General features: G+C 73.8%; 45 protein-coding genes (1 of these 45 running past the window's edge). 13 read left to right on the top strand and 32 right to left on the bottom strand.

Annotated features, from left to right (window positions below):
* The 4 genes from thpD to ectA form a co-directional block, all read right to left on the bottom strand.
* Window positions 1-11: the 5' end (the start) of an ectoine hydroxylase gene (thpD, locus tag LG943_RS14335; protein WP_270072770.1), read on the bottom strand. The gene continues 898 nt to the left of window position 1, outside the view; only the first 11 of its 909 coding nucleotides appear in the window; it begins with the start codon at window positions 9-11; its stop codon lies beyond the left edge, outside the window.
* Window positions 12-253: 242 nt separating this feature from the next.
* Entirely contained in the window at window positions 254-661 is a 408-nt protein-coding gene (locus tag LG943_RS14330) for an ectoine synthase (protein WP_270072769.1), read from the bottom strand.
* 124 nt (window positions 662-785) lie between these two features.
* A complete protein-coding gene (ectB, locus tag LG943_RS14325) occupies window positions 786-2,051 on the bottom strand; it encodes a diaminobutyrate--2-oxoglutarate transaminase (protein ID WP_270072768.1) in 1,266 nt (421 codons plus the stop codon).
* 107 nt (window positions 2,052-2,158) lie between these two features.
* Window positions 2,159-2,764 (bottom strand): diaminobutyrate acetyltransferase, encoded by a 606-nt coding sequence (ectA, locus tag LG943_RS14320; protein WP_408648593.1) that lies wholly within the window; start codon window positions 2,762-2,764, stop codon window positions 2,159-2,161.
* Window positions 2,765-3,442: 678 nt separating this feature from the next.
* Here ectA and LG943_RS14315 point away from each other — a divergent pair.
* Together LG943_RS14315 and LG943_RS14310 are read left to right on the top strand one after the other, a co-directional pair.
* Window positions 3,443-3,709, top strand: coding sequence for a WhiB family transcriptional regulator (locus tag LG943_RS14315; RefSeq protein ID WP_270072767.1), 267 nt, complete (start codon window positions 3,443-3,445; stop codon window positions 3,707-3,709).
* 248 nt (window positions 3,710-3,957) lie between these two features.
* Window positions 3,958-4,620 carry a copper resistance CopC family protein gene (locus LG943_RS14310; protein WP_270072766.1) on the top strand — a complete coding sequence of 221 codons (663 nt, stop codon included), beginning with the start codon at window positions 3,958-3,960 and terminating at the stop codon, window positions 4,618-4,620.
* A gap of 90 nt (window positions 4,621-4,710) precedes the next feature.
* Here LG943_RS14310 and LG943_RS14305 read toward each other — a convergent pair whose 3' ends face one another.
* Together LG943_RS14305 and LG943_RS14300 are read right to left on the bottom strand one after the other, a co-directional pair.
* On the bottom strand, window positions 4,711-5,472 hold the full coding sequence (locus LG943_RS14305; RefSeq protein WP_270072765.1) for a PP2C family protein-serine/threonine phosphatase: 762 nt from the start codon (window positions 5,470-5,472) through the stop codon (window positions 4,711-4,713).
* A gap of 264 nt (window positions 5,473-5,736) precedes the next feature.
* Window positions 5,737-6,576 carry a hypothetical protein gene (locus LG943_RS14300; protein ID WP_270072764.1) on the bottom strand — a complete coding sequence of 280 codons (840 nt, stop codon included), beginning with the start codon at window positions 6,574-6,576 and terminating at the stop codon, window positions 5,737-5,739.
* A gap of 588 nt (window positions 6,577-7,164) precedes the next feature.
* On the opposite strand from LG943_RS14300, the gene LG943_RS14295 reads away from it, so the two are divergent.
* Entirely contained in the window at window positions 7,165-8,409 is a 1,245-nt protein-coding gene (locus LG943_RS14295; protein ID WP_270072763.1) for a glycosyltransferase, read from the top strand.
* A 135-nt stretch (window positions 8,410-8,544) separates the two neighbouring features.
* A complete protein-coding gene (locus LG943_RS14290) occupies window positions 8,545-9,507 on the top strand; it encodes a sensor histidine kinase (protein WP_270072762.1) in 963 nt (320 codons plus the stop codon).
* A 150-nt stretch (window positions 9,508-9,657) separates the two neighbouring features.
* On the opposite strand, the gene LG943_RS14285 is transcribed toward LG943_RS14290, so the two are convergent.
* Window positions 9,658-10,008, bottom strand: coding sequence for an STAS domain-containing protein (locus LG943_RS14285; protein ID WP_270072761.1), 351 nt, complete (start codon window positions 10,006-10,008; stop codon window positions 9,658-9,660).
* A 1,422-nt stretch (window positions 10,009-11,430) separates the two neighbouring features.
* Window positions 11,431-12,177 (bottom strand): GAF and ANTAR domain-containing protein, encoded by a 747-nt coding sequence (locus LG943_RS14280; protein ID WP_270072760.1) that lies wholly within the window; start codon window positions 12,175-12,177, stop codon window positions 11,431-11,433.
* Between the two features lie 193 nt (window positions 12,178-12,370).
* On the opposite strand from LG943_RS14280, the gene LG943_RS14275 reads away from it, so the two are divergent.
* Window positions 12,371-13,537 carry a GAF domain-containing protein gene (locus LG943_RS14275; RefSeq protein ID WP_270072775.1) on the top strand — a complete coding sequence of 389 codons (1,167 nt, stop codon included), beginning with the start codon at window positions 12,371-12,373 and terminating at the stop codon, window positions 13,535-13,537.
* A gap of 357 nt (window positions 13,538-13,894) precedes the next feature.
* Here the strand turns inward: LG943_RS14275 and LG943_RS14270 are convergent, their stop codons facing one another.
* Complete coding sequence (locus LG943_RS14270) at window positions 13,895-15,091, bottom strand: DUF418 domain-containing protein (RefSeq protein WP_270072759.1); 1,197 nt, start codon at window positions 15,089-15,091, stop codon at window positions 13,895-13,897.
* Window positions 15,092-15,236: 145 nt separating this feature from the next.
* Here LG943_RS14270 and LG943_RS14265 point away from each other — a divergent pair, with 145 nt between their 5' ends.
* Both LG943_RS14265 and LG943_RS14260 read left to right on the top strand, forming a co-directional pair.
* The gene (locus LG943_RS14265; RefSeq protein WP_270072758.1) at window positions 15,237-15,860 is read left to right on the top strand and encodes a TetR/AcrR family transcriptional regulator; all 624 of its coding nucleotides are present in this window, start codon (window positions 15,237-15,239) and stop codon (window positions 15,858-15,860) included.
* Between the two features lie 330 nt (window positions 15,861-16,190).
* The gene (locus LG943_RS14260; protein ID WP_270072757.1) at window positions 16,191-17,807 is read left to right on the top strand and encodes a CocE/NonD family hydrolase; all 1,617 of its coding nucleotides are present in this window, start codon (window positions 16,191-16,193) and stop codon (window positions 17,805-17,807) included.
* 172 nt (window positions 17,808-17,979) lie between these two features.
* On the opposite strand, the gene LG943_RS14255 is transcribed toward LG943_RS14260, so the two are convergent.
* The 3 genes from LG943_RS14255 to LG943_RS14245 all read right to left on the bottom strand — a co-directional run bounded on the left by LG943_RS14255 (window position 17,980) and on the right by LG943_RS14245 (window position 24,114).
* Window positions 17,980-18,735, bottom strand: coding sequence for a hypothetical protein (locus LG943_RS14255; protein WP_270072756.1), 756 nt, complete (start codon window positions 18,733-18,735; stop codon window positions 17,980-17,982).
* A 451-nt stretch (window positions 18,736-19,186) separates the two neighbouring features.
* The gene (locus tag LG943_RS14250) at window positions 19,187-19,825 is read right to left on the bottom strand and encodes a response regulator (RefSeq protein WP_270072755.1); all 639 of its coding nucleotides are present in this window, start codon (window positions 19,823-19,825) and stop codon (window positions 19,187-19,189) included.
* Window positions 19,826-19,827: 2 nt separating this feature from the next.
* On the bottom strand, window positions 19,828-24,114 hold the full coding sequence (locus tag LG943_RS14245; protein WP_270072754.1) for a HAMP domain-containing protein: 4,287 nt from the start codon (window positions 24,112-24,114) through the stop codon (window positions 19,828-19,830).
* Between the two features lie 344 nt (window positions 24,115-24,458).
* Between LG943_RS14245 and LG943_RS14240 the strand changes: the two genes are divergently transcribed.
* Window positions 24,459-26,648 (top strand): SpoIIE family protein phosphatase, encoded by a 2,190-nt coding sequence (locus LG943_RS14240; RefSeq protein ID WP_270072753.1) that lies wholly within the window; start codon window positions 24,459-24,461, stop codon window positions 26,646-26,648.
* 41 nt (window positions 26,649-26,689) lie between these two features.
* Here the strand turns inward: LG943_RS14240 and LG943_RS14235 are convergent, their stop codons facing one another.
* The 10 genes from LG943_RS14235 to LG943_RS14190 form a co-directional block, all read right to left on the bottom strand.
* Entirely contained in the window at window positions 26,690-27,295 is a 606-nt protein-coding gene (locus LG943_RS14235; protein ID WP_270072752.1) for a response regulator transcription factor, read from the bottom strand.
* Window positions 27,292-28,659 (bottom strand): sensor histidine kinase, encoded by a 1,368-nt coding sequence (locus LG943_RS14230; protein WP_270072751.1) that lies wholly within the window; start codon window positions 28,657-28,659, stop codon window positions 27,292-27,294. Before LG943_RS14230 ends, LG943_RS14235 begins: the two co-directional genes overlap by 4 nt.
* Window positions 28,660-28,941: 282 nt before the next feature.
* A complete protein-coding gene (locus tag LG943_RS14225) occupies window positions 28,942-29,796 on the bottom strand; it encodes an ABC transporter permease (RefSeq protein WP_270072750.1) in 855 nt (284 codons plus the stop codon).
* Window positions 29,797-29,956: 160 nt separating this feature from the next.
* The gene (locus tag LG943_RS14220; protein WP_270072749.1) at window positions 29,957-30,955 is read right to left on the bottom strand and encodes an ABC transporter ATP-binding protein; all 999 of its coding nucleotides are present in this window, start codon (window positions 30,953-30,955) and stop codon (window positions 29,957-29,959) included.
* A 214-nt stretch (window positions 30,956-31,169) separates the two neighbouring features.
* Entirely contained in the window at window positions 31,170-32,621 is a 1,452-nt protein-coding gene (locus tag LG943_RS14215) for an NAD(P)/FAD-dependent oxidoreductase (RefSeq protein ID WP_270072748.1), read from the bottom strand.
* 118 nt (window positions 32,622-32,739) lie between these two features.
* Window positions 32,740-33,618, bottom strand: coding sequence for an ABC transporter permease (locus tag LG943_RS14210; protein ID WP_270072747.1), 879 nt, complete (start codon window positions 33,616-33,618; stop codon window positions 32,740-32,742).
* Window positions 33,615-34,520 (bottom strand): ABC transporter permease, encoded by a 906-nt coding sequence (locus LG943_RS14205; protein ID WP_270072746.1) that lies wholly within the window; start codon window positions 34,518-34,520, stop codon window positions 33,615-33,617. Before LG943_RS14205 ends, LG943_RS14210 begins: the two co-directional genes overlap by 4 nt.
* Before the next feature lie 2 nt (window positions 34,521-34,522).
* Entirely contained in the window at window positions 34,523-35,758 is a 1,236-nt protein-coding gene (locus tag LG943_RS14200; RefSeq protein ID WP_270072745.1) for a polyamine ABC transporter substrate-binding protein, read from the bottom strand.
* Window positions 35,759-35,891: 133 nt separating this feature from the next.
* The gene (locus LG943_RS14195) at window positions 35,892-37,052 is read right to left on the bottom strand and encodes an ABC transporter ATP-binding protein (RefSeq protein WP_270072744.1); all 1,161 of its coding nucleotides are present in this window, start codon (window positions 37,050-37,052) and stop codon (window positions 35,892-35,894) included.
* Window positions 37,053-37,242: 190 nt separating this feature from the next.
* Window positions 37,243-38,697, bottom strand: a complete 1,455-nt coding sequence (locus tag LG943_RS14190) for a gamma-aminobutyraldehyde dehydrogenase (protein ID WP_270072743.1) — start codon at window positions 38,695-38,697, stop codon at window positions 37,243-37,245.
* Window positions 38,698-39,075: 378 nt separating this feature from the next.
* On the opposite strand from LG943_RS14190, the gene LG943_RS14185 reads away from it, so the two are divergent.
* The gene (locus tag LG943_RS14185) at window positions 39,076-40,458 is read left to right on the top strand and encodes an aspartate aminotransferase family protein (protein ID WP_270072742.1); all 1,383 of its coding nucleotides are present in this window, start codon (window positions 39,076-39,078) and stop codon (window positions 40,456-40,458) included.
* 96 nt (window positions 40,459-40,554) lie between these two features.
* On the opposite strand, the gene LG943_RS14180 is transcribed toward LG943_RS14185, so the two are convergent.
* The 5 genes from LG943_RS14180 to LG943_RS14160 all read right to left on the bottom strand — a co-directional run bounded on the left by LG943_RS14180 (window position 40,555) and on the right by LG943_RS14160 (window position 45,729).
* On the bottom strand, window positions 40,555-41,319 hold the full coding sequence (locus LG943_RS14180) for a crotonase/enoyl-CoA hydratase family protein (RefSeq protein ID WP_270072741.1): 765 nt from the start codon (window positions 41,317-41,319) through the stop codon (window positions 40,555-40,557).
* A 10-nt stretch (window positions 41,320-41,329) separates the two neighbouring features.
* Window positions 41,330-42,103, bottom strand: coding sequence for an SDR family NAD(P)-dependent oxidoreductase (locus LG943_RS14175; RefSeq protein ID WP_270072740.1), 774 nt, complete (start codon window positions 42,101-42,103; stop codon window positions 41,330-41,332).
* Between the two features lie 237 nt (window positions 42,104-42,340).
* A complete protein-coding gene (locus LG943_RS14170; protein WP_270072739.1) occupies window positions 42,341-43,411 on the bottom strand; it encodes an ROK family glucokinase in 1,071 nt (356 codons plus the stop codon).
* Window positions 43,412-44,311: 900 nt separating this feature from the next.
* A complete protein-coding gene (locus LG943_RS14165) occupies window positions 44,312-45,130 on the bottom strand; it encodes a hypothetical protein (protein WP_270072738.1) in 819 nt (272 codons plus the stop codon).
* A gap of 143 nt (window positions 45,131-45,273) precedes the next feature.
* The gene (locus LG943_RS14160) at window positions 45,274-45,729 is read right to left on the bottom strand and encodes a hypothetical protein (protein ID WP_270072737.1); all 456 of its coding nucleotides are present in this window, start codon (window positions 45,727-45,729) and stop codon (window positions 45,274-45,276) included.
* A 597-nt stretch (window positions 45,730-46,326) separates the two neighbouring features.
* Between LG943_RS14160 and LG943_RS14155 the strand changes: the two genes are divergently transcribed.
* Window positions 46,327-48,000, top strand: a complete 1,674-nt coding sequence (locus tag LG943_RS14155; RefSeq protein ID WP_270072736.1) for a DHA2 family efflux MFS transporter permease subunit — start codon at window positions 46,327-46,329, stop codon at window positions 47,998-48,000.
* A gap of 34 nt (window positions 48,001-48,034) precedes the next feature.
* Here the strand turns inward: LG943_RS14155 and LG943_RS14150 are convergent, their stop codons facing one another.
* Entirely contained in the window at window positions 48,035-49,390 is a 1,356-nt protein-coding gene (locus LG943_RS14150; RefSeq protein ID WP_408648594.1) for a KamA family radical SAM protein, read from the bottom strand.
* A gap of 447 nt (window positions 49,391-49,837) precedes the next feature.
* Between LG943_RS14150 and plsX the strand changes: the two genes are divergently transcribed.
* Window positions 49,838-50,935, top strand: coding sequence for a phosphate acyltransferase PlsX (gene plsX, locus LG943_RS14145; RefSeq protein WP_270072734.1), 1,098 nt, complete (start codon window positions 49,838-49,840; stop codon window positions 50,933-50,935).
* A 66-nt stretch (window positions 50,936-51,001) separates the two neighbouring features.
* Here plsX and LG943_RS14140 read toward each other — a convergent pair whose 3' ends face one another.
* A complete protein-coding gene (locus tag LG943_RS14140; RefSeq protein ID WP_270072733.1) occupies window positions 51,002-51,496 on the bottom strand; it encodes a hypothetical protein in 495 nt (164 codons plus the stop codon).
* 182 nt (window positions 51,497-51,678) lie between these two features.
* Here LG943_RS14140 and argS point away from each other — a divergent pair, with 182 nt between their 5' ends.
* Entirely contained in the window at window positions 51,679-53,415 is a 1,737-nt protein-coding gene (gene argS / locus LG943_RS14135; protein WP_270072732.1) for an arginine--tRNA ligase, read from the top strand.
* A gap of 88 nt (window positions 53,416-53,503) precedes the next feature.
* Here the strand turns inward: argS and LG943_RS14130 are convergent, their stop codons facing one another.
* Entirely contained in the window at window positions 53,504-54,127 is a 624-nt protein-coding gene (locus LG943_RS14130) for a hypothetical protein (RefSeq protein WP_270072731.1), read from the bottom strand.
* 381 nt (window positions 54,128-54,508) lie between these two features.
* Between LG943_RS14130 and LG943_RS14125 the strand changes: the two genes are divergently transcribed.
* Complete coding sequence (locus LG943_RS14125) at window positions 54,509-55,126, top strand: YceI family protein (RefSeq protein WP_270072730.1); 618 nt, start codon at window positions 54,509-54,511, stop codon at window positions 55,124-55,126.
* Between the two features lie 116 nt (window positions 55,127-55,242).
* Here the strand turns inward: LG943_RS14125 and rbsK are convergent, their stop codons facing one another.
* Both rbsK and LG943_RS14115 read right to left on the bottom strand, forming a co-directional pair.
* Window positions 55,243-56,169: a ribokinase gene (rbsK, locus tag LG943_RS14120; protein WP_270072729.1), complete on the bottom strand. Its 927-nt coding sequence runs from the start codon at window positions 56,167-56,169 to the stop codon at window positions 55,243-55,245.
* Window positions 56,170-56,238: 69 nt separating this feature from the next.
* Window positions 56,239-57,090: an exodeoxyribonuclease III gene (locus tag LG943_RS14115; RefSeq protein ID WP_270072728.1), complete on the bottom strand. Its 852-nt coding sequence runs from the start codon at window positions 57,088-57,090 to the stop codon at window positions 56,239-56,241.
* Window positions 57,091-57,671 lie beyond the last annotated feature (581 nt).

Below are 57,671 nucleotides of genomic sequence, written 5' to 3'. Positions count from 1 at the left end.
AACACACTCATGGCCTTACCCCTGAGGGATTCGCTCCTTCGGTTGCTGCGGAGTGCGGCCCGCCGTCGCGGCGGGCCATTGGTCCTCTGGTCGCTGGGTGTTCCGCCGGTTTCTCCTCGCCCCCGTGTCCCCCGTCCCGCCGGGGGCTCGCGCCCCCGGGCCGGTGTGCCGCCGGCCGCCGCCCGTCGCCCCCGCGCGGGGGGGCCGGCCGGGCGGCGGGCGGGGCGCCCTGGCCGCCCCCGCCGCGCGTCCGCTAGCCCTTCGCCTCCTCGCCGTCCTCGGTCAGCAGCGGGTAGACCCCGTTCTCGTCGTGCACCTCGCGGCCGGTGACCGGCGGGTTGAACACGCACAGCACCCGGAAGTCGGTCTTGGGCCGCACCGTGTGGTGCTCGTGGCCGTTGAGGAGGTACAGGGTGCCCGGCGTGATGAGGAAGGTCTCGCCGGTGTCGTCGTTGGTGACCTCGGCCTCGCCCTCGATGCAGTGCACCAGCTCGATGTGGTTGGCGTACCACATGCTGGTCTCGGTGCCCGCGTAGAGGACGGTCTCGTGGAACGAGAACCCGACGCCGTCCTTGGCGAGGACGACGCGGCGGCTGCGCCAGGTCTCGGTCCTGACATCGGCGTCGGTTCCGTCGACGTCCTGAAGGCTGCGCACGATCAAGGTGCTTACTCCTCCTGGTTGCTTCATGGTGGGCCGGCCCGGAGGCGGCGCCCGGCACCCGCCGGGCCCCGGCCTCCGCACAGGCCATTGCGATGGTGGACTACCCGCTCAGGAGCGGGCATGATCACGCCGGAAGCGGCTCCTTCATCACGGCGCGCGCCGACTCGGCCATGATCGCCAGGCCCTGCTCCAGCTCCTCCTCGGTGGTGGTGAGCGGCGGCAGCAGCTTGGCGACCTCGTCCTCGGGACCCGAGGTCTCCAGCAGCAGGCCGCGCTCGAACGCCTCGCGGCTGAGCGCCTTGGCGGCGCCCTCGCGGTGCAGGACCAGGCCCCAGGCCATGCCCCGGCCGCGCACGTGCGCCTCCTCGGGACCCAGCTCGTCGGCGACCTCGCCCAGCCGGCGCTCGATCAGCGCGCCCTTGGCGGCGGTGGCGCGGGCCAGCGCGTCGTCGCGCCAGAAGGTCTCCAGCGCGGCGGTGCCGGTGACGAACGCCGGGTTGGGGCCGCGGAAGGTGCCGTTGTGCTCGCCGGGCTCCCACACGTCCAGCTCGCGCTTGAACAGGGTGAGGGCCAGCGGCAGGCCGTAGCCGCTGATGGACTTGGACACCGTGACGATGTCAGGGGTGATCCCGGCGTGCTCGAAGCTGAAGAACGGGCCGGTGCGCCCGCAGCCCATCTGGATGTCGTCGACGATGAGCAGCATGTCGTACTCGCGGCAGAGCGCCTCCAGACCGCGCAGCCACTCGGCGCCGGCGACGTTGATGCCGCCCTCGCCCTGGACGGTCTCCACGATCACGGCGGCGGGGGCGTCCAGGCCGCTGCCGCTGTCCTCCAGCAGGCTGCGCAGCCACAGGAAGTCGGGCGTCTGGCCGTCCATGTAGCCGTCGAAGGGCATCGTGGCGGCGTGGCTGAGCGGCACGCCCGCCCCGCCGCGCTTCATGGAGTTGCCGGTGACGGCGAGGGCGCCCAGGGTCATGCCGTGGAAGCCGTTGGTGAAGCTGATGACGGTCTCGCGGCCGGTGTACTTGCGGGCGAGTTTGAGGGCCGCCTCGACCGCGTTGTTGCCGGCCGGGCCGGGGAACTGCACCTTGTAGTCGAGGCCGCGCGGGGCCAGCACGATGTCGCCGAAGGCGGTCAGGAAGTCGCGCTTGGCCACGGAGTAGGCGTCGAGGCTGTGCACGACCGAGTCGGCCATCAGGTACTCGATGAGTTTGGTTTTGAGCACCGGGTTGTTGTGCCCGTAGTTCAGCGAGCCGGCGCCGGCGAAGAAGTCGAGGTAGGGGCGCCCCGATTCGTCGAAGATGTGGCTGCCCCGCGCCTCGTTGAAGACGACCGGCCAACTGCGGCAGTAGCTGCGGACTTCGGATTCGAGGCGGTCGAAGATCTCCATGGTGCTTCCTTCATTCCTCTCCCCCGGACCCGGGTCGCGGGTTGCCGGGCGAATGACGCACGGGGTTGTCGGGATCGTGGGTCGTTGCCGGAGTGGGTCCGCGGTGGTCAGGAGCCCGCCCGTCCCAGCGGGCCGATGCGGACCAGGTCCTCGTACTCGTCGTCCTCGGCGGCTTCGGCCGGGAAGTGCTCGGGGCGAAACAGCGGCGACCAGGCGGCCTCGCAGCCGCGGGCGCGGGCGAAGGAGGCGAACAGCGCGCGCGACGCGGCGTTGTCCGGCGTGACCGTCGCCTCCAGGTGGGTCAGTCCGCGCTCGGTGATGCGGTCGCCGACGTGGTCGATCATCCGGCGCGCCAGCCGCCGCCCGCGGAACGCCGGGTCCACCCCGACCTGCCACAGGAAGTAGGTGTCGGGCGCGTCGGGGCGGACGTAGCCGATGATGTAGCCGCGGGCCTGCCCGTCGGCGTCGCGCGCGATCACGCTGGTGGCCGAGAAGTCCCGCGTCCACAGCGTGTAGCAGTAGGGCGAGTTCAGGGCCAGGCCGGCGAGCCGGGCCAGGCGCCACAGGTCGGGTCCGTCGCCCAGGACCGGCGCGGCCAGGCGGACGCCGTCGTCGGCGCCGCCGGCTACAGCGGGTTCCGGCGCGGCCGGCGAGGGCGCGCTCGTCTGGTCGTCACGTGTTCCGTGGGGCACATGGCTCTGTTGGTGAGGCACGTTGTCGGAACATAGCGAACGTTCCTGAGCAGCGATTTCCGCAGATTCGCCGCAAATGTTTCAGCCATGTTGCGCCGGGTAGGTCCGTGGATTTGGCCGGGGGCCGTCACCTTGGGTGGTCGGCGCGGGGGCCGGGGGCGGCGCGGCGGGGGTGCGCGACACGCGGGTGCCACCAGGGGGTTCCGCCCCCTCGCGGCGGGGGCGCGGCGCGGCCGTGGGCGGAGCGTCTCACACGGGCGACCTGCGTGGCAACAGCCAAACATAGGGGTAGGCCCAGGGAATCTTAAGGGTGTCTTACATCACACCAATTCGGGTGAATCCTCGCGACATTCCCACCAGGCGACATAAACCCTGGGTGACGCAGGCCCGAAACCCGCGCCCGCACGGGCGGGAGTTCCGGCGGTTTCGGGGTAGCGGCGCCGCGACCATGGCGAACGCGGCACATCCGCCCCGCCCCGCACCCGCCCCGGGCGCGGCCCCTCACCAGGACCGCCGGGTTGATCCGGTGCTCCGAATTTTGGCAGACTCCCTGTAGTACGACCGCTCGTAGTACTACGATAGGTCGCATCAGCGGCGAAGGAGCCGGACCCCGGCCGAGCCGCGACCACATCTCGTCCCTCGCGCGGCCGCGGCCTCCGCCCCGCGCCGAGCGGACCGGCCAGGGAACGGAGGCTCCTGGTGAACCGCCTTTACCACGAGAGCGAGGACTGGGTCGAGCAGGGCGCGTGCCGCCAGTACGACCCCGAGCTTTTCTTCCCCGTCAGCACCACCGGGCCCGGGCGCGCCGACGCCGAACTGGCCAAGGCCGTGTGCCGCACGTGCCGGGTGCGCCAGGAGTGCCTGGACTGGGCGCTGCGCGCGGGCGAACCCCACGGCGTCTGGGGCGGCACCACGCCCGAGGACCGCCGCTACCTGCGCCGCGACCTGCTGCCCGCCGCATCCTGACCGCCGCCCGCCCGGGGTGCGGCGTGCACCGGGGCGCACGGCTCGGTTAGGTTCGGACTGGTGCGGCGCCGCGCGCGCCGGAGCGGCGGCGCGCCGCCGTCCCGACCGTGCTCCGCCCGCTCTGAGCGCCCCCGCGCCGCATCCGAACACCGCCCCGCCCACGGCCGCGCGCCGCACGGGGAGCCACCGGTGTGCGCCCGCCCGCGCCGGACGGGCCGCACACCCCCGCCCGGAAGGTGACCGACCCGATGAACCCCGCCGTCCCGCCCGCCCCCGCCCTCGCGTCCGCGCCCCGGCGCCGCGCCGCGCGCCGCCTGGCCGTGCTCGCCTCGGCCCTGGGCGCCGCCGCCGTACTCGGTGTCGGCGCCGCGCCCGCCGCCCTGGCGCACAACACGCTCATCGACTCCTCTCCCAAGGACGAGGCCGAGCTGGACACCGCCCCAGAGGAGGTGGTGCTCACCTTCAACGCCGACGTCGGCGAGGGCGCCAACGCGATCGTGGTGACCGGCCCGCAGGACGGCCGGACCTACCAGGACGGCGAGGTCACCGTCGACGGCGCCGAGGCGTCGGTGCCGCTGGGCGAACTCGACACCGCCGGCGAGTACACCGTGGCCTACCGGATCGTCTCCGCCGACGGCCACATCCTGGAGGACGACCTCACCTTCACCCTCTCCGAGGAGGCCGTGCCCGAGCCCAGCCCCTCGGCGGAGGACACGGCGGCCGCGCCGGAGGACGACTCCACCGGCTCCTCCGCACCCGCCGAGGAGTCCCCGGCCGCGACGGAGTCCGCCGACCCCCTGTCGACCTTCGGGCCGGTGGGCGCCGTGGTCGGCGGCATCGCGATCGTGGCGCTGATCGTCATCCTGCTCGTGCGCATGCGCCGCCGCCCCGGCCCCCCGGCCCAGGGCTGACCCGCGCACACGGCCCACACAGACGCGCATACGAACGGCGGCCCCCGGAGCGCTGCTCCGAGGGCCGCCGTTCGTATGCGCGGGGGCCGGCTACATGCGGCGGGCCAGCAGGATGCTGATGTTGTCGCGGCCCGAGGCGTCCATGGCCGCCTGCCACAGGGCGTGCACGGCGGCCTCGTCGCTGCCGGCCTCGGCGATGATGCGCTCCATGTCCTCCAGCGCCACCAGGTCGCTCAGGCCGTCGCTGCACATCAGCCACGTGCCGGGGTCGGGCTCGTGGTCGCGGCCGACGTGGGGCACCATCGCGGTGCTGCCGCTGCCGCCCAGCGACTGAGTGATGAAGTTGGTGGTCACCGGCTTGCCGTCGTCGGAGGGCGGCAGCGGCGGGGAGTCGTCCTGGGAGAGCTGGCGCAGCCGGGTGCCCTCCAGCCGGTAGGTGCGGGAGTCGCCCACGTTGAACCAGAAGTTGCCGTCGCCGTTGAGCAGCAGCCCGGCGACCGTGGTGCCCATGCCGGAGAACTCGGTGTGCTGGTTGGCGTGGTCCTTGATCTCCTCGTCGATGTTCTTCAGCAGCACGTCGACGTCGTCGGGGCTGAGCAGGCGCGGGCTCATCTCGGCCATGCGGTGCACGGCGTGCTCGGAGGCGATCTCACCCGCAGCGTGGCCGCCCAGGCCGTCGGCGACGGCGATCACCACCGGTTCGGTGAGCGGCAGGACGCAGCGCACCGGCATCGTCATGTTGGCGCTGGCGATGGTGAGCGCACCCATGACCACGGCGTCCTCGTTGGCCGAGCGAACAGCGCCCCGGTGCGTGAGGGCTGTGACAGTGACTTCCCCGCCGGCGACACCCATGCGCCCTAACCTCCTGTTTCAACGGCAGTACCTGCCGAACAGTCCCAAGCGGCGCCAAGCCGGACCGCGGCCAAGGCGCGTTGATCAAGCAACCGTATCGGGGGACCGCTGATCGTGGTCAAAATCCGCGTACATCATGGCGGAAATCGCCCCCATACGCAGTTCCTGTTCCGGTTCCCGCCTCCAAAGTACGGTTTCCTCGGCTCCGGAGGCGAGTATCCGCCCGCTCCGGCCACTCCCCACCGCCGTTTCCGTTGTTTTCGGTCAGACGGAGGCGCGGAGCACCTGCGCCACTTCCACCACGTCGCCGCTGCGGACCGCGCCGGCGGCCAGCCGCACCACCGCCGCCGCCACCTCCGCGTCGGTGTCGCGGCGCCCGGCCAGCAGCCCGCTGAGCCGCACGCCGCCGCGCCGGGCGTCCTCGGCGGCGGCGCGGCGCGCCGCGCGGGCGCCCCCGTTCACCGTGATCGCGGTGCCGGCGCCCGCCTCGGCGCCGGCCGGCCGGGAGCGCCCCGGCTCGGCCAGGACCGGTTCGGCCAGCACCACCGCCGCCGCGCCCTCGCCCAGCAGCGACCGCACGCCGCGCACCAGCCGCAGGCCGCGCGCCAGCAGGCTCTCGCGCGCCGCCGCGCGCGCGGAGGGCACGGCGCCGGCGGGGCCGGAGGGCTCGGGGGCGCCCTCGCACACCACCACCACGTCCACCGAGCCGAACTCCAGCAGGGTGTGGGCGGCGGCGGCGCGCACGTCGCGCTCGGTGCCGGGGTCGCAGTGGATCGGCAGCGCCCACGCCCCCAGGGACGACAACTGGCGGGCCAGCGCGCGGAGGGGGTCGTCGCCCGGCCCCTCCGCGGGCACGGCGCCCGCGCCCGGTCCGCGCCCGCCGGGCGCGCGGTCGGCCACGGCCACCGCCGCGCAGCCCTCCTTGGCCAGGGCCGTGGCCACGGCCCGCCCCGGTCCGCCGCCCCAGACGCCGCCCACCACCAGGGCGCGGCGCCCGGCCAGCCGCCCGGTGCCGGTGTAGCCGGGCAGGGGGTCGCCGGGCTCGCGGGGGCCGGCCCGCGCGTGGGGTGCCGGGGCTCGTTGCCGGGGTGGCCGCGCGGTCATGTGGGCCTCCGTCTCCGGTCCGGGCCGCACGGCCGCGGACCTGTGCGGTGTCGCGACACGGCGGTTGAGCGCCCGTGTTCGCCGTTCATCCGCCGTTCGCCTTGCGCCCACCCTGCCCCTGCCGATGGGGGCCAAACTCCGCGCGGCGGCGGGCGGCGGCGTCGGCGCACGTGGACCGGGGGTTGTGCCGCCGCCCGGTGTCTGGCACAATCAGTCGCGTTGGGTGTCTAAGACGCAGACACACCGACGTTCGCGCGCTCGCGCCGGGCCACCCTTTGGTGTCCGCGGACTTGCGAGCGCTTTTTCGTTTCCTCCCGCGAACGCTCAAGGTGTGATTCACATGCGTCTGGCCCAGCTTTTTTCTTATCCGGAGCAGCCACTCCCCGCGGAGTACCGACTCCCCTCTTCCACCCCCTCCCGCCGCGTGCCCGGTGTCCGGTGCCGCTCGCTCCGCCGCGCCCCGCGGCGGACGGCGCCGCTCCCCCGCGCCGCGCATGCCGGCTCCGCCGCGCCCGGCGCGGCACCGCACGCCATCGGCCCAGCACCCGCCTTCGTTCCGGGTCGTCGTCTCGCCATGAGGAGCCACACGTGAAGATCGCCATGGTCGTAGAGCACGCCAACCCGCTCCCCGCCCACAAGGGCGAGCCCTCCGGCGCCGACAGCGTCCACATCGCCGCGCTGTCCCGCCACCTGGCCAAGCTCGGCCACCGCGTCACCGTCTACGTCCGCCGCCAGGACCCCGAGCAGCCCGAGCGCGCCCGCATGGGGCGCGGCGTGAACGTCGAGCACCTGGCCGCCGGCCCCGCCCGGCCCCTGTCGGAGGACAACGCCGCCGAGCACACCGGCGCCTTCGCGGCGTTGCTGTCCGAGCGGATCGCCGAGGACACCCCCGACGTCCTCCACGCCGTCGGCTGGACCAGCGGCCTGGCGGCGATCACCGCCGCCAGCGGGGTCGACACCCCCGAGCCGCTGCCGGTCGTGCAGACCTTCCACTCCCTCAACGTCGCCGAGCGCCGCGCGGGGCTGGCCGCCCGCCCCGACCGCGCCCGCATCGAGGCCGCCGTCGCCGGCCGCGCCGACGCGGTGGTGGTCAACTCCGACGACCAGCGCTTCGAGCTCGCCCGCATGGGCGTGCCGCGCAACCGCGTGAGCGTGGTGCCCTTCGGCGTCGACGCCGACCAGTTCAGCCCCGAGGGCGCCACCACGGCCGAGACCTGGAGCCCGCGCAAGAAGGGGCGGACCCGCGTCGTCACCGTCGCCGACCTCTCCCACGGCGGCGCCGAGGTGCTGATCGACGCGCTGCGCCGGCTGCCCGAGGCCGAACTGACCGTCGTCGCAGGCCCGGCGCAGGTCGAGGTCCCCCTCAACGAAGACGCCCGCCGCCTGGAGCTGCACGCCAAGGAGGCCGGGGTCGAGGACCGCGTCGCCCTGACCGGCCCGCTGTCCCGCAAGGAGCTGCCGCGCCTGCTGCGCTCGGCCGACGTCTTCGTCTCCGGGGCCGCCTACGAGCCCTACGGCGGTGCGGTGGTCGAGGCCATGGCCTGCGGCCTGCCGGTGATCGCCCGCGGCACCGGCAGCGCGGCCCACGCCGTGGTGCACGGCACCACCGGCACCCTGCTGCGTGCCTCGCGGCCCGACGCCATCGCCCGCGCCGTGCGGACGATGCTGGGCGAGCCCACGATGTCCACGGCCTACGGGATCGCCGGCGTGGACCGCGCGGCCTCCCGCTACGCCTGGGAGCGCGTGGCCGGCGAGACCGAGCAGGTGTACCGGCGCGTGTGCCCCGAGCGCGAGGCCGAACTGCCCCGCGCGGCCGGCGCCGATGCCGACTAGAGTCCGTTCCGGCGGACGGCGCCGGGCCAGGGCGGGCGCCCCGGTCCACCGCTGGGGCCGAAGCAGTCCGACCAGACGCAGCAGCCGGCGGCGCCACCGCGCGTCCCGGCTGGGAGGGTGGCCCGGGGTGAGGTTATGACGTCGCACGTGGAGTCCGCGCGGCTGGACCGCGACGATCTCAGGGGGTTCGAGCACCACGCCGTGCTGTTCGACTCCGCCGAGCACCTGCGCCGCACCGTGGTGCCCCGCCTGCGCTCCGCGCTGGAGCGGGGCGAGCACACGGTGCTGGCCGCTTCGGACTCCACGCGCGACGTCCTGCTGGCCGAGCTGGGCGCCGCCGACGCGGCCCGCGTGCACGTGGCCGGGCACGCCGGGTTCTACGACGCCCCCGGCCGCACCTTGGCCGTGCTGCACCGGCGGGCGCGCGCCGAGCACCCCCGCCGGGTGTTGGTGGTGGGCGAGCCCCCGCTGCCGGTGAGCGAGCCCATGCCGCTGCGCGAGTGGCACCGGCTGGACTCCGCGCTGGGGGCCGCCCTGGCCGAGACCCGGCTGGGCATGCTGTGCCTGCACGATACCCGGGGCCTGCCCGAGGTGGTGCTGCGCACCGTGCGCCGCACCCACCCGGTGCTGCTCACCCCCGAGCGGGAGGTGGCCAGCCCCGACTACACCGACCCCGCCGTCTTCAACGCCGCCGACGTCCGCCGCCCGCTGCCCGCGCCCAGCGGCGCGGCGCTGCGCATGGCCATCACCGCCGACCTGGGCGCCCTGCGCGGCCGCTTCGCCGAACTCGCCGCCGATGCCGCGGTACCCCGCGAGCGGCGCGACGACCTGGTCCTGGCCGTGAACGAGCTGGCCGCCAACGTGGTCGAGCACGGCGGCGGGTCGGGCACCGTGGCGCTGTGGCGCAGACCGGGGTGGGTGGTGTGCGACGTCCTGGACCACGGCGGCGAGCTGCGCGACCCGCTCAGCGGCTACCACCCCGCCGACCCCTACAGCCCGCGCGGCTACGGCCTGTGGATCACCCGCCAGCTCTGCGACTTCATGGAGATCAGCGCGGCCGCGGGGGGGACGCTGATCCGGCTGCACCTGCGCGGCTGAGCCGGGGGCGGCTGAGCCCCGAGGGGGCGAGCCGAGAGGGGCGGAGCCGGGGCGGGACGTGCTCGGGTGTTTGGGTGCGCGGGCGCTTGGGTGCTCGGGCTCTTGGGTGCTCGGGCGCGCCGGAACCGGCGGCTCCGCGCGCGGGTCACCTCACGCCAGGACCGACTCCACCGCGTGGCCGGTGTCCTCCTCGATAGGGATGACCTGGTCGATCCCGGCGATCATGAACAGCCGCAGCACCGTGCGCTGGGGCGCCGACAGGGCCAGCCCGATGCCCTTGTCGCGGGCCTGCCGGAAGGACGACACCAGCACGCCGATGCAGCGGGAGTCGCAGAAGGTCACCTGGGAGAGGTCGATTACGACGCCCCGGTAGGAGTCGGGGTCGCCGAGAATGTCGTTCAGCACGTCGGCCAGCCCCGGGGACGTCACGGCGTCCAGTTCGCCCGCGGGCGAGACGACGACCACGTCGCCCTCGGCCCGCACCGGGATATCCGATGCCACAGTCATGCTCCTCGATACTCGCCGGGGGGGCGCTGCGCGCCGCAGAAAATCCGCTCACTCGCCGCCCAGCTCCCTGGTTCGGAAGCGCTGCGCGCCGGATCGCCGACCGCGCCCGCTCGGCGGGCCGGGGCCGGGTTCGCCCCCGCCGCACGCGCCGGTGCGTCGCACGGGGGTAATCCGCTGCGGTCAACACTAGCGGCACAACAGTAGGCGATACAGGATTCGGTCTTTGCCTTGACCACACTGATACGCCGCGCGCGCGGGCGATGCGGTACGCGTCACACACCTGCCCGCCAACACGTGACCAAGGTCCTGAGTGCGAGGCGAGGTAAGCGTTTTCCGATCGGTGGGGTGGATGGTGAGGGTGGCGACGGGGCGCCGACGGCGGCGGATGGTCCGGGCAGGCGGCGATCGAGTCGCGGGACGGATGGCGGAGGGGGCGACGGGGGCGGCGACGGCAGCGGGCGGCCAGGGCGGGCGGTCACCGGACAGCGGGGCGGGTGCCAAGGTGACGACGGGGCACCAACGGCAGCGGGTGGCCCGGCAGGCGGTCACCGGTCAGCGGGGCGGACGGCCGGGGTGGTGACGTGGGCGGCGACGGCGGCGGAGGGTTCGGGCGCGCGGTGATCGGACCGCGCACCAGCGGTTGAGGTAGGTGACGAGGCGGCGGGGGCTGGGGGCTCGCGGGCGCCGGATCCGTCGTTCGCCCCGGTTGGCGACTCCCGGCTCGTTCGCAAACCGGGCAAGTCGGTCACCGCCCCCCGAAAATCTCACATGGTGAGACGAAAACAGCCTCTTTCACCACGAGGTGCGGCTTTCCATTGCCCTTCTGAACGGTAGAGCACTTTCATTGGCCCCAGAATCAGGCATAGCAGACATAAGGGCGCCCATCCTGCCCCGAGCATCTCACCATGTGGACGCTCAGGTCCTCCACAAGCCCTTCCGGGGCCGTCGGGACCGACTTTGTCAGCGACAAACCGGGCAAACCATGAGGAATCGCGGCGCCGAGCGCAGACGAGATGCGAGTTCTGTTCACCCGCCCCCTCCACCGGCCACCCGGAGCGGAGACCAGGCCATGGACCCCCGCCGCGCCCGTCGCCCACCCCGGCCACCCGCCCTGCTGACCGATGACCGCCCGTCCGGACCCGCGCCGCCGTCGCCGCCCCGCCGCTACCTCAACCATCCGCCCTGCTGACCGATGACCGCCCGTCCGGACCCGCGCCGCCGTCGCCGCCCCGCCGCTACCTCAACCATCCGCCCTGCTGACCGATGACCGCGCGCCCGAGCCCTCCGCCGCCCTCGCCGCCCACCCCGACCACCCACCCCGCTGGCCGGTGACCGCCTGCCTGAGCCGAGACCCAGGACAGGACCAGCACCAGGACCAGGACCAGGGCCAAACCCAGGTACACGTCTGCCGGCGCTCTAGCGGCTGCCGCCCGTGTCGGCGTGCTGGGCGTGTTCGGCCACCAGGCTGCGGGCGACGTCGGCGACCTTGAGGCGGTTGCGTTGGGCGACCCGGCGCAGCTCCTCGAACGCCTCGGCGGCGTCGCATCCCCGGGCGTGCATGATGATGCCCTTGGCCTGGTCGATCACCGCGCGCACGGTGATGGCGCGGCGCATGTGGGCGGCCTCGCGGGCGACGTCGGTGTAGCGGTCGGCGCTGTGCAGGGCCGACGCCGCGTGCTCGGCCAGCAGCGCCACCACCGGGGTGACGACCGCCTCGTCGAACGAGTCGGGGCGCACGGCGTGCACCCCGAAGGTCACGACCTCGCCCTCCAACTCGGAGGGGAAGGTCACCGAGGAGCGGTCGCCGCACTGCACGGCCATGCTGGTGTAGTTGGGCCAGCGGTTTTCGCGCAGGACGTCGCCCACGGCCACCGGCCGCATGTCGCGCACGGCCTCGACGGTGGGTCCCTCGTCGGTCGTGTACTGGTGCTCGAAGGCGGTGGCCAGATCGGGGTGGGAGGCGCCGTAGTCGACCACCACGTGCCGCCCGGCCGCGGGCGCGGAGTCGGCGCCGACGTCGCGCCAGATCACCACCAGCGCCGCCGAGCAGCCGGGCACGGCGCGGGCCGCCGCAGCGCTCATCTGGTCCAGCGCCCGTTCCGGGGTGGCGTTCTCGGCCTGCCCCAAGGCGCCGATCTCGCGCGCGAGGCGGTCGACCCACATGAGCGGAGTCCCCTTTCGGCTGTCGGCTTCCGGTGGTCGGTTTCCGGTCGTCGGCTTCCGGCGGCGGAACCTCGCGCGGCCGTCCGCACGTCTCCACGGTAGCCCTGATCTCGATGGGGCGGTCCATGCGTTAGCGTCGTCCGGGGGCCGCCGCCCGAGGGCCGGCCCCGGCCATCGTCAGTCGGGAGTGAGCGTGCCGGAGAACCTCGCCGAGTTGCAGCGTGAGATCACCGAGTTGAGCGACCGCGTCGCCGCGCTGCGCAGCACGCAGGCCATGTACCCGGGCGACGCCGCCGGCACCGCCGAGGCCGCGCTGGCCGAACTCGGGTTCGCCGAGGAGCTGCTGAAGGACTGCGGCCGCCGGCTGGCCGAGGCCGCCGAGACCGCCGCGCCGCGCCGGGGCAACGGCGACGACGAGCGCGCCCTGCTGCGGGCGGTCTTCGCCGAGCTGACCGTGCCGGTGGTGCTGCTGGACCACGAGGGCTACATCCGGCGCATCAACACGATCGGCGCCGAGCGGCTCGGCAGCACGCCGGGCTACCTGTCGGGCAAGCCGTTCTCCAACTTCGTGGACCTGCGCCGCCGCGCGGCCATGCGCTCCTGGCTGGCGGCCGTGCTGCGCAACGGGGAGTCGGCGTCGTTCGACTCCCGGCTGGCCCAGCGCGGGTGGGCCGAGGACGTGCACGTGACGCTGACCCGCCTGGAGGTCTCCACCGAGGCCGCGCCGATGGTGCTGGTGGTCATGTCGCCGCCGCTGAACGCCGCCGAGGACGACGGCCCCGCACCCCTTGAGGCCGAGGTCGAGGACCAGGTGGTCGTGCTGGCGGCGCGCCGGCTGGACGTGCTGACGCGGATGACCCGGCTGCTGCTGGCCAGCGCCGGGCCGGGCGGCGGCAAGGGGCCGCTGGCGCTGGAGGAGGCCGCCGCGCTGCTGGCCGACTCCTACGCCGACTGGGTGGTGGTGGACGTCTGCGACATGCCCGACAGCGCCGACCGGCCGCGCCGGGCCGTGGTGTCGGGTCCGCCCGGGGAGGACGCCCAGCACGACCTGCTCGCGGCCCTGGACCCCAGCGACTCCGAGATCCCGGGCACGGTGCTGGCCAGCGGCAAGTCGGTGCTCAACCAGCTCATCGAGGACGAGACCGTGCTGGGCCGGGCGCGCACCGGCGCGCCGGTGCTCAGCGCGCTGGGTGCGGGGTCGCTGATGTGCGTGCCGCTGCGCGGCAGCCGGGGGGTGCGGGGCGCGGTGACGCTGATCCGGCGGAGCAACCGGGGCTCGTTCCGGCTCGCCGACCTGGGGCTCATCGAGGAGATCGGCGAGCACATCGGGCTGGCGCTGCCGCCGCGCGTCGCCGAGTAGGGCGCGCGTCGGGGAACGCGCGGCCGCGTCCTTCCGGTCGGGAGCGTCGTCGGTCTCAACCCCCCACCGAGGTCGGGGGCGCTCGCGGCTGTCCGGGCGACCGCCTGGGCGAGGCCGCCCGGCTCTCGGCCGAGCCGGGCGGCGACATGGACCTCGGCGGGCCGAGGCCGGCGACGCCGTTCCTCCGGCTCGGCCTGGTCGACGGGTTCCGGTTGCTCGTCCACCCGTGTGCTCGTCCACCCGTGTGCTCCTCCGCCCCGTGGTGCTGGGCGGCGGCCTGCCGGTTCCCCCGCTGGAGGGCGGATGCGGCCTCCAGCGGGGGGAACCGGGTGTGTCGTTCGGTGCGGTGTACCCGGCCTACCGGTGCGCCGCCGACTGACCGGCCGCCACGCCGCGGGCGGTGTGCCGCGGGCCGTAGGAGAGTCGGCGCAGCACCCACTCCGCGGGGCCGCGGATCCCGGCCCGGCGCAGCACGTCGGCGAGGACGACCGTCGCCACCCAGACACCGACGCCCATCGCGACCGCCGCCGTCCCGTTGACGCGCACCGCGAGGTCGAGCATGTAGGGGGCGAAGAGCACGATCCAGGCGACGGACTGGAGCAGGTAGGAGGTCAACGACCGCTCCCCGCACGCGGCCAGCGCCGTGGCCACCGGCCCGCGCCGTGCGCCCATCCGGGCCGCTATCAGGGCGATGAGGGCGGCGTAGCCGAACCCGCCCGCGTAGCCGGTGAGCATGAACGCCCACCCGGTGACCGCCGCCGCAGCGGGGCCGCCGTCCCACACGCCGGCCGAGATGAGCGCGTAGGGCAGGCCGCCGATGACGCCGACCGGGATGCCGATGGCGGCCGTGCGCACCAGCAGCGCGCGGTTGCGCTCCGACGCGGTCATCAGGTTGCGGCGGGCCGCCCAGACGCCGACGAGGAAGGGGAACACCGACGTGACGAGCAGCAGCGGGGCCATGGCCGGCCAGGTCATCGCGCGGGTGACGATGTCGGTCAGGGGGTGCGCCAGGACCTGGGTGTCGCCCTCGACGTCGGCCACCAGCAGGTTGTTGACCAGTGTGTAAAGGCCCGTTCCGCCGACGGCCCACACGGCGCCCCAGGCGAGGAGGCGGCGGTCGCTGCGGACCAGCATCCCGGCGAACATCAGCGCGATGAGGCCGTAGACGGCGAGGATGTCGCCGAAGAACAGCAGGAGGGTGTGCAGGATGCCGAACACGAACAGCCAGCGCCCCCGGCGGCGGATCAGCGAGCGGACGGTCGGCCACGAGTCGCCCTGGGCGGTCCGGCGCGCGTAAATGCTGGCCAGTCCGTAGCCGAAGAGGGCCGCGAACATCGGGTAGCCGCGGCCCTCGCCGAAGGCGAGGACCACCACCGAGGTGACCGTGTCGACCGCGCTCGACGGGGCGGCGCCGCCGTGGGCGAGGCCGTGCAGGATGTGGGCGTGGACGACGGCGATGACCAGCAGCATGACGCCGCGGGCCAGGTCGGGGGCGAGGGACCTCTCGGCGGCGGTCACGGCTCCGCGTGGGGCCGCGACGGAGGTGGGAGGCATGCGGGGGTACCTTTCCGGGGAGTCCGCGGGACGGCGGACCGGATAAGAAACACTGACGTATCTAATCTAGCACAATAAGAAACGCTGGCGTATCTCAAAGGTGCATCATAGAATACGTTGGCGTATCTAGAAGAGTGGCGGACAGGTGAGTGACGACGGCGCGGTACGGCGCCCCGGTGCGACCCGGCGGCGCGGCGAGGAACTGGTGCACGCCATCCACGACGCGGCGATCGAGGAGCTGCTCGCGGTCGGCGTCGACCGGATGACGATGGAGGGCATCGCCCGGCGGGCGGCCACGGCCAAGACCTCGCTCTACCGGCGCTGGCCGTCGCCGCACGAAGTCCTCGTCGACGCCTTCCTCCGCGTCTTCCCCCAGGAGGAGCCCTCGCCGTCGACCGACGACCTGCGCGGCGACCTGGTGCGGGCACTGCGGATGATGCGCGACTGGATGTCCTCCCTGGGGGCGCGCGCGGTCGCCGAGGTCGTGACCGCGCGCGACCGCCACCCCGAACTGGTCGAGGCGGTCTACGCCCGCGTCTTCGGCGAGCGCGGCGGCCGTTTCACACAGACCGTCCTGCTCCACTACGCCGAGCACGGCGTGGTCGACCCCGCGCGGCTCACCCCGGTCGTCCTCGACATCGGGGAGGCGCTGATCATCAAGTACGGCCTCGACCACGACCACTCCGTGCCGCCCGACGACGCCTACATCGACGCCGTCGTGGACCAGGCGATCCTGCCCGCACTGGGCCTGCCGCCCGGCGGCGACTGACCCCGGCCGGCCGGCGCCGGACCGGGCGGCGCCGGACCGGGCGGCGGCACGGGTCCGCCGGTGCCGGAGGCGGCCGCGCCGCCGGCGACCGGGCGCGCCCGGCCACCCCGGCGCGGACGGGCGCCCTTGGCCCCCTTTACACGGCGCGGCGCGCGGACTAACTTAACGTCGCAGTAACTTACCGTCCGGTAGGCGCGCGGATTCCGGCGGAGGCGCGACCGCCCCCGCCCGCCTGCCACGACCCCCTTCTCTCCCCCTCTCCCCCCGCCCCCGATCCCCCGCCCCCCCTCCGGCCCGCCCTCGGGGCCGGACGTCGCGTCCGAGGTGCCCATGCCCCCTGTCCGCGCCCTCGCGGCGAGCGCGCTCGCCGCACTACTCCTCGTGTCCGCACCAGCACTGCCCGCACACGCCGACACCACCCAGGCCGTCCCCGCCGGGGTCGACGTCGACTACCGGGCCATCCCCGGCTCCGGCGGCGTCAACCTGGCCGCCATGGTCATCACCCCGCCCGGCGACGGCCCGCACCCGCTGCTGGTCATGCCCGCCGCCTGGTCCACCAACAACCTCCTCTACGTGGGCGCCGCCCACCGCCTGGCCTACGAGTCCGGCTACCAGGTGATCAGCTACACCTCGCGCGGGTTCTGGGACTCCGGCGGCGAGGTCGAGGTCGCCGGCCCCGCAGACGTCGCCGACGCCAGCGCGGTGATCGACTGGGCGCTGGCCAACACCGACGCCGACCCCGAGCGGATCGGCATGGCCGGGATCTCCTACGGCGCCGGGATCAGCCTGCTCACCGCCGCCGCCGACGACCGCGTGCGCGCCGTCGGCGCCATGAGCGGCTGGTCCGACCTCGCCGAGTCGATCTACTCCAACGAGACCATCAGCTACCAGGCCGTGGAGCTGCTGCTGGGCTCGGCCAACCTCACCGGGCGCCCCGGCGCGGCGCTGCGCGAGATGGAGGAGGAGTACCGGCGCGGCAACGTGCAGCCGGCCCTGGAACTGGCCCCCGAGCGGTCGGCCGCCACCAAGATCGACGCCATCAACGCCAACGGCACCGCCGTCATGATCGGCCACGCCTGGAACGACGGCATCTTCCCGCCCGGCCAGCTCACCGACTTCTACACCGACCTGACCGGCCCCAAGCGCCTCATGCTCTCCCCCGGCGACCACGCCACCCCCGAGGCGTTCGGCGCGTTCGGCCTGCCCAACGAGACCTGGGCGTCGCTGACCCGCTGGTTCGACCACCACCTGCGCGGCGTCGACAACGGCGTGGACGCCGAGGCGCCCGTCCGCGTCAAGCCCAACAACGGGCGCGGCGACTGGGCGGCCTACCCCGACTGGGAGTCGGTGACGGCCCAGGAGACCACCCTGCACCTGGGCCGGCCCGAGCGCACCTGGACCAACTGGCAGTCCACCGGCGGGCTGGAGACCGCGCCGGAGAACGGGTGGGAGTACACGGTCAACGCCGGCGCCGGCACCACCGCCGAGAGCGGCACGCTGTTCCTCTCCGGCGCCCTCCAGCAGTTCGCCGACATCCCCACCGGGGTGTCGCTGCCGCTGGTCAACCGCAGGAACGCCGGGGTGTGGACGGGCGCCCCCTACGCCGAGGGCGTGCGGGTCAGCGGCGCGCCCCGGGCGCACCTCACCGTCACGCCCACCGCCGAGGAGCAGTCGCTCTACGTCTACCTCTACGCGGTGAACTCCCGGGGCACCGGGGCGCTGATCACCCACGAGCCCTACACGCTGCGCGAGGCGCGGCCCGGTGAGCCGGTGGCCGTGGACGTGGAGCTGGAGCCGGTGGTGTGGGACGTCCCCGCCGGGCACCGGCTGGCCCTGGTGGTCGACACCAAGGACGCGCGCTACGTCAACGAGACCGAAGCGGGCGACCAGGTGGTGTTCGGCTCGCCCGAGGACGACCCCGCGACGCTGGTGGTGCCCACCGCCTGAGCGGCGCGCGCGGCCTTCCGCACACCCGCGCACCCCCACCGTCCGCCCGCACGACCACTCCGCACACGCGGAAAAGGGGCGGGGGCGCCGGCCGCACCGGCGCCCCCGCCCCGCGTTCGTCCGGCCCCGGGCGGCGGCGGGGGCGCCGCGCCCGGCTGTGCCCAAGCGGCCGCTAGGAGCGGCGCATGAAGTAGACGAGCAGACCGATCATGGCGATGGCGCCGATGAGGATCACACCGACGACCACGGCGGCGATCACGATCATGGTCTGGCCGCCCTCCTCGGCGGCGCCGGTGGAGGGCGGGGCCTCCGCGCCGGAGTCCTCGGTGGCGGTGTCGGTCGGCGCCTCGGTGGGGACGGCCTCGCCGGTCACGGTCACGGTGGCCAGGGCGTCGGTGGTGACGTCGGGCACGCACACGGTGGTGGACGGGCCCATGCTCTGGTTCACGTAGATCGTGATGTTGCCCGGGGCGACGGTGATCTCGCCGGGGGCGGTCGGCGTGAACGTGCCGGTGAGCGCGGTCTCGTCGAAGGTCTCCTCGTTGTTCTCACCGAAGGGACCGGACGCGTCGATCTCGGCGCTGGCGGTGGCGGACGGCGCGGCCTCGCCGCCGAGCTGGACCTCGGCGGTCAGCGTGCCCTCGGTGATCTCGCCGCCGGAGGTGTACATGTAGTAGTTGTAGTCGTCCGGCTCGACCTGGAACTGGACCTCCTGGCCGACCTCGGCCTCGGGCTGCGCGCCGACCCAGACGTTGATGTCCATGGTCTCGGTGAGCGTGGAGTCGTCCTGGTCGGTGCAGGTGTAGCTGTAGGTCGCCGAGGTGCCGTCGACCGTGTCCGCCCACACGGCCGTAGTGCTGAGGGAGTATCCCAGGCCCAAGCTGATCGCGGCGAGGCCGAAGGCCGTGCGGGACATCGTACGGGACACGGTTGTCGCTCCAAGGAGTCCGATGGATGAGGGCATGTGCGGTTTGCGCGGGACCGCGGCGGGATCCGGTGTCGGGGGGCCGGAGTCTCGGGGCCGCTGTCGCGGGTAGGGGTTTATCGATGCGAGGGCGTCCGGGAGGCTACCGCGCGCGTCGCAGCGGGCCATGCGGCTCATCGATGTGCAGCAACATGCTAGATGAACGGATTGCCCTCAACTGGGGCGTTTCACCCTTTGTTACAGACACGAGACCGCCTGGGTACAGCATCGCCGCTGAGTAGCGCCCCTTTGTGCCCCTCTATGGCAGATAGGACGCCGCCCCGCGCGGTCCGGTTCCCAGGGATTCGCACGGCGGCCGCCGCACCCGCCCCGCGGGGAACCGCGCCACACACGACCGGCCCGGTCCCGCGGACGGGACCGGGCCGGGCCAGACCAGGCCGAACCGGCGGCGCCGCTACTCCGGTCCGCGCAGGGCGTCCACCAGCGTGGTGAGCTGGGCCAGCGAGCGGTCCAGGTCGCGCACCGCCTCCACCGTCCGCGGGTCGGAGTCCAGTTCGTCGGCGACGATCCGCTCCCGCAGCTTCTCCAGGCTGGAGTTGAGGTCGGCCACCCGCCGGGACAGCTGCGCCGCCACCGGTGCGGCGGACTCCCCGGTCTCGGCGGCCAGGTCGCGCTGGAGCATCAGCGACTGCGTGCGCAGCCGCTGCTTGACCTGGTGCAGCTCCACGAACACCTCGACCTTGGAGCGCAGCACCCACGGGTCGAACGGCTTGGTGAGGTAGTCGATGGCCCGCGCGGCGTAGCCGCGGAAGACCCGGTGCCGGTCGATCCCCACACCGGTGAGGAAGATGATCGGCACGTCCTTGGTCTTCTCGCGCTGCTTGATGTGGGAGGCGGTCTCGAACCCGTCCATCCCCGGCATCACGACGTCGAGCAGGATGACGGCGAACTCGTCCTCCAGCAGCGCCTTCAGTGCCGCCTCTCCCGAGTTCGCGCGCACCAGGTTCTGGTCCAGGGAGGTCAGGATCGCCTCCAGGGCCGTGAGGTTCTCGTCGCGGTCGTCCACGAGGAGGATGTTGGCCTTCTGCGGCACGTCTACTGCTCCTGCTCCTTGTCCGTGCTCTGCGGGGATCCGCCACCATCCAACCACTTGCGGATCACGTCGAGCAGGTGGTCGAGGTTGACCGGCTTGGTGACGTAGTCCGACGCGCCCGCCTTGAGGCTGCGCTCGCGGTCGCCCTGCATGGCCTTGGCGGTCAGCGAGATGATCGGCAGGTCGGCGAACTGCGGCATCTCGCGGATCGCGCGGGTGGTGGCGTTGCCGTCCAGCTCCGGCATCATGATGTCCATCAGCACCAGCTCGACGTTCTCGTTGGCCTCCAGCTTCTCGATGCCGGCGTGGCCGTTGTCGGCGTAGTGCACCTTCAGCCCGTGCGCCTCCAGCGCGCTGGTCAGCGCGAACACGTTGCGGATGTCGTCGTCGACGATCAGCACCTCGCGCCCGGCCAGCGCGGCGTCGCGCGCGGGGTCGTCCACCGCCTCGGAGTCCTGCTCGCCGCCGGAGTCCGCGCGGTCCGGGGCGGGCGCCAGCGCCGGCACCGAAGCGGAGTCCGGCTCGGCCGGGGCCTCGGGCTGCTCGGCCGCCGGGGCGGCGGGCTCCTCCACCGGGGCGAGGTCGTCCTCCGCGTCGGTGATCTCGGCGGGGACCTCGGTCAGCGGCTCGATGTCGGCGCGCTCCTCGACCAGCCCGCTCACCGCCGGGCGCATCGGCTCCTCCATGCGCCGCGCGGTGCCCTCGGGCACCCGCACCGGCAGCAGCAGGGTGAACGTGCTGCCCTCGCCGTGGACGCTCTGCACCCGGATCTCGCCGCCCAGCAGGCGCGCGTAGTTCTGGCTGATGGACAGCCCCAGCCCGGTGCCGCCGAAGCGGCGGCTGGTCCCGCCGTCGCCCTGGTGGAACGCCTCGAAGATCACCTGCAACTTGTCGTCGGGGATGCCGATCCCGGTGTCGGCCACCGAGAACGCGATGATCTCCTCGTTCTCGCCGAACATGTCGAGGTCGGCGTCCTCCAGCGCCCACGCGGGCTCGATGAGCAGCCGGACCTCGCCGGCGGGGGTGAACTTCACCGCGTTGGACAGCAGGTTGCGCAGGATCTGCTGGAGCCGCTGCTCGTCGGTCCACAGGTGGCTGGGGATGTCGGGCGAGACCTCCACCCCGAAGGCCAGCCCGCGCTCGGCGGTCATCGGCCGGAAGGTGGCCTCGACGTAGTCGACCAGCTGGCTGATGGAGACGTCGGAGGGCTGGACCTCGGCGCGCCCGGCCTCGACCTTGGCGAGGTCGAGGATCTCGTCGATGAGCTGGAGCAGGTCGTTGCCCGCCTTGTGGATGGTCTGGGCGAACTCCACCTGCTTGGAGGTGAGGTTCTGCTCGCTGTTGTCGGCCAGCAGCCGCGCCAGGATCAGCAGGCTGTTGAGCGGCGTCCGCAGCTCGTGCGACATGTTGGCCAGGAACTCCGACTTGTACTTGGAGGAGACCTGGAGCTGGTGGGCGCGGTCCTCCAGCGAGCGGCGCGCCCGCTCGATCTGCCGGTTCTGCAACTCGATGGCGCGGTTCTGGCTGGCGAGCTGGCCCGCCTTGCTGTGCAGCTCGGCGTTCTTGCGGCGCAGCTCCTCCTGCTGGCGCTGGAGTTCGTTGGAGCGCTCCTGGAGCGCGTTGGTGAGCTGGCGCGACTGGAGCAGCAGGTACTCGGTCTTGGAGTTGGCCAGGATGGTGTTGACCGTGGTGCCCAGCTGCGCCACGAACTGGCGCAGGAACGACAGGTGCACCTCGCGGAAGCGGCCGTAGGAGCCCAGCTCCACCACGCCCAGCACCCGGCCCTCCGAAAGGATCGGCAGGATGACGATGCTCAGCGGCTCGGCCTCGCCCAGGCCCGAGCCCACCCGCACGTACCCGCTGGGCACGTTGTGGATGATCAGCTCCTTCTTCTGCGCGATGACCTCGCCCACCAGGCCGGCGCCGGCGCGCACCCGGCGGCGGCGCTCGTCGGGCTGGTAGCCGTAGCTGCCGTAGAGGAGGAAGTTCTCCTCGTCGTCCTGGTCCTCGGGCAGGAAGCAGGCGCCGTGCTGGGCGTCGACCAGCGGCGTGACCTCGGTCATGATCAGGCGCGCCAGCTCGTTGAGGTCGCGGTGGCCCTGGATGCGGCCGGAGATCTTGGCGAGGTTGCTCTTCAGCCAGTCCTCGTCGCGCTGGGCGGCGGTGGTCTCGCGCAGGTTGCTCACCATCAGGTTGATGTTGTCCTTGAGCTGCTGCATCTCGCCGCGGGCGTCGACCTGGATGTTCTGGGTGAGGTCGCCGCGGGTGACCGCGCTGGCGACCTCGCCGATGGCGCGCACCTGGGTGGTGAGGTTGCCGGCCAGCTCGTTGACGCTGTCGGTGAGCTGCTTCCAGGTGCCCGACACGCCCTCGACCTTGGCCTGGCCGCCGAGCTGGCCCTCGCTGCCGACCTCGCGCGCCACCCGGGTGACCTCCGTGGCGAACGCCGAGAGCTGGTCCACCATGGTGTTCACGGTGTCCTTCAGCTCCAGGATCTCCCCCTGGGCGTCCACGGTGATCTTCTTCGACAGGTCGCCGTTGGCCACCGCCGAGGTCACCTGCGAGATGTTGCGGACCTGCGTGGTGAGGTTCTGCGACATCGAGTTGACGTTGTCGGTGAGGTCCTTCCAGATGCCCGACACGCCCTTGACGTCGGCGCGGCCGCCCAGTCTGCCCTCGGTGCCGACCTCGCGGGCCATGCGGGTCACCTCGTCGGCGAACGCCGAGAGCTGGTCGACCATCACGTTGATGGTGTCCTTCAACTCCAGGATCTCGCCCTTGGCGTTGACGGTGACCTTCTTGGAGAGGTCGCCGCGCGCCACGGCCGTGGTGACGGTGGAGATCTGGCGCACCTGGTGGGTCAGGTTGTTCGCCATGGAGTTGACGTTGTCGGTCAGGTCCTTCCACACGCCCGAGACGCCGCGCACGTGGGCCTGGCCGCCCAGCGTTCCCTCGGTGCCCACCTCGCGCGCCATGCGGGTGACCTCGCTGGCGAAGGACTCCAGCTGGTCCACCATCGTGTTGACGGTGTCCTTCAGCTCCAGCATCTCGCCCTGGGCGTCCACCGTGATCTTCTTGGAGAGGTCGCCCTTGGCGACCGCGGTGGTGACCTGGGAGATGTTGCGGACCTGGTAGGTCAGGCTGTTGGCCATCGAGTTGACGTTGTCGGTGAGGTCCTTCCAGATGCCCGACACGCCCTTGACGTTGGCGCGCCCGCCCAGCTTGCCCTCGGTACCGACCTCGCGGGCCACGCGCGTGACCTCGTCGGCGAAGGACTCCAGCTGGTCGACCATGGTGTTGACCGTGTTCTTGAGCTGGAGCATCTCGCCCTGGACGTCCACGGTGACCTTGCGGCCCAGATCGCCGCGCGCCACCGCCGTGGTCACCTGCGAGATGTCGCGCACCTGGTTGGTGAGGTTGTCGGCCATGGAGTTGACGTTGTCGGTCAGGTTCTTCCAGATGCCCGACACGCCCTTGACGTTGGCGCGCCCGCCCAGCTTGCCCTCGGTGCCCACCTCGCGGGCCACCCGGGTGACCTCGTCGGCGAAGGAGTCGAGCTGGTCGACCATGCCGTTGACGGTGTCCTTGAGCTGGAGCATCTCGCCCTGGACGTCCACGGTGACCTTGCGGCCCAGATCGCCGCGCGCCACCGCCGTGGTGACGTCGGAGATGTCGCGGACCTGCGCGGTCAGCCGCGAGGCCATCTGGTTGACCGCCTCGGTGACGTCGCGCCAGGCGCCCGAGATCCCCTCGACCTTCGCGCTGCCGCCCAGCTTGCCCTCGGTGCCCACCTCGCGGGCCACGCGGGTGACCTCGTTGGTGAACCCGGTCATCTGGTCGGTCATGCGGTTGACCGAGGTGGCCAGGCGCAGCAGGTCGCCGTGCAGCGAGCCGTGCCGGCTGGTGAGGTCGACCCGCTGGGACAGGTCGCCGTTCGCGACCCCCTCCAGGATCTGGGCGACCGAGGTGACCGGCTGGCTCACCTCGTCCAAAAGCTGGTTGAGCGCGCGCACGCTCTTGCCCCACGCGCCGCGCGCGGGGCTGACCGCGATGCGCTCGTTGAGGCGGCCCTCGCTGCTGACGACGCCGCCGACCCGCTGGAGTTCGCTGCTGAGCTGCTCGCAGTGGTCCAGGACCTCGTTGAAGACCGACGCGACCTCGGCGGCCCGGCCCTCTCCCCGCGGGTGCAGCCGTACACTGAAGTCGCCGTCGCGCATGCTGTAGAGCGCGCGCAGCAGCTCGTCGAGCTGCGCCTCCTGCTTGTCCGGTGCCTGGGTGGCCTCGGGCATCGTCCCCTCCTCTTGGCCTCTACGGCTCAGCGCGGCGTCTCGGGCGGGGGCTGCCGGGTGCCGCACCCACGGGCGGTGGTTCCCGCCTGGCAGTATCGTCGTGGCGGGGCTGCCGTCGACGCACCGTACCGTGATGCGTGAGGGCCTCACCAGACATCGGCCGAGACAGACCGCGATGCTTCAGGTTATGCGGCCTGCCCACGCTATGGATGAACGTTCTGACATCATGACTTCGTCACCCTTTCCCGTCACCACCCCACCCGAGGCGCGCCGCTCGGGCCTCGCCGCCGTCGGCACCGGGGGGAACGCGGGGGACTACGCCGAGGAAACGCTACGGCCGCACGATGCCATCTGAAACGCTGAAAACCGCCCGCCGCGAGTTCTCCCCCGCCCCCGAGACCGCGGGTGAGGCCCGCGACTTCGTCCGCGAGACCCTGGCGTCCTGGGGTGCCGAGCGCTCGGCCGACGACATCGTCCTGCTGGTCAGCGAACTGGTGACCAACGCGGTGGTGCACGCCGAGAGCGTGCTGGAACTGGTGGTGCGGCGCCTGCCCTCGGCCGTCGAGGTGGTGGTGGCCGATCGCGTGCCCGAGCGCGCCGTGCCCCAGGCCGGGCCGCTGGCCGTGGACACCTCCCCCTCCGCCGACCCCGGCCGCAGCGGCGGCCTGGGCCTGGCGCTGGCGGCGGCGCTGGCCACCAGTTGGGGTGTGAGCTACAGCAAGGACGACAAGGCCGTCTGGTTCCGCATGCAGGAGGACGCGCCCGCCGAGGAGGACGGCCCGGCCCTGGCGCCGCCGCTGCCGGTGCGCCCGCAGCGCCGCCGCCCGCCCAAGCCCAGCCCGTGGGCGGCGCTGGACGCCGCGCTGGCGGCGCGGCTGGCCCTGCCCGACCTGCTGGACCGCACGGTGGAGTACGCCCGCACGGCGCTGGGCGGCGACGCCGCCTACATCGCGCTGGCCACCACCGACGAGACCCAGTGGGACATGCGCGCGGCCACCGGGCTGTCGTCGGGGCACTGGCGGCCGTTCCGCAGCCGCACCGAGGAGACGTTTCCCTCAGTGGCGCCGGCGCCGGGCGCCGTCATCAACGACGACCTGATGATCGCCCGCGCGCACCGGGGCAAGCTGGCGCGGGCGGGCATGCGCTCGCTGGTGACCGCGCCGCTCATCGTGGACGGCCGCATCACCGGGCTGATCGGGGTGGCCTCGCGGCGCATCCGCCACTTCGGCGACACCGCCGCCCAGCGGCTCCAGGACGGCGCCGACCGGATCGCGCTGCCCATCGAGCGGGCCCGCCTGGCCGAGGTCGAGCTGGCGCGGCGGGCGAGCCTGAGCTTTTTGGCCGAGGCCAGCGACCTGCTCACCGGCACGCTCAACGAGCAGATGACCGCCGCGCTGGCCGCGCAGCTCGTGGCGTCGCGGCTGGGCAGTTGGTGCGCGGTGCACTCCATCAACGATCTCGGCACGGCGCGGCTGATGCACGTGATGCACCGCAACGAGAACTACAACGACGTGCTGCGGACCCTGCTGACGGAGCTGCCGCCGCCCGAGCAGCGCGAGCCCCGGCCGCTGTGGAACCGCGACATGCTGGCGCTGGCCGGGATGGACGACGAGCTGCTGCTGGAGCTGGCCGAGGGGCCGGGGATCAGCGTGCCGCTGGTGGCACACGGGCAGACCCTGGGCCGGATGACCCTGGGCAGGGACGCCGGGGCCGACTTCACCCGCGACGACGTGGACGTGGTGGACGACCTCGCCCAGCGGGTGTCCTCGGCCATGGAGAACGCGCGGCTGTACGCGGGTCAGACCTCCATGAGCGAGGCGTTGCAGCGCAGCCTGCTGCCCGCCAAGGAGAAGGAGCCCGACATCCCCGGCGTCGACCACGCGGTGTTCTACCGCCCGGCCGACGAGCGCACGGTGGTCGGCGGCGACTTCTACGACGTGTTCGCCACGGACGGCCGCTGGTGCTTCGCCATCGGCGACGTCTGCGGCACCGGCCCGGCGGCCGCCGCCGTCACCGGCCTGGCCCGCCACACCCTGCGCGCGCTGGCGCGCGAGGGGTTCTCGCCCGCGCACATCATGGACCGGTTGAACAAGGCCATCCTGGACGAGAACACCAGCACCCGGTTCCTGACCATGCTCTACGGCGAGATGACGCCGCTGGGCGGCGACGAGGGCGGCATGCGCATCCGCATGGTGTCGGCGGGCCACCCGCTGCCCCTCCGCCTGAACCAGAAGGGCGAGGTGGACTCCCTGGGCACCTCGCAGCCGCTGCTGGGCGCCTTCGAGGACGTCGACTTCTTCACCGAGACCATCGAGGTCCACTCCGGCGACGTCCTCCTGGCCGTCACCGACGGCGTCACCGAGCGCCGCAGCGGCACCGACATGCTCGGCGACGAGGGCCTGACCCGCATCTTCGCCAACTGCTCGGGCCTGACGGCCCAGGCGGTCATCGTCCGCATCGACCGCGACCTGGAGGAGTTCGCCCCGGGCGGCCACACGGACGACACGGCGATGCTGGTGCTGCGGTTCCTGTAGGCGGAGACCGCCCGGCCGGCGTTTCTCCGCCCCCGCTCGGGCTACAGCCAGCCCATCTCCTGGGCGGTGCGGATGGCGGACATCCGGTTGTCGGCGCCGGTCTTGGTGATGGCGCTGGACAGGTAGTTGCGCACGGTCCCCTCGGTGAGGTGCAGGCCGCGCGCGATGGCGCCGACCGCCTTCCCCTCCGACGCCGCGCGCAGGACCTCGACCTCCCGCGCCGTCAGGGGGTTCTCGCCCGCCGCCATCGCGGTGGCCGCGAGTTCGGTGTCGATGTAGCGGCCGCCCGCGTGGACCTTGCGGATGGCTCCGGCCAACTGGTCCACGGGGGCGTCCTTGGCGAGGAAGCCGCGCGCGCCCGCCGCCAGGGCGCGGCGCAGGTAGCCGGGGCGGCCGAAGCTGGTGAGGATCAGCACCCCGCACCCGGGGGCGGCCTTGCGCAGGTCGCCCGCCACCTCCAGGCCGCTGCCGCCCGGCATCTCGATGTCGAGCACGGCGATGTCGGCCTCCTTGCCCACGACCGCGTCGACCACCGCGTCGCCCCGGCCGACCTCGGCGACGACCTCCAGGTCCTCCTCCAGTCCCAGCAGCGCGGCGATGGCCCCGCGCACCAGGTGCTCGTCGTCGGCGAGCACGATGCGGATCACGCGGTCACGCCCTCTCTGTCCTCTCTGTCCAGTCCGTCACGGTCGTGCCCGCCGTGAAGGCCGACGCCGTCCTTTGCCGCGCCCGCGCCCGGCGGGTCGGCGGCGGGCAGCGGCAGCACCGCGCGCAGCAGGAACCCGCCGCCGGTGTAGGTGGCGGTGAGCGCGCCGCCGACGGCGGCGACGCGCTCGGTCAGCCCGGACAGGCCGTTGCCGTACTCCGGCGCGCTGCCGCGCTCGCCGTGCCCACCGCCCGGTGTGCCGTCGTTGTGGATCTCGACCACCAGGGTGTCGGCGCTGCGGCGCAACTCGACCGCGCAGGTGCGGGCGGCGCTGTGCCGCAGCACGTTGGTGGTGCCCTCGCGCACGACCCACGAGGCGACGGCGCGCTGGGCCGAAGGGAGGTCCAGATCGGCGCCCGCCACCGTGCAGCGGACCCCGGCGGCGGTCAGCACCGCCTGCACGCTGGCGGCCTCGGCCGCCAGGTCCACCTCGCGGTAGCCGCTCACGGCGGCCCGGACCTCGCGCAGGGCGTCGCGCGCCAGGTGCTGGACGGCGGTCATCTCGCTCGCGGCGCGCTGGGGGTCGCGTTCGGCCAGCCGAGCCGCGAGTTCGCTCTTGACCGCGAGCGCCGACAGGCTGTGCCCCAGCAGGTCGTGCATGTCGCGGGAGAACCGCAGCCGCTCCTCGGAGACCGCCAGCCGGGCCTGGGCGTCGCGGGCGGCGTGGGCCTCGGTGACCACGTCCCACAGCACGATGATCGCGGCGTTGCTGCCGAGCATCACGCCCCACACGATCAGGTAGACGACGATCGAGTACAGGGCGACGACGACCGGCACGATGAGCGGTTCGCCGCGCAGCGCGATCACCAGCGGAACGGTCGACGCCAGCAGCATCAGCACGGCGTACAGCGCCTTGCGCCGTCGGGTGCCGGTGACGCACACGCTGGCGCCCCAGAACTGGGAGCCGCACAGGGCGTAGGGGTTGGGGCCGAGGAGCGCCATGCAGCCCGCCAGCGCGAGGTAGGACAGGGCGACGTCGCGGTCGAGCGTGGTGTCGGGCCGGTCGATGCGGGTGCGGACGACCCTCATCGAGAAGTAGCCCTGGACCACGGCGAACAGCACGCCCACGCCCGCGAGCACCGGGGCGAGCGCGCCGGGCGCGCGGCTGGCGAAGGTGTTCACCGCGTCGACCTCGAAGCCCAGGTTGGGCACCGCCACGATCGGAGTCAGCACGGAGAACAGGGGGGTGGTCATCGACATCGCGAGCACGGCGCGGCGCGCCGTGTTCAGCCTGCGCTGGATGCCGCCGCGCGAGGCGCCCCGCCGCTGCCCGCCCGGGACCGTGTCCGTGCCCGTACCGGCCATGCGCCCGCCCTCCGTTCCTCCGCTGCCGCTCCGCCGCTGGTCCCTGCTCCGCCGCTGCTTCGCCCGCGCGAGCGCACGGAAACCCACCACCCGCTCCAGACCCGCTCCGGCCTGCCGCCAAGCCTAATGCGGCGCGCCCGCCCGCGATCTTGTTGTCCACAGCCCTTGCCGGACGGCCGGGCGGCCCTCCCAACAAGGTGAGCGGGCGCGGCGGTCGAGACGGCCGCCGCGCCCGCGCCGCCGGAGGAAGCGCGCCCTGCTCCTCCGGCGGGTTCTCGCCGCTTACTTCGGCTGGCGGGGGTCCCAGCGGAAGTAGCGGAGCAAAAAGACCGCGATCCCCGCCCACACCGCGCACACGCCGAGCGCGGGCAGCGCCGCCGCCCACAGCTCAAGGCCGGTGGCGGCCTCGGCGCCGGAGACGCCGCCGAAGAGGTCGCGGCCGAAGTACCCGGCCCGCACGAGGTCGACGGCCGGGGCCATCGGCAGCAGCCGCGCGGCGGCGGCCACCCCGTCGGGGAAGACGTCCAGCGGGATCATCAGCCCGGCGGAGGCGTAGAGCACCAGGAACGGCACCATGCTGAGCATCTGCGCGCCCTCGGCGCTGGCGACCAGCCGCGTCATCGCCGCGCCCAGCAGCGACATGGTCACCGCCGTCAGCAGCACGCCCGCGACCACCATCACGGGGTCGGCGGGCAGGGTGCCGTAGAGACCGGCCATCACCGCGCCGACAATCAGGGTCAGCACGGCGGTGACCGCGACGACCGACACCGTGGTGGCGCCGAACATGGCGTAGGGCGAGACCCCGCTGGCGCGGTAGCGCTTGAGGATCAACTGCTCGCGCCGTGCCGCGTAGGCGTTGGACACGTGCATGATCCCGATCATCATCGCGATGGTGGAGGGGGTCCCCGCGACGGAGAACTCGGCGGCCGAGATCCCCTCCAGCAGCGACGGCCCCTCCCCCATGGTCGCCAGCGCGACGAAGATCAGGGGGAACAGCACGAAGAACAGCGCCGTGCGGTACCGGTAGATGAGCGTGAACTCGGTGCGGGCCAGGCGCAGCGTCTGCCGCACCACCCCGACGGGGCGGCGCGCCGCCGGGCGGGTGGCGCCCGCCGCTGCGGTTTCGGTGGCGGTCATGGCAGGTTCCTCCGCTGAGGTCGGTGGGGTGGGAAAGGGGATGCGGCTGCGGGGGCAGGGGGTGCGGGACCGGGAGCCGGGTCCGGGAGCGGCGGGCGCGGGTCTGGGCGCCGTCCTCGCCGCCGCCCGCGCCCCCGTCGGCGCACGCCGCCCGGCCCGGTCAGGTGCGCGGGCCGCCCGCCAGGGCCTCGGTCGCGCCCTCCGCCACGCTGAGGAACACGTCCTCCAGCGAGGCGCCGCGCAGCTCCAGCCGCCGCAGCGTGGTGCCGCGCGCCCGCGCCCAGTCCATGAGTTCGGCCATCGCGCGGTGGGCCCGGCCGTCGGCGTCGTCGCCGCGCACGGTGTAGGCCGCCCACGCCTGCCCCCCGCGCATCTCGACGGCCCCCGTGGCGCCGGGCAGCGCGGGCAGGTCCTCGGAGCGCACGTCGGGCGGCAGCAGGAACCCGATCCGGTCGCCCCACCGCACGACCACGTCGCGCGGCGTGCCCTCGACCTTGATCTCGCCCCGGTGCATGATGGCGAGCCGGTCGGCCAGGCGCTCGGCCTCCTCCAGGTAGTGGGTGGTCAGCACGATCGCCATGCCCTGCCGGACCAGGTCGCCGATGGTGGCCCAGGTGGCGCGGCGCGCCTCGGGGTCCATGCCGGTGGTGGGCTCGTCGAGGAACAGCGCCTCGGGCCGCGACAGCACGGCCAGGCCGAGGTCGAGCCGGCGCCGCTGGCCGCCGGAGAGCTGGCGGACCTGCACGCCCGCCTTGTCGGTGAGGTTGGTGAGGGCCAGGACCTCGTCGCGGTCCATGGGGTCGGCGGCCAGGTCGCGGGAGAGGTCGACGGTCTCGGCGACGGTCAGCTCGGGGAACGACCCGCTGTGCTGGAGCACGGCGTCGACGCGTTCCCGCAGCGCCGCCGGCTGGCCGTAGGGGTCGAGGCCGAAGACCCGGACGCTGCCCCCGCTGGGGCGGCGGAAGCCCTCGACCGTCTCGATGGTGGTGGTCTTGCCCGCGCCGTTGGTGCCGAGCAGCGCGAACAGCTCGCCTCGGGCGACCTCGAAGGAGATTCCCTTGACGGCTTCGAAGTCGCCGTAGCTCTGCCGCAGGTCGCGGACGGTGATCGCGTTCTCGCCGCCGTCCGGTCCGGCGGTCGGCCGTTGCCCTGTGCTCATGCCAACGATCCTGGCCGAGGGACGCGGGTGGGCGGCAGATCCCGATGTCACCGGCGCGCGGTGCGGATCACCCCGTCGCGGGCATGACACCTGTCATACCGGCCGCGCCGACGCCGGCCCGCGCCCGGCCCGGCCCGCCGGCGCGCCCGGCCGGTCACCGCGCGCGCCCCCTCAGCGCCTCCTCGGTCCCCCCTCTGCCACCCCGGCGCGGCGGTCAACTGTCGAACCCCATCCCCGCCGCGTCCAGCGCCCGCAGCCACAGGTTGCGCCGCCCGCCGTCGCGGTCGGCCGCCGCCATGGCCCGCCGGGTCAGCTCGATCCCGGCGTAGCGCAGCGGCTCGGGCGGGAACGGCACCGGCTTGCTCCGCGCCATCGCCAGGCGGGTGCGCTCGGTGTCGGCGCCGGCCAGCCGGTCCAGCAGCACCTGCGCGCCGAACCGGGTGGCGCCCACGCCCAGGCCGGTGTACCCGGCGGCGTAGGCCAGCCGGCCGCCGTAGGCGGTGCCGAAGAACGCGCAGAACCGGCTGCACGTGTCGATCACCCCGCCCCACGCGTGGCTGAAGGAGATCCCCTCCAACTGCGGGAACGTGGCCAGGAAGTGCTCGGCCAGCAGCCGGAACGTGGCGGGCCGCCGCTCGTACTCCGGCCGCACCCGCCCGCCGTAGTGGTACACCGCGTCGTAGCCGCCCCACAGGATCCGGTTGTCGGCGGTGAGCCGGTAGTAGTGGAACTGGTTGCCCGCGTCGCTGAGCCCCTGGCGCCCGCGCCACCCGATCGCGGCCGCCTGCTCAGCCGTCAGCGGCTCGGTGGTCAGGGCGTAGTCGTAGACGGGCGCCACGAAGTGCCGCAGCCGGCGCAGCGGGCCGGGGAACGCGCCGCCGCACCAGGCCGTGCGGCGCGCGGTCACCGATCCGCCCCGCGTCGTCTCCAGGCGCAGCCCGCCCGCCTCCGCGCTGATGGCGCGCACGGGGCTGTGCTCGAAGAACCGCACCCCCAGCCGCTCGCAGGCGGCGCGCAGCCCCCACGCGAGCTTGGCGGGGTGCAGCAGGGCCGTGCCGTCGGGGTCCAGCAGGCCGCCGAGGTAGGTGGGCGAGTCGACCTCGGCGCGCGCCTGCTCGGCGGTCAGCGTGCGCACCGGCCGGCCCAGCGCGCGCAGGGCGGCGGCCTCCTCGGCGAGGCCGTCGAGCTGCCAGGGCTCGGTGGCGACCACCAGTTCGCCGGTGCGCTCGAACTCGCAGTCGATGCCGTGGCGGCGCACCGCCTCGGCGATACCGGCGAGGTTGGCGTGGCCCAGCCGCTCCAGCTCGGCGATCTCCTCGGGCCAGCGCTCCGCCCCGTTGGCGTGCCCGTGGGTGAGGCTGGCGGCGCAGAACCCGCCGTTGCGGCCGGAGGCCGCCCAGCCGACGGTGCGGGCCTCCACCAGCACGACGTCGCGGTCGGGGTCGCGCTCCTTGGCGGTCAGCGCGGTCCACAGGCCGCTGTAGCCGCCGCCGACCACCGCGAGGTCGGCGCGCACCGGGCCGGTGAGGGCGGGCGCGGGCGGCGGCGGGCGGTGGCCGGGCACCTCGGGGTCCAGCCAGAACACGGCGGGGCGGGCCGAGGCCAGGGCGGCGGCGGCGCGGTCGGCCGTCGCTGACGGGTTCCGGCGGGACGGGTCGGCGGACATGGCGGATCGGCTCCGTTCGTCGAGGTTGCGCGGGTTCGCGGGCGATCGGGCCGGCGGGCTCACCGGTACCGGGTCGGCGGGAGGCCCCGGCCGCTCGGTCGGCCCGGCGGCACCGCTCTCAGCGGGCGCGGCGCCGGGCCAGCAGCACGTTGCCCGCCGCCAGCAGCACCCCCACCGCGAAGATCAGCGTGCCCATCACGTTGACCTGCGGCGGGATACCGACACGCGTGGCGCCCCAGATCCACAGCGGGAACGTCTGGGTGCTGCCGCTGACGAACGAGGTGATGATGAAGTCGTCCACCGACAGCGCGAACGCGATCAGCCCTCCGGCGGTGACGGCGGGCAGCAGCAGCGGCAGCGTCACCAGCCGGAACGTGGTCACCGGGCCCGCGCCCAGGTCGCGCGCGGCCTCCTCGATGCTCGCGTCCATGGTCAGCACCCGCGCCCGCACGGTGATGGCCACGAACGACACCGAGAACATCACGTGCGCCAGCAGGACCGTGAGGTAGCCGGTCGCGACGTTCATCGTCAGGAACATCGACAGCAGCGCCGCCCCCAGCACCACCTCGGGCGCCGAGATCGCCGAGAACATCACCAGGTCGGTGGCCGCGCGCCCGCGGAACCGGTAGCGGCCCAGCGCCACCCCCAGCAGGGTGCCCAGCACCCCGGAGACGACCATGGTCAGCACCGCGATGCTCAGGGTGTTGGCCAGCGCGGCGTTGAGGTCGGGGTAGGCGAACGCGTCGCCGTACCAGCGCAGCGTGAACCCCTGCCAGGTGACGTTGTGGCGGCCCTGGGCGTCGTTGAAGCTGAACGCGACCATGAACAGGATCGGTGCGAACAGCCAGGCCAGGACGGCCCAGGTGAGGTACTTGCCCCAGTCGGGCCGGCGGCGGACCCGGCGCGGCGCGGCCCCGGCCACCGCCTCGGCACCCGGCCCGGCGCCCCTCTCGGCCTCCGCGCCCGCGCCGCCCCTCGTCCCCTCCGTCGCGGTCATCCGGCCTGCACCTCCATGACCTGCTCGGTGCCCAGCGCGCGGGCGTAGGCGAAGATCCCCGCCAGCAGCACCGCCATCAGCACGACCGTGATCGCCGCCGCCAGCGGGTAGGCGTTGTTCACCAGGTACTGGGTCTCGATGACCTTGCCGACCATGGTGTTGTGCGTGCCGCCGAGGATGGTGGCGTTGACGTAGTCGGCGCTGGTGGGGATGAACGTCATGATCACCCCGGCGAACACGCCCGGCAGCGACATCGGCAGCACCACCCGCGCGAACGCCTGGAGCCGCCCGGCGTACAGGTCGTGGGCGGCCTCCACCACGCGGTGGTCCATGCGCTCCAGCACCGCGTAGATCGGCAGCACCATGAACGGCAGGAAGTTGTAGGCCAGCCCGAACACCACCGCCGGCGCGGAGTTGAGCACCCCGGCGTCGCCCGGCAGCACCCCGAGGTCCTTGAGCGTGCCCAGCACGATCCCGTTGTCGGCGAGGATGAACCCCCACGACACCGTCCGCAGCACGAACGACACGAAGAACGGCAGCAGCACCAGCAGCAGGTAGGTGGACTTGTAGGCGCCGCCGTGGAACGCGATCCAGTAGGCCACGGGGTAGCCCAGCGCGATGCACAGCAGCGTGGCCAGGCCGCCGTAGGCCAGGGACCGCAGGATCTGCTCCCAGTACAGCCCCAGCGCGCGGGTGTAGTTGGCGGTCTCGAAGGTGAAGGTGAAGCCGGCGGTGAGGCTGCCGGTCATCAGCGACATCGAGACCACGCTGGCGATGGGTGCCACGAAGAACACGGCCAGCCACAGCCAGCCGGGCAGGACCAGCAGGTAGGGCGCCAGGCGCCCCCGGCGCCCGGCCGGGCGCCGCCCCGGTGCGGCCTCCGCCGCTGTCGTCGCCGCCATGGTCACGACTGCGAGACGGCGAGGAACAGGGGCGAGAACGACTCCTCGTTCTCCGTGGTCACCGACACGTAGTTGTGCAGCTTGTCGTAGTCGGCCTCGCTGGGGAACACCAGCGGGCTGCCCACCACCTGCTCCAACAGCTCCCGCTCCTCGCCCTCGGCCTCCTCGGCGCGCCGGGCGAGGATGTCGCGGGCGCGCGGCACGGGCGGGATGTAGGTGATGTACTCGGTGAGGTCGGCGGCGACCTCCGCGTCGTAGAGGAAGTCCATCAGCATGATGGCGTCCACGGGGTTGGGCGCGGTGTAGGGGATCATCATGTTGTCCGACCACAGCGTCCCGCCCTCCTCGGGCACCACGAACCTGAGGTTGGTGCCCTGCTCGGCGTTCTGCTGGAAGATGTCGCCCGACCAGGCCATGGACATCCAGATGTCGCCGCTGCTCAGCGGCTGGATGTAGTCCTGGGAGTAGTAGCGCCGCACCAGGCCCAGGTCGCGCTGCTCCTCCAGGGCGTCGGCCGCGGCGGCCCAGTCCTCCTCGGTGGAGTCGGCCGGGGCCACCCCGATCCGCAGCAGCCCGAAGTTGGCGAGTTCCTGGGGGTCGGCCATCATCCCGACCTTGCCCTCGAAGGCGGGGTCCCACAGGTCGGCGATGGCGGTGATCTCGCGGTCCACGTAGTCGGGGTTGTAGGCGATCCCGGTGATGCCGGAGGCGTAGGGGACGGTGTGGCGGTTGCCGCTGTCGTAGGCGGTGTGCTTGTAGATCCGGCCGGCGTTCTCGGCGAAGTTGGGCAGCCGGTCGTGGTCCAGCGGCGCCAGGTAGCCCAGTTCGATGAGCTTGGTCAGTTCGATGCCGTTGGTCAGCACGATGAGGTCGTAGCCGATCGGCTCGCCCTGGGCCAGCATCGGCTGGATCTTGCCGAAGAACGTGGGGTTGTCCTGGATCGCCTCGTCGTAGTCGACCCGGATCCCGGTCTCCTCGGTGAACGCCGCCAGCTCCGGCTTGCCGGGGTCCATGTACAGCGGCCAGTTGGCGAAGTCCAGGCGGCCGTTGCTCTCCTTGCCCGCCCAGAAGTCCTCGGCGGCGGGCTGGTTGCCGCCCTGGCCCTGGACGCCGCAGGCCGACAGGGCGAGCCCGGCGGCCGACAGCCCGGTGAGGCCGAGCGCGGTGCGGCGGCTGACGCGGCGGCGGGTGAGTCCGCGCGCCAGGGCCGCGCGGGCGGGGTGGGGTCGTGGGGTCACGGCGGTCCGCTCTTTCCTGCTGGTGGCTGTGGACGACGGGGGAGGCGGCGAGGGAGAGAGGAGACGGAAGGCGGAGATAGGGGGGAGGAGAGGGAACGGTAGGGGCCGGGGGCCGGCCGGACGGCCGGCCAGGTCAGTTGGTCAGGACCGAGGAGTGCTCCGGGCGCCAGGACACCCACACGGTGTCGCCGCGCTCGGCCGCGCCGACGGCGTCGGAGGAGTTCTGCTGGAACACCACGATCTCGGCGCCGTTGCCGAGCTTGACCGTGTAGTGGGTGGCCGAGCCGAGGTAGACCACCTCGGTGACCGTGCCGCGCAGCCGGACCAGGTCGCCCCGGGGCTCGGCGCGGGCGATGGCGACCTTCTCGGGCCGCACCGTGACGTCGACCCGCACGCCCGCCGGGAACCCGCCCGCCTGCGCGCCGCCGGCCGCCAGGACCCGCCCGGCCCCGGCCACCTCGATCGCGGTGACGCCGCCGCCCGTGTCGGCCACCTCGCCGCTGAGGAGGTTGGAGGTCCCGATGAACCCGGCCGTGAACCGGGTGGCGGGGTGCTCGTAGACCTCGGCGGGCGTGCCCAGTTGCTCGACGCGGCCCTCGTTCATCACGGCGATGCGGTCGGACATGGTCAGCGCCTCGCCCTGGTCGTGGGTGACGTAGACGAAGGTGATGCCGACGTCGCGCTGGATGCGCTTCAGCTCGATCTGCATGGCCTGGCGCAGCTTGAGGTCCAGCGCGCCCAGCGGCTCGTCCAGCAGCAGCGCGCTGGGCCGGTTGACCAGGGCGCGGGCCAGGGCCACCCGCTGCTGCTGGCCGCCGGAGAGCCGGCCCGGCCGGGTGCGCCCGCGCCCGGCCAGCTCCACCAGCTCCAGCGCCTCGCCCACGCGCCGGTTCAGCTCCTCGCGCGCCACGCCCTTGCGGCGCAGGCCGAAGGCGACGTTGTCGAACACCGTCATGTGCGGGAACAGCGCGTAGCTCTGGAAGACCATGTTGACGTCGCGCCGGTGCGGGGGCACCTGGGTGACGTCGTCGCCGTGCAGGCGCACCGTGCCGGTCGTGGGGTCCTCGAACCCGGCGATCACCCGCATGGTGGTGGTCTTGCCGCAGCCCGAGGGTCCCAACAGGGAGAAGAACTCGCCCTTCTCGACGCGCAGGTCCAGTTCGCGCACTGCCGCGACCGCCTCGCCGCCGGAGCGGTAGGTCTTGGAGATCCGCTCCAGGCTGATGGCGGGCAGGGCGGTGGCGCCGGGGCCTTCACCGGGGCCGGCGCGTTCGGGGTGGGTGGCGGTCGCCATTCGGTGTCCTCGGGTGGCTCGGGCGGTGCGGGGGGTCGGAGGCTCGGGGCTCCTCAGGAGGCGCGGGGGCCGGGGACGCGGAGGTCCCGGGGACGCTGGGACGCGGGGGCGCCGCGGGCGCGCCGGGCGGCACCGGCCGTGCCGCGCGACCGCGCGCCCCGCGACTCCGGAGCCCCGCGTCCGGCCGGGCTCAGTCGCGCCCGATGTAGCTCATGACGTGCTTGACCCGGGTGTACTCCTCCATGCTGTAGAGCGAGAGGTCCTTGCCGTAGCCGGAGTGCTTGAACCCGCCGTGGGGCATCTCGGCGACCATCGGGATGTGGGTGTTGATCCACACGCAGCCGAAGTCCAGGCGGCGCGACACCCGCAGCGCCCGCGCGTGGTCGCGGGTCCACACGCTGGAGGCCAGCCCGTAGCGCACGGAGTTGGCCCAGGCCACGGCGGTGTCCTCGTCGTCGAAGCGCTGCACGGTGATGACCGGGCCGAACACCTCGTCGGTGACCAGTTCGTCGCCCTGGCGCAGGCCGGAGACCACGGTGGGGGCGTAGAAGTAGCCGGTGTCGCCGACCCGGGAGCCGCCGGTGAGCACCTCGGCGTGGTCGGGGGCGCGGTCGAGGAACCCGGTGACGCGGTCGAGTTGGACGGTGTTGTTGAGCGGCCCGAACGCGGCGTCGGTGACCTCGGGTCCGGCGGTCTTGGTGGCGCGGGCGTGTTCGGCGAGCGCCGCGGCGAGGTCGTCGTGGACGCCGGGGGCGGCCAGCACCCGGGTGGCGGCGGTGCAGTCCTGCCCGGCGTTGAAGTACCCGGCCTCGGCGATCCCGGCGGCGGTCTTCTCCAGGTCGGCGTCGTCGAAGACGATGACCGGCGCCTTGCCGCCCAGCTCCAGGTGGAGGCGCTTGAGGTCGGCGGAGCCGTGCTGGGCGACCTCGAACCCGGCGCGGGTGGACCCGGTGAGCGAGACGAGCCGGGGCACGGGGTGGTCGACCAGGGCGCGGCCGGTGTCGCGGTCGCCGCAGACGACGTTGAGCACGCCGGGCGGCAGGAACTCCGCGGCGATCTCGGCGAGCAGCAGGGTGGAGACCGGGGTGGTGTCGGAGGGCTTGAGCACGATGGTGTTGCCGGCGGCCAGGGCGGGGCCGATCTTCCAGGCGGCCATGGCCAGCGGGTAGTTCCACGGGGTGATCTGGGCGACCGGGCCGATCGGCTCGCGGCGGATCCAGGAGGTGTGGTCGGCCATGTACTCGCCGGCGGCCTTGCCCTCCAGCACCCGGCAGGCGCCGGCGAAGAACCGCAGCGCGTCGGTGACCTGCCAGATCTCCTCGTCGCGGGTGAGCTGGACGGGTTTGCCGCAGTTCTCGACCTCGGCGGCCACGAGTTCGTCGGCGCGGGCCTCGACCGCGTCGGCGAGCCGGTTCATGGCGATCTGGCGCTCGGCGGGCGGGGTGTCGCGCCAGCCGCCCTCGAAGGCGTCGGCGGCGGCCCTGAACGCGGCGTCGACGTCGGCGGGGCCGGAGACGGGGGCCTGGGCGTAGACGCGGCCGGTGGCGGGGTTGACGACGTCGCTGACCGCACCCTCGGCGGTGTCGGTGTAGTCGCCGTTGACGAAGTTGCGCAACCGCCGGGGCGGGGTGGGCTGCTCGTGCACGGGGGGCTACCTCCCGGAGGGGTAATGGGGACCCGGTCCTGGTGCTCCTACGTACCATGGCAGACCCTTCCAGGGCCGTACAAGGGATTCCGTTGTAAAGATCCCATTTCCCCGTTGATACGTGATCATCTTCGGGCTATAGCGACTGTTTCCCTGGCACACGGGGACCTTCTCCGCGCTGGTCAGCGCCGTCGCCGCTGGTCCGGCCCCCCGCGCGCGAACCCCGCACCACCGCCGCGCAATACAACGGAAACGGTTGCATTCGCCGCTTGCCACATCGAAACCAGTGGGTACCATCGGAGAGAACGACGAAATCCCTGATCATGGCGGGTCGACCGTGCGGTCCCCGCGATCCACCACCCGTGCAGGGGGAACCACGTGACAGCCCGGCAGTACGACCCCGACACCGACCTCCAGCAGGCCGCGCGCGACCACCTGTGGATGCACTTCACCGACATGTCGGCCTACGCCGACGCCGAGATCCCGGTCATCACCCGGGGCGAGGGCCCCTACGTCTACGACACCGCCGGGCGGCGCCGGCTCGACGGCCTGGCCGGGCTGTTCGTCTCGCAGGTGGGCCACGGCCGCGCCGAGATCGCCGAGGCCATCGCCGAGCAGGCCCGCACCCTCGCCTACTTCCCCATCTGGACCTACGCCCACCCGGCGGCGGTGCGCCTGGCCGACCGCCTCGCCGCCCTGGCCCCCGGGGACCTCGACCGCGTCTTCTTCACCACCGGCGGCTCCGAGGCCGTGGAGACCGCCTGGAAGCTGGCCCGCCAGTACTTCAAGGCCGTGGGCGAGCCCACCCGGCACAAGGTGATCAGCCGCGCGATCGCCTACCACGGCACCACCATGGGCGCGCTGTCGATCACCGGCGTGCAGGCGCTGAAGTCGGCGTTCGAGCCGCTGGTGCCCAGCACGATCCAGGTGCCCAACACCAACCTGTACCGGGCGCCGGTGCACCGCGACGACCCCGAGGCGTTCGGCGCGTGGGCGGCCGACCAGATCGAGCAGGCCATCGTGCAGAACGGGCCCGAGACCGTGGCCGCCGTCTACGTCGAACCGGTGCAGAACTCCGGCGGCTGCTTCCCGCCGCCGCCCGGCTACCTGCGGCGGGTGCGCGAGATCTGCGACCGCCACGGCGTGCTGATGGTCTCCGACGAGGTCATCTGCGCCTTCGGCCGCCTCGGCGAGTACTTCGGCGCCGAGCGCTACGACTACCTGCCCGACATGATCACCTTCGCCAAGGGCGTCACCTCGGGGTACGTGCCGATGGGCGGGGTGATCGCGCGCGAGCACCTGATGGCGCCCTTCCGCGAGCCCGGCAGCATGTTCTCCCACGGCATCACGTTCGGCGGCCACCCCGTGGCCGCGGCGGCGGCGCTGGCCAACCTCGACGTCATCGAGTCCGAGGGGCTGCTGGAGAACGTCCGGCGCAACGCGCCGGTCTTCCGCGCCACCCTGGAGAAGCTCTACGACCTGCCCATCGTCGGCGACGTGCGCGGCGACGGCTACTTCTACGGGATCGAACTGGTCAAGGACCGCGACACCCGCGAGACCTTCACCGACGAGGAGGCCGCGCGGCTGCTGCGCGGGTTCGTCTCGCCGGCCCTCTACGACGCCGGGCTCATCTGCCGCGCCGACGACCGCGGCGACCCCGTCGTGCAGCTCTCGCCGCCGCTGATCTGCGGCCCGGAGCACTTCGAGGAGATGGAGGCGATCCTGCGCACCGTGCTGATCGAGGCCGCCCGGCGCGTGTGAGGCCGCCGGCCGCCCCGCCCCCGCCGCCCGCCCCCGCCGGGCGCGCGAGCGGGGGCGGGGCGTGAGGCGGGCGCGGAGTCCTGTCGGGGTCGGTTGCTACTCGCCCTTCCACTGGGGGGCGCGCTTCTCCGCGAAGGCGGCGGCGCCCTCCATGGCGTCGTGGCTGAGGAACACCGGACCGGTGATGGCGTCCTGGCGCTCCCACATCTCCTCGGCCGGCCAGTCGTCGGACTCGGTGATCACCCGCTTGGACACCGCGATCGACATCGGCGCGTTGGCCGCCACCCGCGCCGCCAGCGCGCGGGCGCCCTCCAGCGCGCCGCCGGGCGGGGTGACGGCGTTGACCAGGCCCAGCTCGGCCATGCGCGGTGCGGCCACGAAGTCACCGGTCAGGGCGAACTCCATGGCGATGTTGCGGGGGATGCGCCGGTGCAGCCGCAGCAGCCCGCCGCCGGCCGCCACCAGGCCGCGCTTGACCTCGGGGATCCCGAACTTCGCGTCCTCGGCCGCCACCACCAGGTCGCAGGCCAGCACCGCCTCGAACCCGCCGGCCAGCGCGTAGCCCTCCACGGCGGCGATCAGCGGCTTGCGCGGCGGGCGCTGGGCGAACCCGGCGAACCCGCGCCCCTCGACCGTGGGCACCTCGCCCTGCATGAACGCCTTGAGGTCCATCCCGGCGCAGAAGGTCTGCCCGGCGCCGGTCAGGATGCCCACGACCAGGTCGGAGCGGGAGTCCAGGTCGTCCAGCGCCTCGGCGATCCCGCGCGCCACGGCGGCGTTGACCGCGTTCTTGGCCTTGGGGCGGTTGATGGTGATGACCGCTACGCCGTCCTCGGCGGTGTAGTCGACCTCGTCGCTCATCGCGCTCTCCTTACTTGGGCGGCATCCGCAGGCCGCCGTCGAGCCGGACGACCTCGGCGTTGATGTAGCTGATCTCCAGCAGCGCGCGCACCAGCCTGGCGAACTCGGCGGGGGTGCCCAGGCGCTTGGGGAACGGGATCGGCGCGGCCAGGCGCTGCTTGAACTCCTCGGCCTGGGGGCCCTGCCCGTAGATGGGGGTGTCCAGGATGCCCGGCGCGACGGTGTTGACGCGGATGCCCGCCGCGGCCAGGTCGCGGGCGGCCGGCACGGTCATGCCGATGATGCCGCCCTTGGAGGAGGAGTAGGCGATCTGGCCGATCTGCCCCTCGATGCCGGCCAGGGACGCGGTGTTGACGATCGCGCCGCGCTCGCCGTCGGCGTTGATCGGCTCGGTGGCGTTCATGGCGGCGGCGGCCAGCCGCAGCACGTTGAACGTGCCGATCAGGTTGACGTCGATGACCTTCTTGTAGCTGGCGAGGTCGTGCGGCTGGCCCTCCTTGTTGACCGTGCGGGTGGCCCAGCCGATCCCGGCGCACGACACGGCGGCGCGCAGCGGGCGGCCGGTGTCCACGGCCTTCTGCACGGCGGCGGCGACCTGGTCCTCGTCGGAGACGTCGGTGGCCGCGAAGACCCCGCCGACCTCCTTGGCCAGGGCCTCGCCGCGCTCGGCGTTGAGGTCGGCGATGACGACGGTCGCCCCCGCGGAGGCGAGTTCCTTGACGGTGGCTTCACCCAGCCCGCTTGCGCCGCCGGAGACGAGGGCGGCAACTCCATTCAGCTCCATGGGCCGCACTCTACAGATGCGGGGGCCCGCAGACTAGAACGAGGTTCGGTTAATCGCGGAGTCCCTTGCCCATCACGCAAAACGCGCCGGAGGAGGCGCGGCGCCCCGGCGCGGCGACGGGTGCGGGGGCGGGCCGAGTGAGGGCAGGCGCGGGTTGGGTCCGGCCCAGGCACTGGCCGGATGACGGCCGGGTGGGGCCAGATGGGATCCAGGTGGAGGCCGGGTGCGGAACGGGTTCTACTCGGGCGCGCCCGGGCGGCCCCGGCGGTGCACGGGTCGGCTGCCGATCCGGCCCTGGCGGCGGCCCTGCCGCCAGCGCGGCAGCGCGTCGCGGGCCAGGTCGGCGGCACCGATCAGTCCGGCCTCGTTGCCCAGCTCGGCCGCCTCGATGCGCGCCTCGGGGCGGTAGCCGCGCCCGGTCAGCGAGCGGCGGAACGCGCGCCGCGCGGGGGCGAGCAGCAGTTCCCCGCTCTCCGACACCCCGCCGCCGATCACGAACAGCTCGGGGTCGAAGGCGGCGGCGAGGTTGGCCAGGCCCACGCCCAGCCAGGTTCCGGCCTCCTCCATCAGCTCCACGCACGCGCGGTCGCCCTCGGCGGCCAGCTCGCTGACCAGCGGCCCGGTGATCAGCCGGGGGTCACCGGCCACGGCGTTCAGCAGCGCCCGCGCCACCGGGGAGTCGGCAGCGGCCAGCTCGCGTGCCTCGCGGGTGACCGCGTTGCCGCTGGCGTACTGCTCCCAGCAGCCCCGGTTGCCGCACTCGCAGCGGTGCCCGCCGGGCACCACGGTCATGTGCCCGAACTCCCCGGCGATCCCGTGGCGGCCCCGGTACAGCTCGCCGTCGATGACGACCGCGCCGCCGATCCCGGTGCCGAGGTTGACCACGACCACGTCGGAGGCCCCGCGCCCGGCACCCACCCGCGCCTCGGCCCAGGCCGCCGCGTTGGCGTCGTTCTCGACCACCACCGGCAGTTCCAGGCGGTCGCGCAGGGCGTCGCGCAGCGGCTCCTCGCGCCAGGACAGGTGCGGCGCGAACAGTACGGTGGCGCGCTGCTCGTCGACGAACCCGGCGGCGCCGATCCCCACCGCGCGCACCGGATGACGGCGGCGCAGTTCCTCCACAACGCCCACGATGGTGTCCTCGACCACCTTGGGGCTCTTGCTGCGGTCGGGGGTCTCGGTGCGCACCCGCTCCAGCACCCGCCCGGCCGCGTTGACCACCCCTGCGGCCACCTTGCTCCCGCCGATGTCGACACCGATGGCAAGCCCACGCCGGTACGGGCGGTCGCCGCCCCAGGAGATAACCATGACCCCGCCAACTCTAAGCGACCACCCCGCAGCGGGCGGGAAGCGCATGGGCCGACACGAAGCGCCCGGCGAGCGCGCGGGTGATGGGTGGTGGTGAGCGCGGCCGAGGGCTCGGGCGCGCGGCCACCGGTCAGCAGGGCGGACGGCCGGGGCCGCGACGAGGCGGCGAGGGCGGCGCGGGTCCGGACAGGCGTTCATCGGCCAGCGGGGCGGACGGCCGGGGCGGGCGACGGGGCGGCGAGGGCAGCGGATGCCTCGGGCGCGCGGTCATCGGGTCGCGGGGCGGGTGGCCGGGGTGGGCGACGGGCGCGGCGGGGGTCCATGGCTCGGTCTCCGCTCCGGGTGGCCGGTGGAGGGGGCGGGTGAACAGAACTCGCATCTCGTCTGCGCTCGGCGCCGCGATTCCTCATCGTTTGCCCGTTTTGTCGCTGACAAAGTCGGCCCCGGCGGCCCCGGAAGGGCTTGTGGAGGGCCTGAGCGTCCACATGGTGAGATGCTCGGGGCAGAATGGACGCCCTTATGTTCGCTATGCCTGATTCTGGGGCTGACGAAAGTGCTCTACCGTTCAGAAGGGCGATGGAAAGCCGCACCTCGTGGTGAAAGAGGCTGTTTTCGTCTCACCATGTGAGATTCCCGGGGGGCGGTGACCGACTTGCCCGGTTCGCGAACGAGCCGGGAGTCGCCAACCGCGGGCGAACGACGGATTCGGCGCCCGCGAGCCCCCAGCCCCCGCCGCCTCGCCGCCCCGTCACCTACCTCAACCGCTGGTGCGCGGTCCGATCACCGCGCGCCCGAACCATCCACCGCCGTCGCCGCCCGCGTCGGGTGCGGCACCACTGGCGTGCGGACCGTTGACCGTCGCCCCGAGGACTCGCCGTCCTCGGCCTCCTCAGCGAACGGCTAACCCGCCCGGGTAAGTGCGCGGGGGTCGGGGGTGGGAGTGGGGTCGACCGTGGGTTCGAGGTCGTGGCGGCCGGCGATCAACTCCTGGACGCGGATTTTGGCGCGGATCAGCGGGCGGCGGATGCGGCGGTCGCGGCGCACGGCCTGGTGCCACTTCTCCGAACCGGCCGGGTAACGCCAGCGCGCCCACGGGGAGCCGGGCACGGCCAGCCGCACGGCGGCCACGATGGACACGGCAGGCAGGAACACCCCGATCAGCCCGGTCCAGATCTTGCCCTTCAGCAGGCTCACCACCGATCCGGCCAGATTGACCAGGCTGAGCACCATCAGCGCCGCCTGCACCCCCTGACCCCCGCCGGCCTGGCCGGCCGCCGGGTGGAACTGCTCCCAGCCGAACGGGCGGACCCCCGTGAGCAGCAGGCCGGTCAGCGCGATGGCGACGAACACGGCGTCGACCGAGGCGCGCCCCTGCTCGGTCCAGTAGACGTCCCGCAGGTGCAGAATGAGCGCGAACTCGTCCAGCACCAGCGCGGAGCCGAACCCGAACAGCGCGGCGGCGACCGCGATCGGCACGCCGGTGCGGTCGGTGATGAGCAGGGCGGCCACGCCGCCGAGCATCATGAAACCCACGCCGAACACGACGTGGTGGATGTGCAGCCCGCCGGGCCGCACGTTGCCCGGCCACCAGCGCACCCGCGCGCGGATCATGCGCACGCTCATGCGGATGAGCAGGAAACCGGCGACAAAGGCGACGAAGAAGCTGAACAACGGCAGCCGGCCGGTCGCCACGACGCTGCTGCCGAACCACTCGACCATCGGACTCCTTGAGTGGGGAAAAGCCGCCACCCGGGGGCACGCAGGGGGTGACTCCCCCAACAGTACGTTCTCGCGGTCGGCCGAGCGGCGGTTCGCCGCCGCGCGCGGTGTTTCGGCCCGGCGCGGCGGCGTGGCCGGGCCGCTCAGGCGCGGCGCCCGCGCAGGGCGCTGACCTGCCACAGGGCGAACCCGAGGACCGCTACCGCCTGCAACACCGTCCAGGTGCGGCCGATTCCGGTCAGGGGGAAGAACGTGCCGGCGGCCGCCGCCAGGCTCGCGGCCGTCCACGCCAGGTTCAGGCCGACCACGGGCCACACGGCGGCGCGCACGGGGCGCGGCCCCGCCGCGCGGCGGGCGACCAGGGCCACGGCGGCGGCGTAGCAGGCCAGGAAGGCTCCCACGCCCAGCAGCCACGGCGCGGGCACCCCCAGCAGCCCGGACAGCGGTGCGGCGAGCGCGAGGTAGAGGAGGGCGTTGGCGCCGGTCACGGCGGCGTCGGCGCCCAGCGCCAGGGGCAGCGAGCCGAGCAGCCGCGCGGCGCCGCCGGCGCGGGCCGGGGCGAGGTCGGAAGACCGGGTGGGGTGGATGGAGTGCGTCATGTCCGTCTCCTGCGGGTAGCGGCGGGTGCGTGCTTGCAGCCTTCCAGCGGCGGCGTCCGCGCGCGATTACCCGGCAGGTCATGCCCCAGCGCATGACCTGCCGGGTACGGCGGGCCGCGACCACCAATCCCCACCGACCGTCCCGCCCGGGTTGGCCCTCCTTCCCGTACCGACCGCCCGCCCCGGGCTATCCGCCCCACCCGTCCCGGTCGTCCCCTCCGGCGTCGCCGCACCGGCACTCCAGCACGACCTGCCCGACCCGCAGTACTTGTTCCTTTATGACTCGCGCGCCCGAGACGCCCTGCTCGTCCCGTCCGCGCGGACTAGGGTGGACCGCGCTCACCGCGCCCCCGGGCTCGCGGACGTCTCAACCGTCACGTTCCCTGCCGTCCCGAGGTCCGCCGCCCCGCGCCCTGCCGTGCTGACCCGGCCGTCCCGACCCGGCCATCCCGACCTGCCGTCCTCAGTCCGGCGCCCGACACCGGCACCCACCGACACCCGCCACCCGCCACCCGCCACCCGCCACCCGCCACTGATCCACCGCAACCCGCCACCGCCCCACCGCCCCACCGCCCCACCGCCGACAAGGAGGCGTCCGTGAACACACCGAGCGGAAACCCCTGGGCGATCCTCGTCGCGCTGTGCCTGGGGTTCTTCATGACCCTGCTGGACCTGACGATCGTCAACATCGCCATCCCCGACATGACCGACCGGCTCGGCGCCGCGCTCGACCACATCATGTGGGTGATCAACGGCTACACCCTGGTCCTGGCGGTGCTGATCATCACGGCCGGCCGCCTGGGCGACCTGTTCGGCCAGCGGCGGCTGTTCCTCGTCGGCGTCGCGCTGTTCACGGTGGCCTCCGCGCTGTGCGGGCTGTCCCCCGACGTCTACACGCTCATCGCGGCGCGCGTGGTCCAGGGCGTGGGCGCGGCGGTGCTGATGCCCCAGACCATGGCGCTGATCGTGCGCGTCTTCCCGCCCGAGCGGCGCGGCGCCGCCATGGGCGCCTGGGGCGCGGTGGCGGGCCTGGCCACCATCACCGGCCCCTCCCTGGGCGGGCTGCTGGTGACCGCGCTGGACTGGCGGTTCATCTTCCTCATCAACCTGCCCGTGGGCGCGATGGCGCTCCTGCTGGGCTGGCGGCTCATCCCCGTCGACCCGCCCTCGGCCCGCCGCCCGGTCCTGGACGTCCCCGGGGTGCTGCTGGCCACGGCCGCCCTCACCCTCGTCTCCTTCGCGCTCATCGAGGGCGAGCGCTTCGACTGGGGCCGGGTCTACGGCCCGGTCACCATCCCGTTCCTGCTGGGCACGGGCGCCGCGCTGCTCGCCCTGCTGGCCGTGCAGCAGGTCCGCCGCCAGGGCCGCGACCCCCTCGTGCCCTTCGCGCTGTTCGCCGACCGCAACTTCGGGCTGATGTCGCTGGCCGCCGCGCTGGTGTCGGTGGCCATGCTCTCGTTCTTCCTGCTGGTGTCCATCCACTTGCAGTCGGTGCTGGGCATGAGCGCGCTGGAGGCCGGGCTGACCCTGGTGCCGCAGGCGGCGGTGTCCATGGTGACCGCCCCGGTGGTGGGCCGCCTGGTGGACCGGGTGGGCGGCAAGTACCTGCTGGTCGGCGGGTGCGCGCTCTTCGCCGTCTCCGCCGCCTGGGTGGTGGCCCTCCTGGGCACCGAGGGCGACTGGCGCACCTTCCTGGCGCCGCTGCTGCTGATGGGCCTGGGCGTGGGCGCGGTGTTCGGCCCCATGAACACGCTGGCCATGGACCGGGTGCGCCCCGACATGGCGGGCGCGGGGTCGGGCGTGCTCAACACCGCGCGCCAACTCGGCTCGGTGGTGGGCGGCGTGGTCGCCGGCGCGCTGCTCCAGTCGGTGCTGGCCGACCGGATCGCCGCGCGCGCCCGCGAGGCGGCGGCCGGGCTGCCCGAACCGGCGCGCGAGCCGTTCGTGCGGGGCCTGGCCCGCTCCGCCGACCAGGGGGTGGAGGTCGGCGGAGCGGGCGCCGCCGCGCCGGCGCCGCCGGAGGGGGTGTCCGCCGCGACCGCCGACCAGATGGCGCACCTGGCGCGCTCGGTGTTCGCCGACGCCTTCACCGAGACCGCGCACGTGGTGGGCCTGGTGCCGGTCGCGGCCATGGCCGTGACGGCGCTGAGCGCGCTGGCGGTGCGCAACACCCGCCGGCGCGGTGCCGCACGCGGCGCCGGCCGTACCGCCGGCGGCCGCGCCTCCGGCGGCGGTGCCGCCGCGCGGGCGGGTGCCCGCGCGGCGGAGTGAACCGCCCCGGCCCGCGGGCCGGAACCCCGGCCGGCTAGGGGTGGGCGGCGTCCAGCAGGGCCGCGTCGGCGGGCGGCGCCTGGTCCCACGGGAACCGCTCGGCGCCCAGGGCCGGCTCCAGGTCGAACAGCCAGACGGCCTTCTCGTCGTAGCGGGCGAAGAAGGGCCGCCCGACCAGCTCGGGGTCGCGCGCCTGGATGAAGTGGCAGACGAAGACCTTCTCGCCCGCGATCTCGGCGACGCCGTCGATGCACACCTTGCCGGGTGTGGCCGACATCGACGGGCCGCGCACGGTGCGCGCCAGCCCGGAGACGCGGTTGTAGGCGCCGCGGTAGATCTCGTAGGCGCGGGCGAGCGGCACCGCGAAGTAGTCCTGCGGGCCGGTGTCGCGCTCCACGAACATGTAGTAGGGCACCATGCCGTGGCGCACGTGGGTGCGCCACATGGTCTCCCACGTGGCCGAGTCGTCGTTGATGGTGCGGATCAGCGGTGCCTGGGTGCGGATGACGGCGCCGGTGGCCCGGATGCGCCGCACCGCCCGCTGCACCAGTTCGGGCGCCATCTCCCGGGGGTGGGAGAAGTGCGCCATGAAGGCGAGGTTCTTGCCGGAGTCCACCACGCGCTCGAACAGCCGCAGCGTGTCGTCGGCGTCGGGGTCGGTGGTGAACCGCTGCGGCCAGTAGGCCAGCGACTTGGTGCCGATCCGGATGGACTCCAGCGAGGCCACGTCCAGCAGCGGCTCGACGTAGCGGCGGAGCACGGCCTCGCCCATGATCATGGGGTCGCCGCCGGTCAGCAGCACGCTGGTGACCTCGGGGTGCTCCTTGAGGTAGGCCACCAGGTGGTCGATCTCGCTGGAGGCGAACTTCAGGTCGGCGTCGCCGACGAACTGCGCCCACCGGAAGCAGTAGGTGCAGTAGGCGTGGCAGGTCTGCCCCTGCTTGGGGAAGAACAGCACTGTCTCGGGGTACTTGTGCTGCATGCCCTCCAGCGGGTCGCGCCCGCCGGTGGTGGGCACGTTCAGATCCATCTGACCCGCGGGGTGCGGGTTGAGCCGGGCGCGGATCTCGTTGGCCGCCCGGTTGACCTCGCCGGCGGGCGCGCCGGAGCGCAGCAGGTCGGCGATACGGGCCACGTCGGTCTGCGGCAGCATGTCCGCCTGGGGGAACACCAGCCGGTAGATCGGATCGTCCGGCGCGGCGTCCCAGTCGATCAGTTCCTCGATGACGTAGCTGTTCACCCGGAACGGCAGAACCGCGGCGACGGCCCGCACCGCAAGGCGGTCCGCCTCACCGAGCCCGGCGCGCGCCGTCAGCTCGTCGAGGTGTTTGGCCGTGTAGGCCCGGAACCGGCGGCCGGCGGACGGCGACGGCGTCGCGTCGTGCGTCAAGCTCACGCGTCTCCTTTCCTGGGGGTTGCCCCGCCCCGGCGTGTGTCAGGGCAGGCGAAGGCGGGAGGGCCCCGCGTGTGGCGGGACACTCCGCGAAACACATCAGCACTGATCGCGCCGGTCGCGAGCGGGGGCACCGGACCGGCCGATGAGTCGACCCACCCGACCTTGGGTGGTTTGTACCCAATCATCCGCCAGAAAGGGGTTTGCTGAAAGGGCCCGCCTCCAGTTGATGGCGGGTGGTGGCCGGGCCGTGACCTTCGCGGCGGACACCGGACCCGCGACCGGCCGGGGACCCGAGCCCGCGTCCCCTCGTCCGGGCCGGGCGCGCGGCGGCATAGCCTTGAGCCGGTACGGTCGCGACGCGGGTCGCCCGCGCTCCGTGCGCCGGGCGGCCGCCGCACCCGGCGCCGCCCGCGGCCGGCGGTGGGAAGTGAGGGGGTTCTCGTGAGCACACCCCAGGCGGCCGCGCCCGCCGGGAGACCCGAACCGGTGATCGCCCTCGACGCCATGGGCGGCGACCACGCGCCCGACGAGATCGTCAAGGGCGCGGTCCTGGCCGTGCGGGAGCGCGGCCTGCGGGTGGTCCTGGTGGGCCGGCGCCCCGAGATCGCCCGCCTGCTGGCCCAGGAGGGCGCGGCCGGCGCGATCCCCATCGCCCACGCCGAGGACGCGCTGGCCATGCACGAGGGCGCGCTCGCCAGTTGGCGCCGCCCGCGCTCCAGCGTGGCCGTGGCCTGCAAGCTCATCCGCCAGGGCGAGGCCGCCGCCCTCGTCTCGGCCGGGTCCACCGGCGGCGTGGTGGCCACCTCCACCGTGCGGCTGCGCACCCAGCCCGGCGTGCTGCGCCCGGCGCTGGCGGTGGCGCTGCCCACCCGGCCCACGCCCACCGTCCTGCTCGACGCCGGCGCCAACGCCGACGCCAAGCCCGAGATGCTGGTGCAGTTCGCGCACCTGGGCGCCGCCTACGCCAACAGCGCGTTCGGCGTGGCCCACCCCCGGGTGGGCATGCTCACCATCGGCTCGGAGCCGGGCAAGGGCAACCGGCTGGCCCGCAAGACGGCCGAACTGCTCGCCGCCACATCGGCGCAGGCGCCGCGGCTGGACTTCCGGGGCAACGTGGAGGGCCACGACCTGCTGGCGGGCGAGGTGGACGTGGTGGTCACCGACGGGTTCACCGGCAACGTGGCGCTGAAGTCGGTGGAGGGCGCGGTGCGGTTCACCCTGTCGTCGGTCACCGAGGCGCTGAGCTCCAGCACCATGGCCAAGGCGGGCGCGCTGCTCCAGCGGGGCGCGCTGCGCTCGCTGCGCGGCCGCTTCGACTCCGAGACCTACGGCGGCGGCGTGCTGCTGGGCCTCAACGGCACCGTGGTGATCGCCCACGGCGCCAGCCACGCGCCGGCGGTGGAGCGGGCCTGCCAACTGGCGCACGACCTGACCACCGGCGGGATCGCCGACCAGGTGCGCACCCGGGTGCAGGCGACCGCCCGCACCACCTGGCTGCACCGGCGCGGCCAGGCGGAGGAGCAGGCGGGCCGCGCCTGAGGAGGGTCCGCGCGGGCCGTGCCGCCGGGTCCGCCGGTGCGGGCCGGGGATCAGGGCATCGGGGGATCAGCCCATCCCGCGCCCCTTGGGCGGACCCTCGGGGTGCCGGGGGTCCCGGCCCGCCCGCCAGCCGAGCCGGGGGTCGGGAGGGCTGCCCTGCTTCGGTTGCCCCTTCCGCGCCTTGCGGGCCTTGGCGAGCGCGTCGGGACCCATGCCGGATCCGCTGCCCACGACGGCCCCCGGGTCCGCCGCCGCCCCCTCGCGCGCCCGCTCCGCGGACTTGAGAGCGGACAGCTCGGCGCCCAGCGCCTTGGGAAGGTGCGCTCCCGGTTCCACGACCACACCGTAGGGGTACTTCTCCGTGGGCTTGAGCGTCAGTCCGTCGGGGAACGCGGCGAGTGTCTCCGGCCGCTGCCGGCCCTCCGGAATCCCCGAGAACACCTGGGGCATCCCGGGCAGGGTCCTCGCGTCGGGGTCGGCGGGCACCGCGCGGCCCCCGTCAGGCCGGTGGGTGCCCGCCGCATCGCCGGGAACCGGTGGGTTTCCGCTGTTTTCAGCCATTCTCCACCCCTCTCCTCCCCGGCAATCTAGCGAGCCCGGCGCCCCCGCCGCGAGGGGTGCGCGCGGCCGGAACCGGCACGCCTCCGGGCGGGTGCCCGGCCCCGCGCTCCCTGTGCGCCACCGGCGCGGGACGTGGGAAAACCGCGCACGGCCACACCGCCCGGATCGGTAGGCTTTAGGGCATGGCCGACCCGCAGGAGATCCTCGCGCAACGGGTCCAGTCCGCGCTCGGTGCCGCCTTCGGCCCCGACTTCGCCGACACCGACCCCGTCATCCGTCCGTCGCAGTTCGCCGACTTCCAGGCCAACGCCGCCCTGCCCCTGGCCAAGCGCCTGGGCCGCGCGCCGCGCGACGTCGCCGCCGACATCGTCGCGCGCCTGGACATCGCCGACATGTGCCGCGACGCCGAGATCAGCGGGCCCGGCTTCATCAACCTCACCCTGCGCGACGACTGGATCGCCGCGCGGGCCCAGGACCTGCTGGCCGACCCCCGGGCGGGCATCCCCCGGCAGCAGCCCCAGACCATCCCCATCGACTACTCCGCGCCCAACGTGGCCAAGGAGATGCACGTCGGCCACCTGCGCACCACCGTGGTGGGCGACGCCCTCGCCCGCGTCCTGGAGGCGCTGGGCCACGCCGTGGTCCGCCAGAACCACATCGGCGACTGGGGCACCCCCTTCGGCATGCTCATCGAGCACCTGCTGGACTCCGGCGAGCACTCCCCCGAGGCCGAACTCGTCAAGACCGACCCCAACGCCTTCTACCAGGCGGCGCGCACCAAGTTCGACGGCTCGCCGGAGTTCGCAGAGCGGGCGCGCAAGCGGGTGGTGGCGCTCCAGGCCGGCGACCCCGAGACCCTGCGGCTGTGGCGTGAACTGGTCGACCTCTCCAAGGTCTACTTCAACCGGGTCTACGCCACCCTCGACGTCACCCTCACCGACTCCGACCTCGCCGGCGAGAGCATGTACAACGACATGCTGCCCGGCATCTGCGACGAGTTGGAGGGCAAGGGCATCGCCGAGGTCAGCGAGGGCGCGCTGTGCGTGTTCCAGCCCGAGTTCACCGGCCGCGAGGGCAAGCCGGTGCCGCTGATCGTGCGCAAGAGCGACGGCGGCTACGGCTACGGCACCACCGACCTCGCCACCATCCGCTACCGGGTCGAGGAGTTGGGCGCCACCTCCCGCGTCATCTACGTGGTGGGCGCGCCGCAGGCCCTGCACTTCCGCATGGTGTGGTCGGCCGCGCGCAAGGCCGGGTGGCTGCCCGACCGCGTCACCCCCGTCCACGTGCAGATCGGCAACGTGCTGGGCGAGGACGGCAAGATCCTGCGCACCCGCAGCGGGCAGCCGATCCGGCTCATGGCGCTGCTGGAGGAGGCGGTCGACCGCGCCGCCAAGGTCGTCGCCGAGAACCGGCCCGACCTCGACGACACCACCCGGGCCGCCATCGCCCGCGAGGTCGGCATCGGCGCGGTGAAGTACGCCGACCTGTCGGTCTCCCACGACACCGAGTACGTGTTCGACTACGACCGGATGCTGGCCCTCAACGGCAACACCGGCCCCTACCTCCAGTACGCGGCGGCGCGGATCCGGTCCATCTTCCGCAAGGGCGGCGTCGACCCCGACTCCGCCACCGGCCCCATCACGCTGACCGAGCCCGCCGAACGCGACCTCGCGCTGGCGCTGCTGGGCTTCGGCCCGGTCGTGGCGGCGGTCGGCGACACCCTGGAGCCGCACCGGCTGTGCGGCTACCTGTTCGACCTCGCGCAGGCGTTCACCGCGTTCTTCGAGCACTGCCCGGTGCTCCAGGCCGAGGACCCGGCGGTGCGCGACTCCCGGCTGGCGCTCATCGCGGCCACGCTGCGCACCCTGGTCACCGGCCTGGGCCTGCTGGGCGTGCGCACGCCCGAGCAGATGTAGCCGCCGGTCCCGCATCGCGCCGCAGGGCCGCCCCGCACAGCGGGGCGGCCCTGCGCGCGTTCCGTAGCGGGTGCGTGGGGCGCGCCGTTCAGAGCGAGAGGACCAGCCAGAGCGAGAGCGCGGGCGGTATGACGGAGTGGTCATGGGGGCCGCCCCGCCCGGGGTGGCCGTCGTCGTCATCGTCGTCGTCCCAGTCGGGCGTGCTGGGCGAGGGGTCGGGCGTGGGCGGGGAAGGCGGGTTGGCGGGCCGCCCGCCGCCCCCTCCGCCGCCGCCACCACCGCCGCCGCCACCGCCACCCCCTCCGCCGCCGGGGGTGGCGGTGGCGCCGGGGGGCTCGGTGGAGGTGGCCCCGGTCCCGGGAGCGGGGGCGGTCGCGGGGGCGGAGGATCCGCTCGGCGCGGCCGGAGCCGGGGTCGCCTCTGCGTCGCGCGAGGCCGTGGGGCTGGGCGCGGGCTCCTCTGAGGGAGTTCGGGGGGCGTCTCCGTGGCCGTCGCCGACCTGGCCGTGAACGGCCGGCGGGTTGTCGACACCCACCTCGGCGCCGCTGCTGGGCAGGCTGAAGAGTGCCAGGACGGCGACGGTGATGGTCAGGCCCGCGGTGAGGACACCGGCGGCGATCATCCACTGGCCGCGCCTGCGCAGCCGCTCCTGCCGGCGGCGGTCGTCGTGGCGGCCAGGTACTACCTCGGGACCTTCGGGTGCGCTGCTCATGGGGGTGGCTGGCTTCTCGCTGAAAGGGGGTGTCGGCCTGGGCCGTCGTGCGGTGCACGGAGTCCCGGCGCACGGATTCCCCAAGGGTACAACGCGGTCGGTTCACCACTATCTGCGCGTTACGGCCAATCCGGCGCACTCACCAACTCGACTTCTCCGGGACGGACGCAGCAGTGGATACGGCGGCCGACTCGGGCCGGGTGTGACGCATCCGACATCCCGCCCGGTCGCGCCGCACCCGCCGAGCCCGCGCGCCGGGCGGCGCACGGCCCCCGCCTGCCCAGGCGCCCGCGCCGCTGCCGCCCGACCGCCGGAACCACGGGCAAACAGGAGGAAACCGACTATTAGCCTGTTATCCATCCAATCGAGGAGAAAGCAGTCATGACTTCTGGTCCGCAACCCGACGACGGCCTCGGCCCGGAACCCGGCACCTGGCACCTTGACCCGGTCCACTCCTGCATCGTCTTCGTGGCGCGCTACCTGCGCTTCGGCCGCGTGCAGGGCACCATCAGCGACGCCCGGGGCACGGTGGCGGTGGCCCAGGACCCCGTCGACTCAACGGTGGACGTGTCCATCCGCGCCGCGTCGCTCAACACCGGCGTCCAGGCGCGCGACGACCACCTGCGCTCCCCCGACTTCCTCGACGTCGAGCGGTTCCCCGAGATCCGCTTCACCAGCACCCGCGTCGAGGAGCGCTCCCGCGCCAAGGGCACCTTCCACCTGGACGGCGACCTCACCGTCCACGGCACCACGCGCCCGGTCTCGCTGGACTGCCAGTGGGCCGGAGAGGCGCCCGACTACGCCGACCCGGACCACACCTACGGCCACTTCTTCGCGGGCAACGGCCAGATCCGCCTCAGCGACTTCGGCGTCGGCGACGGCGGCCCGGTCCCGTGGGGCGGCCGGCTGGTCGGCGACGCCCTCGACATCGTGCTGGAGGTCCGTCTCCAGGACCGCGACCCGATCCACTTCCTGCGCCACATCGGCCACGTGGCCTAGCCCTCGGGACGAGCCGCCGGCGGCCCCCGGGAGACGTGGGCGGCGGGGCGGCGACGGCGGCGGACGGCTCGGGCAAGGGGCCTCCGCTCTGCCGCACCTCACCTCGGTGCGGCCGGCTATCCCTGCCGCAGCAGGTCCTCGATCTCCGCGCGCCCAGGCATCGACGGTGCGGCGCCGTGGCGCTGCACCGACAGGGCCGAGGCGGCCGACGCGAAGCGCAGCGCCTCCTGCGGCGCGCGGCCCTCGGCGCGGGCCACCGCGAACGCGCCGCAGAAGGTGTCTCCGGCGGCGGTGGTGTCGACCGGGGAGACCCGGAACGCGGGCACGTGCACCGGCTCGGCACCCCGGGTGCCGTGGAGCGAGCCCTCCTCGCCCAGGGTGACGATCGCCTCGGGCACCGCCCGCAGCAGCGCCGCCAGCGCGGCGCGCGGGTCGGTCTGGCCGGTGATGGCGGCGGCCTCGTGCTGGTTGGGCACCAGCAGGTCCACGTTCTCCAGCAGCTCCGGCGGCAGCTCGCGCGCCGGGGCGGGGGTGAGCACCGTGGGCACCCCGGCGGCGCGCCCGGCGCGCGCGGCGGCCACAACCCCCTCCATCGGCAGCTCCAGTTGCAGCAGCAGCGCCGCGCTGCCCGCCAGCAGCCGGGAGTCCTCGGCGGCCAGCCCGGTGACCTCGCCGTTGGCGCCGGGGATGACGATGATGGAGTTCGCGCCGCGCCCGTCGACCACGATGTGCGCCACGCCCGAGGCGCCGCCCACCGTGCGCAGGGCCGACACCTCGATGCCGCACTCGACCAGGTTGCCGCGCAACTGGGTGCCGAAGGAGTCGTCGCCGACGGCGCCGATGAACGCGACGTCGGCGCCCGCGCGGGCCGCCGCGACCGCCTGGTTGGCGCCCTTGCCGCCGGGCACCTGGGCGAACCGGGTGCCGGTGACGGTCTCGCCGCTGGCGGGCGCGGTGTCGACGTAGGCGACGAGGTCCATGTTGACGCTGCCGAAGACCACGATGCGCGGCGGCCGCGCCGGGGAGGTGCTGGGCGAACTCACGCGCCGAGCCTATCGGGCGGCCCGGTGGGCGCCCACCCCCGGCGCGGACGTGTCAGCCCCCGCCGCGGGTCAGACCTGGGGCGGCGCGGTGGCCCCTGCGGCGTCGGCGGCGTCGGAGGTCTCCTGGGCGGTGCGGTCCAGCTCCACGATCACCGGCGCGTGGTCGGACGCGCCCTTGCCCTTGCGCTCCTCGCGGTCGATGAGCGCCCCGCTGACCCGCGCGGCCAGCGCCGGGGAGGCCAGCACGAAGTCGATGCGCATGCCCTTGCGCTTGGGGAAGGACAACTGCTTGTAGTCCCAGTAGGTGTAGACGCCGGGACCCGGCGCGAAGGGCCGCACGACCTCGGCGAACCCGGCGTCGACCACGGCGCGGAACGCGTCGCGCTCGGGCTTGGTGACGTGCGTCCTGCCCTCGAACTCGGCCATGTCCCAGACGTCGTCGTCCTGCGGGGCGATGTTGAAGTCGCCGCACAGCGCCATCTGCGCGGCGGGGTCGGTGGCCAGGCAGCCCGCCGCGTAGTCGCGCAGCGCCTCCAGCCAGCGCAGCTTGTAGGCGTAGTGGGGGTCGTCGATCTCGCGGCCGTTGGGGATGTAGAGGCTCCACACCCGCACCCCGCCGCAGGTGGCGCCCAGCGCCCGCGCCTCGGGCGCGGCGGGGTCGCCCCAGCCGGGCTGGCCGGGGAACCCGATCTGGACGTCGGTGATCCCCACACGCGACAGGACGGCCACGCCGTTCCACTGGGAGAGCCCGTGGTGGGCGACCTCGTAGCCGAGTTCGGTGAACAGCTCCGTGGGGAACTGGTCGTCGCGGCACTTGGTCTCCTGCACGGCGGCGACGTCGATGTCGCTCCGCTCCAGCCAGGCGGCGATCCGCTCGGCCCTGGCCCGGACACTGTTGACGTTCCACGTGGCGATACGCACGCAGTCAGGCTAGCGCCCGGCTACGACACGCGCCGCACGATCGGGCACGCGGCGCGTGCGGCTCGGGGCGCGGGCGGGACAGGGACGCGGGCACGGGCGAGGCCCCGGCGCGGCCGTCCTCCGCTCCGGGGCCTCCCGTCTCCCTGTGGGGTGAATCCCTGTGGGGGTGAAGCGCCGTCATCGCCGCTCTGCCAAATGTGACGCAGGGGACGCCCGAACGGTTCAACCCGCGCGCGGCCGATTCCACGCGTCCGGTCCCCCGCCGCCGAGCCCGCGCGGCCGGATCCGTCCCGCCCATCCCCCGCACCGCCCCTTCCCCTCCGCCCATCCCGCACCACCGGCCCCGCCCGCCGCCCCCGCGCCCCATCCTCAGCGATTTCCCAGCGCGCGCACTGCCGCGTCACAGCGGAGCACGGCACGCTGGTCGCCGAGCCGCTGAGGGGGCGCCGCCGGTCCCGGCGGCACCGAGTCCGAGCCCCCTGCTCCGCGCCCGCCCGCGTGCCGGGCGGGGCGCGGCCGCGCCCGGGCCGCCCCCGGGCCGGCCGCGCGGCTCGTGGAGCCGGCGGGGGCGCCGCGAGGCG

This window comes from Streptomonospora mangrovi, from assembly GCF_027604915.1.
GTDB classification, from domain to species: domain Bacteria; phylum Actinomycetota; class Actinomycetes; order Streptosporangiales; family Streptosporangiaceae; genus Streptomonospora; species Streptomonospora mangrovi.
The sequence above is the reverse complement of the archived record's forward strand: the minus strand, read 5'-3'. Positions and strand labels throughout refer to the sequence as shown.

Bases quoted from the DNA above. Each gene is read 5' to 3' on its own strand.
- ectB (WP_270072768.1), bottom strand. From the start codon at position 2,051: ATGGAGATCTTCGACCGCCTCGAATCCGAAGTCCGCAGCTACTGCCGC.
- LG943_RS14310 (WP_270072766.1), top strand. From the start codon at position 3,958: ATGAACCCCGCCGTCCCGCCCGCCCCCGCCCTCGCGTCCGCGCCCCGG.
- LG943_RS14305 (WP_270072765.1), bottom strand. From the start codon at position 5,472: ATGGGTGTCGCCGGCGGGGAAGTCACTGTCACAGCCCTCACGCACCGG.
- LG943_RS14300 (WP_270072764.1), bottom strand. From the start codon at position 6,576: ATGACCGCGCGGCCACCCCGGCAACGAGCCCCGGCACCCCACGCGCGG.
- LG943_RS14290 (WP_270072762.1), top strand. From the start codon at position 8,545: ATGACGTCGCACGTGGAGTCCGCGCGGCTGGACCGCGACGATCTCAGG.
- LG943_RS14280 (WP_270072760.1), bottom strand. From the start codon at position 12,177: ATGTGGGTCGACCGCCTCGCGCGCGAGATCGGCGCCTTGGGGCAGGCC.
- LG943_RS14270 (WP_270072759.1), bottom strand. From the start codon at position 15,091: ATGCCTCCCACCTCCGTCGCGGCCCCACGCGGAGCCGTGACCGCCGCC.
- LG943_RS14260 (WP_270072757.1), top strand. From the start codon at position 16,191: ATGCCCCCTGTCCGCGCCCTCGCGGCGAGCGCGCTCGCCGCACTACTC.
- LG943_RS14245 (WP_270072754.1), bottom strand. From the start codon at position 24,114: ATGCCCGAGGCCACCCAGGCACCGGACAAGCAGGAGGCGCAGCTCGAC.
- LG943_RS14240 (WP_270072753.1), top strand. From the start codon at position 24,459: ATGCCATCTGAAACGCTGAAAACCGCCCGCCGCGAGTTCTCCCCCGCC.
- LG943_RS14230 (WP_270072751.1), bottom strand. From the start codon at position 28,659: ATGGCCGGTACGGGCACGGACACGGTCCCGGGCGGGCAGCGGCGGGGC.
- LG943_RS14225 (WP_270072750.1), bottom strand. From the start codon at position 29,796: ATGACCGCCACCGAAACCGCAGCGGCGGGCGCCACCCGCCCGGCGGCG.
- LG943_RS14220 (WP_270072749.1), bottom strand. From the start codon at position 30,955: ATGAGCACAGGGCAACGGCCGACCGCCGGACCGGACGGCGGCGAGAAC.
- LG943_RS14215 (WP_270072748.1), bottom strand. From the start codon at position 32,621: ATGTCCGCCGACCCGTCCCGCCGGAACCCGTCAGCGACGGCCGACCGC.
- LG943_RS14210 (WP_270072747.1), bottom strand. From the start codon at position 33,618: ATGACCGCGACGGAGGGGACGAGGGGCGGCGCGGGCGCGGAGGCCGAG.
- LG943_RS14205 (WP_270072746.1), bottom strand. From the start codon at position 34,520: ATGGCGGCGACGACAGCGGCGGAGGCCGCACCGGGGCGGCGCCCGGCC.
- LG943_RS14195 (WP_270072744.1), bottom strand. From the start codon at position 37,052: ATGGCGACCGCCACCCACCCCGAACGCGCCGGCCCCGGTGAAGGCCCC.
- LG943_RS14180 (WP_270072741.1), bottom strand. From the start codon at position 41,319: ATGAGCGACGAGGTCGACTACACCGCCGAGGACGGCGTAGCGGTCATC.
- LG943_RS14175 (WP_270072740.1), bottom strand. From the start codon at position 42,103: ATGGAGCTGAATGGAGTTGCCGCCCTCGTCTCCGGCGGCGCAAGCGGG.
- LG943_RS14170 (WP_270072739.1), bottom strand. From the start codon at position 43,411: ATGGTTATCTCCTGGGGCGGCGACCGCCCGTACCGGCGTGGGCTTGCC.
- LG943_RS14165 (WP_270072738.1), bottom strand. From the start codon at position 45,130: ATGGTCGAGTGGTTCGGCAGCAGCGTCGTGGCGACCGGCCGGCTGCCG.
- LG943_RS14160 (WP_270072737.1), bottom strand. From the start codon at position 45,729: ATGACGCACTCCATCCACCCCACCCGGTCTTCCGACCTCGCCCCGGCC.
- LG943_RS14140 (WP_270072733.1), bottom strand. From the start codon at position 51,496: ATGGCTGAAAACAGCGGAAACCCACCGGTTCCCGGCGATGCGGCGGGC.
- argS (WP_270072732.1), top strand. From the start codon at position 51,679: ATGGCCGACCCGCAGGAGATCCTCGCGCAACGGGTCCAGTCCGCGCTC.
- LG943_RS14130 (WP_270072731.1), bottom strand. From the start codon at position 54,127: ATGAGCAGCGCACCCGAAGGTCCCGAGGTAGTACCTGGCCGCCACGAC.
- LG943_RS14125 (WP_270072730.1), top strand. From the start codon at position 54,509: ATGACTTCTGGTCCGCAACCCGACGACGGCCTCGGCCCGGAACCCGGC.